Below are 54,846 nucleotides of genomic sequence, written 5' to 3'. Positions count from 1 at the left end.
CAGCAAGTCACCGAACGATCAGCGAGCTGATCACTGATCCATTCAACCCGCCTCGATGAACGCATCCCTGAGGTAGTCGTGCACCGCCTGCTCAGGCACCCTGAAGGATCGCCCGACCCGGATGGCCGGTAGCTCGCCAGAGTGGACCAGCCGGTACACCGTCATCTTGGACACCCGCATGACGGTGGCGACCTCTGCCACCGTCAGGAACTTCACCTCGCTGAGAGGTCTTTCGCCTGCACCCATCGGACGCCTCTTCCGCACGTGTTTCCGGGTTATCCCCACTGGTGCCATTGCTCACGCACGTGTACTGCTGTCAGCGTAGAACGCGACTCCGATCGCGCAAACCCCCTATTCCATCAGCGATCGGAGAACCTTGCCACCAGAACGGGAAAAGTCGCTGGCCAGCAGCCAGGCCGAGCCCTGATCTCGATCTGTCACTCGGTCCAACCGTGTCCCATTAGAGTCGCTTGGGATCACAAAAAAGTTGGCAAACGGTCGATGTCTCCGGGTCAATACGCGCGCGGAACACCGATTAGCGACAGCCCGAAACCGGTGCGGATCGCATCACAGGTCACTCTCGACCCTTGCGATCAGATAAGCGGTCAACGCATCGTAATGCCGGGGGAACACATTGTCATCGAGCGGCACGGTCACCGCGATCTTGCCCTCCGCCTCGCCCACGAACAGCCCGGGGTCGTTGCTGTCGGCGAAACCGACGGTCTCGACGCCCGCCTCGCCGGCCGCCCCCGCCCACCCGTGGTCGGCGATCACCAGATCGGGCGTCTCTGGAGCTAGCCGGGCGAGCATCGCCTGCATCGGCGCCGGGTCGTGGGTGTGGACGAGCGCGCCCCCGTCCGCCAGCACGCATACGTTGTCGAAGTACATGATGCGGCGCTTGCGCCCCAGCCCTCCGCTGGAGATCATCAGGCCCTCCGCCGGGGTGAGCAGCGTCGCGCCGCGTCCGGCGGCGAAGCGGGCCAGGGCGAGGTGGATGGTCAGGATGCCGGTGGGATGGCCGGTGGCGATCAGAATGCGCGGGTCGGGCTTGCTGAGCGCGGCGGCGATGCGCCCCGCCATCGCGTCGAGGGCGTCGATGGTCCGCTCGGGGTCGATGGTGTCCTGGCCCGCCCGGTGCTCGGGGTCGTCGACGACCCCCGCGGACTTGGCCATGAGCGCCAGCACGTCGCGGTAGGCCCAGTCGCCGTCGAAGGTGAGGCCGAACATGTAGTACGGGTCACCCAGGGCGAGCGAACGGTAGTGGTCGAGGTTGTTCTCCCGGCTGGTGGCGATGTTCCCGGCGATCTTGGTGTCCACCAGGTGCTCTCTCAGCTCGCTCCTCGTGGGCGGGCTCGCGGTATGCATGATTCTCTCCGTGCGCTCAGCGGCTGGCCGGCGTTCACGGCTCACGCCGGCGGCTCGACCAGGCAGGACCACGGCGCTGGATCACCCCGTGGAACGACGGGTCACCGCGCGTGTCGCCATGAGCGTTCGATCGACAGATCTCCCACGATCGTAACCATTTGGCAAACGATGAAATTCCGGTCGGCGCCGCCGGGCCGTGGCCTGGGGAACGTCCCTCCTGCCCAGTCTGCCCCCCGCGCTGAGCGGGCGGGCACCGGGGCGCGGTCAGGGCATCGGGTCCAGGCCGTGGAACGGGAAGACCGCCTTGCGCGTCGCCATGATCGCGCGGTCGACCGGGTCCGCCGGGTCGTATCCGTCGGAGAGGTCCTGGAACTCCGGCAGGCGGCCGTCGGTCATGTGCAGCGGCGGGACCTCGCCCGTGCGCAGCGAGACGAAGTCGCGCCAGCTCTGCGGGGTGACCGTCTGGGGGTCGATCGGCTCGCCGGCCGCCTCGGCGATCAGATGGCTCCACGCCCGCGGCACCACCTGGACCAGCTCGTATCCGCCGCCGCCCGTCGCCACCCACCGGCCGCCGGCCGTCTCGTGCGCCAGCGCGTGCAGCGCCGCGTAGGCCTGCCGCTGGCCGTCCAGGCTCAGCATGAGATGGGCCAGCGGGTCCAGGGCGTGGCTGTCGCAGCCCTGCTGGCTGAACAGCACCTCGGGCTGGAACTCGCGCAGCAGCGGCGGCACGACCGCGTGGAAGGCGCGCAGCCACCCCGCGTCGCCGCACCCGGCCGGGAGCGCGACGTTGACGGCCGTGCCCTCGACGCCGGTCTCGCTGGCGAAGCCGGTGCCGGGGAACAGCGTGCGCGGGCTCTCGTGCAGGCTGATCGTGAGCACCCGCGGGTCGTCGTAGAAGATCGCCTGGACGCCGTCGCCGTGGTGGACGTCGACGTCGACATAGGCGACGCGGCGCGCGCCGTTCTCCAGCATCCAGGCGATGCCCGCCGCCGGGTCGTTGTAGACGCAGAAACCGCTGGCCAGGCCGGGCATGGCGTGGTGCAGCCCGCCGGCGACGTTGAGGGCGTGCTCGGCCTGCCCGGTCCACACCGCCCGCGAGGCCGCGATCGAGGCCCCGGTGATCAGCGCGGACGCCTCGTGCACGCCGGCGAAGGCCGGATTGTCCACCGTGCCGAGCCCGCAGGACAGATCGGGCATGCCGGTCGCCGAGACGCGCTTGACGGCCTCGATGTAGTCACGCCGGTGCACGAGGGCCAGCTCGTCGTCGGTGGCCGGGGAACACCCCGCCAGCTCGACCTTGTCGAGCACCCCGAGCTCGCGCGCCAGGGCCATCGTCAGCTCGACCCGGATGGGCGCCAGGGGATGGCCCGGCCCGAAGTCGTAGGAGATCAGCTTGTCGTCCCAGACGACCCGCACGGACCGGCTCATTTCCTCACCAGCTCTCCGCGCAACCGCATGAATCGACCGTACAGCACGCCCGGCCGGTTCATTCGGCGCGCAGAGCGATGACCGGGTCGAGCCGGGCCGCGCGGCGGGCCGGCGCGACGCCGAAGAAGACCCCGACGCCGGCCGACACCCCGAACGCCAGGGCGATCGACCACCAGGTGATCGCGGCCGGCACCGGCGAGAGCGCCTGGATCAGCAGGGAGCCGCCCACGCCGATCAGGATGCCGATCGCGCCGCCGATCGTGGTGAGCAGCACGGCCTCGATGAGGAACTGGCCGAGCACGTCGCGCTGCCGGGCGCCGAGCGCCTTGCGCAGGCCGATCTCGCGCGTGCGCTCCCGGACGCTGACCAGCATGATGTTGGAGACTCCGACCCCGCCCACCAGCAGCGAGATGCCGGCGATGGCCGCAAGGACGCCGGTGAGCATGCCGAGCACGCTGCCGATGGTGCCGAGGAGCTGGGTCTGGGTGACCGCGCTGAACCGCTCGCCCGGGTAGCGGCTCTCAAGCCCGTGCAGCACCCGCTGCCGCAGCGGCTCGATCTCGTCGGGCCCTGAGGCGCCGACCGCGATGCCGTTGATCCTCGGCAGGCCGATGAGGCGCTGCGCCGTCGTGACGGGGACGTGCACCTCCTGGTCGCGCGCCACGCCGAACGTCGCGCCCACCGGCTCGTACAGCCCGATGACGCGGAAGCGCACGCCGGAGATCGTCACCTGGCGGCCGATCGGGTCGACGTCGCCGAACAGCTCGGCGCCGACCTCCGAGCCGAGCACCGCGACGCGCCGCCGGGTGTCCACGTCGGTCTCGCTGAGGTACCGGCCGCGGCGCAGCGGCCGCTCGAAGATGTTCGGCAGGTTCTCGTCGGTGCCGGTGAGGGTGGCGAAGACCTCGGTGCGGCCGACCCGCACCGACTCGCCGGAGTTGACCGCGACGGTGACCTTGCCGGGGTCGCCGACGACGCGGCGGACGTAGGCGACGTCCGCCAGGTCGAGCCGGCTCTGGGTGGGCGCAGCCCCGAGGCCCACCTGGCCGGGCACGACGAGGATGATGTTGCTGCCCAGGCCGGCGATCTCCTTCTCGACCGCCTCCTTCGCGCCGGTGCCGATGGCGACCAGGATCACCACGGCCGACACCCCGATGACCACGCCGAACATGGTCAGCGCGCTGCGCAGCCGGTTGACCCGCAGCGCTTCCAGCGCCATCCGCAGGGCCTCCGCGGTCCTCACGGCTCGTCCCGTTCGTCGAGTTCGACGACGCCGTCGCGGACGTGGATGCGGCGGCGGGCGAGGCCGGCGACCTCGCGCTCGTGGGTGACCAGGACCACGGCCACCCCGCGCGCGGAGTTCAGCTCGGCGAGGATGCCCATCACCTCCCGGCCGTTGCGCGAGTCGAGGTTGCCGGTCGGCTCGTCGGCCAGCACGACCTTGGGGTCTCCCACCAGGGCGCGCGCGATCGCCACGCGCTGCTGCTCGCCGCCGGACATCTGGGACGGCCGGTGGTCCAGGCGGTGCGCGAGGCCCACGGCGGACAGCGCGCGCCTGGCCCGCTCCCTGCGCTCGGCCCGGCCCACGCCCCGGTACACCAGGGGCAGGGCCACGTTCTCCAGCGCCGAGGTGCGGCCGAGCAGGTGGAACGACTGGAACACGAAGCCCACGGCCTGGTTGCGCAGCTCGGCGAGCCCGGCGTCGTCCAGCGTGGACACCTCGACGCCGTTGACGCGCAGCGTTCCGGAGGTGGGCCGGTCCAGGCAGCCGAGCAGGTGCATGAGCGTCGACTTGCCCGACCCGGACGGGCCGACGATGGCGACGAACTCGCCGTGGTCGATGCGCAGGCTCACCCCGCGCAGCGCGTCCACCGAGACGCCTTCGAGCTTGTAGGAGCGGGCGAGGTCGACGGCCTCGAAGGCCGGCGGCGGGCCGGCGCCCTCAGGGAACCCGGCGGTCACGTGAGCTTCTGGTCCTGCCGCACGGTGTCGGCGCCCTTGACGACGACCCGTTCACCCGGCGACAGGCCCCTGGCCACCTCGACCAGGGCGTCGCCCTGGGCGCCGAGCTTGACCACCCTGCGTTCGGCCGTGCCGTCGCCGCGGACCACCCACACCACGGTCTCCTCGCCGCTGGTCACGATGCTCGCCGCCGGCACCGCCACCGCGTCCGGCGACTCGCGCACGGTCAGCCGGACGACGGCGCTCATGCCGGGTTTGGGCGGCGGCGCCTCGCCTCCGTCGTCGTAGGCGCCCTCGCCGAGCGTGAGCCGCACGGGGTAGCTGACTCCGCCGGTCGTGCCCTCCTTGGGGGTCACGCCGACGCCGGCGACCTTGGCCCGGTAGGTGGCCCCGGAGACCGCGTCCAGCTCGGCCTCGGCCCGCACGCCGCGGGTGACGAGCAGCACGTCGGTCTCGTCCACGTCGGCGGACAGCGTCAGCTCCGACACGTCCGTCACCGTGGCGATGGCGTCGCCGGCCGCGACCGGCACCCCGGCCGCGATCGTGCCGCCGGAGGTGGCGGCCCCCGCGCCGGCGCCGGACGCGGCCGCGCCGGCCTGGCCGGACAGGCCCGCGGGAAGCCGCCCGAGCAGCGAGCCGAGGTCCGGGCCCGCGCCGCCGGACGGGCCGCCCAGCGTGACGACCCCGTCGAACGGGGCCTTGATCGTCAGGCCCCGCACCGTCGCGCTCGCGATCTGCACGGCGGCCTTCGCCTGGCTTTTGGAGGCCGCCTGCAGGGACGACATGGACGCCGCGAGCCCGCCGAGGCCCGCGCCGATCTGGCCGCTGACCTGGGAGAGGGTCTGGTTGACCGACCGGGTCAGGCCTTTTGTGATCTGGTCGAGCGCCGCGCGCTGGGCGCGGTGCTGGGTCTCGGCGGCGTCGATCGCGGCGAGGAGGTGCGCCCGCACCCGCCGGTCGCCGATCTCGCGGGCCGCGGCGCGCGCCTTGGCGAAGCCGCGCGCCACCTTGCGGTCCAGGGACGAGGTGAGGTTCAGGCCGGCGAGCCGGATGCTCGGCGCCGGCGCCGCGCCGCCGAGGCGCACCGGCCTGGCGGCCTGCCGCTCGGCGCGGCGGGCCTGGCGGAGTTGGTCCCGCGCCTGCGGGGAGTCGATGCGGGCGAGGATCTCCCCCTTCTCCACCGTGTCGCCGTCCTGGACGTACAGCTTGGCGACCGTGCCGGCCGCCGGAGACCGCAGGGTCGCCGTGGCGCGCGCGCCGATCGTGCCGGGGGCCTCGACGACCTCGCTGACGGGGGCGCGCCGAGCCTCGCCGATGGCCACCTTGGACGGCTCGTCCTGGGAACAGGCCGAGACGAGCAGGGTGAGACCGATGAGAAGCGGGGGGATACCGCGACGAATCGTCACCCGGCCCATCGTAGGAGGGAGACGGCCGGCCCCGCCTGGGCCCCCGCTCGCGGGATCCTCAGCCGGTCTCGGGGACGCGGCGAAGGCGCCGGACGGCGGGCACGGTCAGCAGCAGCGCCGCCCCGCAGACCGTCACGGCCGCGGAGACGGCCAGCACCTCCCGCGCCCCCAGCAGCGAGGCGACCGGGCCGCTGAGGGCCTGGCCGACCGGGATGGCCATGACCGAGCCGGCGACCTCGTAGGCGTGGACGCGGTTCAGCACCTCCGGCGCGACCTGGGTCTGGACGCTGGTCATCCACATGACGCCCCAGAACGCCGACCCCGTGCCCGCCAGCAGGTGGCAGGCGGCCATCACCGGCAGCGGGAGCCCGAGCGTGATCGACAAGGGCTGGAGCGTGAGCAGGAACAGCGCCGTCGCGCCGGCGGCCAGCGGCCGCGCGGGTCTGACCCGCATGGCGACGACGCCGCCGAGGATGGTGCCGGCCCCGTAGGCCGAGGTCACGAACCCGTACCCGGTGGCGTGGTAGGACCCATCGATCAGCGTCGCGCCGAGCGGGATCACCGGGCCGAAGACCGCGATGCCCATCGCCGCCCAGACGCAGATCACCCCCCACATCCAGGTGCGGGACCTGAACTCGTGCCACCCCTCCTTGAGGCCGCCCCAGATCGACCCCTCGCGGGCGGCGGCGGGGGCGCCGCGCAGGCGCAGCAGGGCCAGGCAGAGCGCGCTGACGCCGAACCCCGCGGCGTCGACCACGAACACCACGCCGACGTCGGCGAACCCCACCAGCACGCCCGCGATGGACGGCCCGACGAGCATCATGAGGGACTCGGAGGTGCGCTGGGTCGCCACGGCGCGCTGCACGTCCCTGGCGATGCGGGGCACCAGGCTGGCCAGGCCGGGCTGGAACATCGCCGCCGCCGTGCCGTTGACGGCCGCGATGGTCATGATCTGCCACAGGGCGGGGACGCCGGTGAAGAACAGGACCGCGGCGATCGACTGGGAGACCAGGCGCGCCAGGTCGGCGCCGACCATCATGCGCCGCGGCGTGAACCGGTCGGCGAACACCCCGCCGAAGAGCACCAGGGCGGCCATCGGCACCGTCGAGGCCGCCAGGGTGTAGCCGACGCCGCTCGCGCCGTACCCGGCCCGCAGGACGCCGAGCGACAGCCCGACCGGCACCATGGCCGTGCCGAGCATCGAGACCGACCGGGCCGTGAAGAACAGCCGGAAGTCGCGCGTCCAGACCGCGGGCTCCGCCGTCCGCTCTCCCACGCCCGCAGCCGCCGTCATCGCGTCCCCATGCCCGCCGCCCCCCGAAACCCGGCCACGAGCACCTTATTAGCAAACTTTCCTTACCGTTACCCTGGCCCCGCGTGGGCGCGCGCCGTCGCCGCCTGCCCGCTCGACGGGCGATATGAGGAGATTGAGGCGACCCATAGTCGTATTGACCGAACGCCGGAACTAGGGTGTTCGCCGTACCGGATAACTTCTCGCCCCGGAGGCAGAGCTCTTGACGGCGACACCCGCGGACCCGCGATGGGCACGGCTCAGGGAACAGTTCGCGTCGATCGACAGCGACGGTGACGGATTCATCACCGACGCCGAGTACGTCGAGCACTTCCCGCACCTCCCCGCCGAGGCGCTGGGAGCGCTGGAGCGGGGGGCCGACGCCGACGGCGACGGCCGCATCTCGTTCGAGGAGTTCCTCCGGCTGGTCACCGAGAACGACTGACCCGCCGCGCGAACGGATCCCGCGGCTCGGCCCACCGGCGCCGCCGGCTCGGCCCGCGGCTCAGCCGGCGGCGAGCTCGCGGCTGCGGTCGCGGGCCGCCTCGATGGCGGCGAGGAAGGCGGCGCGGACGCTGTGGCGCTCAAGCTCGGCGATGGCGGCGATCGTCGTCCCGCCGGGCGAGGTGACCGCCTCTCGCAGGATGACGGGATGCTCGCCGGAGTCACGCAGCATGATGGCCGCGCCGACGATCGACTGGGTGACCATGTCGAGCGCCGCGGCCCGCGGCATGCCCAGCAGGATGCCGGCGTCGACCATCGCCTCGACCAGATAGAAGAAGTACGCCGGGCCGCTGCCGGACAGCGCGGTGGCGGCGTCCTGCTGGGACTCGGGGATGCGCAGCACCTTGCCCACGGGCGAGAGAAGGTCCTCGGCGTGCTTGAGGTGGACCTCGGATGCGTGGGCGCCGGCCGAGATGACGCTCATGGCCTCGTCGACCAGCACCGGGGTGTTGGACATGACCCGCACGACCGGGACCTCGTCGCCGAGGCGGGACTCGACGAAGGCCGTCGTGATGCCGGCCGCAACCGTGACCACGAGCTTGCCCGCCGGGACGTGCGGGGCGATCTCGGTGAGCAGTGCCGCCATGTCCTGCGGCTTGACCGCCAGGATCAGCGTCTCGGCGATCTTGGCGGCCTCGCCGTTGGTCACGACGCGCACGCCGTGGCGCTCGCGCAGCGCCTGGGCGCGGTCCTCGCGCCGCGCGGTCGCCACGATCTCGTCCCGCTCGACGCCGGCGCGCAGCAGCCCTGACAGCAGGGCCTCACCCATCTTGCCGGTTCCGAGAATCGCGATCATCTCTGCGCACCTCGTGTAGGAGTCGGGGAACGCTCGAAGCCTACCGACTCCCGGGCCGTCAGAGCCGTACCAGGGAGCGGGCCAGCAGGGCCAGGCCGGCGGGGCGACGGGCCAGCCGGCGAGCCAGGTGCGGGTACCAGCCGGCGCCGTAGGGGACGCGGACGCGCACGCGGACGCCGAGGCCGGCGAGCCGGGCCTGCTCGGCCGGCCGCACCCCGTAGGACATCTCGTACTCGACGCCGTCGCGTTCGCGCTCGTTCAGCACGGCGAGCGCCGAGGCCACCTCGATGAGCCGCCGGTCGTGGGTGGCGACCACTGGGGTGCCCTCGCCGGCCATGAGCGCCTTGAGGCAGCGCACGAACGCGCGGTCGATGGCCGCGGGGTCGCGGTGGGCGACGGCGGCTGGGCCGTCCCCGTGGCCGCGGCGGAGCCGGACGCGGCCGGCGGCCCGCGCGCGGCAGTGCTCCTCAGCGCCGCGCAGCGCGGCCCGCACGGTGACGCCGGTCGCCGGGTGCTCGTCGAGCAGCGCCGCGTGGACCCGGAAAGCGGCCTTCGCCATCGGCGGATCCTCCCCCTCGACCGTCACCGTGGCGCCCGCGTCCAGGGCGGCCTGGCAGACCCGCGCGGCGTTGCGGCGCGCCAGGTCGTCGTCGAGGCCGAGGCCGAGGGAGGACAGCCGCAGCGACAGGTCGGCGCCCTTGGCGACGCCGCGGCGGGCCAGGGCGTCGAGCAGGGTCAGCCAGTCTTTCACCGCGCGGTCGGCCCCGCCCGCGTCGCGCGCCGGCCCGTTCAGATGGTCCAGCGTCACCAGCAGGCCGTCGGCGACGAGCCCCGACGCCGCCGAGGCGGCGTCCTCTGCGGCGTCCCCGGCCACGTAGCGGCCCGCCAGCGCCCGGACGGCCCCGGCGTTCCTGACAACGCTCTCCACGCGGTCGCTGCTGGAGGCGGCGAGCAGAATCTGACGCAACACCATCGGCATCCTTCCCGGCACGACTGCTGGACGGCTGGTGGGGAGAGACCTCCCCACCTTACGGAAGTTCAGGCGCCGATCACCGGAGGCGGCCGCATGTTGCGGTTTGACAACCAACTGAAAACAGCCGTCGTCTTATAACCCTTTTATACGCATGATCTACCAGAAGATGCCATAAGTCGGATCCAACGACGGACCGCCGGCGTCGAAGGGGTAGATCGTTGAAGAAGATCCTGATAGCACTGGCCACCGCCGGTCTGGGTCTGAGCGGAGCGCTGGTCGCGTCACCCGCGACGGCCGGGACCCGGCAGGCGCCCGATCACACGCCTCCCGCCCACGCCCCGCAGTGGGCCCAGTGCGAGGACCTGCCGGAAGGGATCGAGTGCGCGTCGGTCGCGGTGCCGCTCGACCACTCCCGCCCGCGGGGCAAGACCATCAAGATCGCTATAACGCGCAAGAAGGCGACCGACACCGCCCACTACCAGGGGGCGATCCTTTTCAACCCCGGTGGCCCCGGCGGCAGCGGCCGGGCGTACCCGGTGGTCATGCAGACCCGGCTCGGCGCGGCTCTGGCCGCGCAGTACGACCTCATCGGCTTCGACCCGCGCGGCGTCGGCGCCAGCGAGCCGGCGCTGAGCTGCGACCCGCACTTCTTCGACCCGGTCCGCCCGGACTACATCCCGTCCAGCGCGGCGGAGGAGGCCGCCTGGGTCAAGCGGATGCAGGGCTACTCCAAGGCCTGTGACGCCGCCCACGGCGAGCTGCTGAGGCACATGACCACGGTGGACGCCGCCAAGGACATGGACGAGATCCGCAAGGCCCTCGGCCAGAAGCAGATCAGCTACGTCGGCTACTCCTACGGCACCTACCTGGGCGCCACCTACGCCACCCTGTTCCCGTCCAAGATCCGCCGCCTGGTCCTGGACAGCATCGTGAACCCCGAGCGGGTCTGGTACGACGCCAACATCGACCAGAACCACGCCTTCGAGGTCCGCGCCAAGGACTTCTTCGCCTGGATCGCCAAGTACGACGCCACCTACCACCTCGGCACGACCGGCGCCGACGTGGAGAAGGCGTTCTACGCGACGCGCGCGAAGCTGAAGGCCTCCCCCGCCGAGGGCAGGGTCGGCCCGGACGAGCTGGACGACACCTTCCTGTCGGGCGGCTACCTCAAGAGCCGCTGGCCGCTCCTGGCCGACGCCCTGTCCAAGTACGTGGCCGGCGACGCCGCCCCGCTCGTGGCGGCGTACGGCACCTACGGCGACAGCAGCGGCGACGACAGGCTTCGCCGTCTACTCCGCCGTGGAGTGCAGCGACGCGCGCTGGCCGCGCGACTGGGGCACCTGGCACCGCGACTGGTGGGAGTCCTACCGCACCGCTCCGTTCCTGAGCTGGGGCAACGCCTGGTACAACGCGCAGTGCCAGTCCTGGCCCGTGCGCGGCGGCCACCCGGCGCGCATCGACGGCCACGCGATCAAGAATGCCCTGTTCTTCCAGGACACCAAGGACGCCGCCACCCCGTACCAGGGCGGCGTCGAGATGCACAACCGCTTCCCGTCCTCGCGCCTGGTCGTCATGGACGGCGGCGGCAACCACGGCCTCACCGGCCGCGGCAACGCCTGCATCGACGACATCTGGAAGGCGTACCTGACCGACGGCACGCTGCCGGCGAGCCTGCCCGGCCCGGACGTCCACTGCGCGCCGTTCGCCGACCCGGTCCCGCCGGCGGCGGCCCTGCGGTCCGCGCCGACCTCGGCCGACGATGACTGGGTGCCCGGCGAGCGCTGACCCGCCGGCCCGACAGAGCCCCCCAACGGAAGGACCCCCGGCCACCCAGGCCGGGGGTCCTTTCGCGTCCGCCGCCGTCCGGGGCGCGAACCCGGGAGAGATCGAATACGTCGAAGGGACATGCGGACGATGACGGCGACACTGGTGACCGGATCCCTGTTCCTGACCATGGCCTGCGGCGGCGCGACGGGCACCTCCACCGCCACCGCCACCGCCACGGCCACGGCCGCGGAGACGGGCACCACGAGCGCCTCCCCCGAGGAACCCGTGACCGCGCCGGCGGACTCGGCGAGCGCGACCGCCCCCGCCGCCCCGGCGGCCGGCGCCTCCCCCACCACGCCGAAGGGCCACACGGTGAACACCCGCAAGGTCCGGTGGGAGAAGGCGCGCCCCTCGCGCGACGGGCGCAGGCTCACGATCACCTGGTGGTCGGGGGTGGAGCCCTGCAACGTACTGGACCGGGTGAGCGTGCGCGAGACCGCGAAGCGGGTCACCGTGACCCTGTACGAGGGCCAGGCGCGCGACGCCGAGAACACGGCGTGCATCGAGATCGCGGTACAGAAGTCCACCACGGTCGAACTCAAGACCCCCCTGGACCACCGCGAAATCACCGACGGCGCCAAGCCCTGACCACGCCGCACGGGGGTGACGACCGTGGAGGGGGACCCCGATGCGCGTCAGCAGGTGAGGCCGAGGTAGCGGCTCAGCGCGTGTTCCACCTGGGCCAGGTCGTCGCGGGCGAGGTAGTCCACCGGTTCACCGACGACATAGGCGATGTCAATGGTGCGGATCTGGTCGACCAGCAGGCGCGTGTCCCTTCCCGCCACGGACAACTCCGGCCGGAAGATCGACGGTTGCGCGCCGGTCGATGTCGGAATGACCGTCACCAAGCTCCAGCGGTCCTGCTGGACGGACATGACCAGGCCCAGTCGCCTGCCGCGCTGCTCGTGACCACGCTTGGCGTCACCCAGGTCGATCGGGTAGACCGCCCCACGGATCACCGGCCGCCCTCCTGCCGCCGGGGAGCCACCCTGATCGCCGTTCCGGTGACGTGGATGCCGCCGTCATCGTCATAGGTCCAGGCGTCCGGCTCAGCGGAAAGGTCTTCACCTCTGAGCCGGTGCATGTCCGCGCGGGCCTTCTCCTCCCAGGCCTCGCGATCGAGCATGCGGAGTGCCCGGCGCAGCACATCGGTAGTGCTCTCGCCTTCGCGCCGATGGGCAGCGATGATCCTCTCGTCTTCGTCGCTGGCGCGGAATCCTATTGTCATACCGCCAGCGTACAACAAACGTTCAACAGTCTGGAGGTCAGGGCGCGACGCATGACGGCATCGCGCCGGCCGAAGGCGTCTCTCGGCTCAGGGAAGGTCGTGCGCGTCGAAGGAGTGCGTGTTCGCGGTGCCCCATGTGCGCGGAATACGGGACCGGCGCGTAGGGTTGAGCCCGATAGACTCAACTCGCTTGACAACGGGTCGAGCGGGGCTACGATTGAGTCACTCGGACTCAACTTTTACTACAAGGACGTACTCATGGCACGTGCGGTAGGTATCGACCTTGGGACGACCAACTCTGTCGTCTCGATCCTCGAGGGCGGTGAGCCCACCGTCATCGCCAACGCGCAGGGCTCGCGCACGACTCCGTCGGTCGTGGCCTTCGCCAAGAACGGCGAGGTCCTCGTCGGCGAGGTCGCCAAGCGGCAGGCCGTCACCAACGTCGACCGGACCATCCGCTCGGTCAAGCGTGAGATGGGCTCCGACTGGTCGGTCGAGATCGACGGCAAGAAGTTCTCACCCCAGCAGATCAGCGCCTTCGTCCTGCAGAAGCTCAAGACGGACGCCGAGGCCTACCTCGGCGAGAAGATCACCGACGCGGTGATCACCGTTCCCGCGTACTTCAACGACTCCCAGCGCCAGGCCACCAAGGAGGCCGGCCAGATCGCGGGCCTCAACGTCCTGCGCATCATCAACGAGCCGACCTCGGCCGCGCTGGCGTACGGGCTCGACAAGGAGAAGGACCAGACCATCCTGGTCTTCGACCTCGGCGGCGGCACCTTCGACGTGTCCCTGCTCGACGTCGGCCAGGAGGACGGCCACGGCTTCGTCGAGGTCAAGGCCACCAGCGGTGACAACCACCTGGGCGGCGACGACTGGGACCAGCGCGTCGTCGACGAGCTGGTGACCCGCTTCAAGAACGCCCACGGCGTCGACCTGTCCAAGGACAAGATGGCCCTCCAGCGCCTCCGCGAGGCCGCCGAGAAGGCCAAGATCGAGCTGTCGTCGCAGACCGAGACCTCGATCAACCTGCCCTACATCACCGCCTCGGCCGAGGGTCCCCTCCACCTTGAGGACAAGCTCACCCGGTCGGAGTTCCAGCGCATCACCGCCGACCTGCTCGAGCGCTGCAAGGGCCCGTTCCACCAGGTCATCAAGGACGCCGGCATCAAGGTCGCCGACATCGCCCACGTGGTGCTCGTCGGCGGTTCCACCCGCATGCCCGCCGTCAGCGAGCTGGTCAAGGAGCTCACCGGCGGCAAGGAGCCCAACAAGGGCGTCAACCCCGACGAGGTCGTCGCCATCGGCGCCGCGCTCCAGGCGGGCGTGCTCAAGGGCGAGGTCAAGGACGTCCTGCTGCTGGACGTCACCCCGCTGAGCCTGGGCATCGAGACCAAGGGCGGCATCTTCACCAAGATCATCGAGCGCAACACCACGATCCCGACCAAGCGGTCGGAGGTCTTCACCACGGCCGAGGACAACCAGCCGTCGGTGCAGATCCAGGTCTTCCAGGGTGAGCGCGAGATCGCGGCCTACAACAAGAAGCTTGCCACCTTCGAGCTGACCGGCATCGCCCCGGCGCCGCGCGGCATCCCGCAGATCGAGGTCACCTTCGACATCGACGCCAACGGCATCGTCAACGTCTCCGCCAAGGACCTCGGCACCGGCAAGGAGCAGTCGATGACCATCACCGGCGGCTCGGCGCTGCCGAAGGACGACATCGAGCGCATGATGCGCGAGGCCGAGTCCTACGCCGAGGAGGACAAGAAGCGCCGCGAGGACGCCGAGACGCGCAACAACGCCGACGGCCTGGCCTACCAGACCGAGAAGTTCCTCCGTGAGAACGAGGAGAAGGTCCCGGCCGACGTCAAGACCGAGGTCGAAGAGTCGCTGAGCGAGCTGAAGAAGACCCTGGAGGGCAGCGACTCCGCCGCCATCCGGGCCGCCGCCGAGAAGCTCGCCACCGTCAGCCAGAAGATGGGTTCGGCGATCTACGCCCAGTCGCAGCCGGGCGCCGAGGGCGGGGCCCCCGGGGCCGGCGCCACCGGTGCCGCCGACGGCGGCAGCGCCAAGGCCGACGACGACGTCGTCGAGGCCGAGATCGTCGACGACGAGCCCAAGCGGGAGGGCGGTGCCGCGTGACGTCCCCGAACTCTGGGAGCGAGCACGAAGGCCTGGTGATCCGTGACAACCGGCGCATCGACCCCGAGACAGGGCAGGTGCGCCAGGGGGCGGGGAAGGCGGACGACACGTCTTCCCCCGCCGCCTCGCCCGAGGCGGCCCCGCCGGACGACGGCGTCGCCGCGCAGCTCGCCGAGCGCACGGCCGACCTCCAGCGCCTTCAGGCCGAATACTCCAACTACCGCAAGCGCGTCGAGCGCGACCGGGTGACGGTCCGCGAGCAGGCGGTCGCCAACGTGCTCACCGAGCTGCTGCCCGTGCTCGACGACATCGGCAGGGCCCGCGACCACGGCGAGCTCACCGGCGGGTTCGCCAAGGTGAGCGAGGCGCTCGAGAGCGCGGTCGGCAAGCTGGGCCTTTCGGCCTACGGCGCCAAGGGCGACCCGTTCGACCCGACCGTGCACGAGGCCCTGCTGCACAGCTACTCGGCCGACGTCACCGAGCCCACCTGTGTGGAGATCCTCCAGCCGGGCTACCAGATCGGCGACCGCATCCTGCGTCCGGCGCGGGTGGCCGTCGCCGAGCCGCAGGAACCGGAGGCCTCCTCCGAGCGTTCCGCCGCCGAAGCGGACGAAACGGGCGCGGCGGCGGCCGAGCCCGAGGACAATTGAGCGATCACCCCTTTGGGCCACGAAGGAAGCGATAGATGAGCACCAAGGACTACCTGGAGAAGGACTATTACGCGGTCCTTGGTGTGTCGAAGACCGCCACCGCCGAAGAGATCAAGAAGGCGTACCGGAGGCTGGCCAGGAAGTACCACCCGGACGCCAACCAGGGCAACACGGAGACCGAGGCCAAGTTCAAGCAGGTCTCGGAGGCCTACGACGTCCTGTCCGACAGCAAGCGCCGCAAAGAGTACGACGAGGCGCGCACGCTGTTCGGGTCCGGTGTGGGCGGATACGCGGGGGGCGGCGCCCCCCGCGGTGGCGGCGGCTTCCCGTTCGAGTTCGGCGACCTCTTCGGAGGCACGGCGCAGGGCGGCGGCGGCACGGGAGAGCGCATCGGCGACCTGTTCGGCGGCCTGTTCAACCGTGGCGGACGCACCTCGACCACGACGACCAGCCGGCCCCGCCGAGGGCAGGACATCGAGTCCGAGGTCACCCTGTCGTTCATGGAGGCCGTGGACGGCACCACGGTGGCGCTCAGGCTCACCAGCTCCTCGGCGTGCTCGGCCTGCAACGGCACCGGCGCCAAGGCCGGCACGACCCCGCGGGTCTGCCCGACCTGCGAGGGCACCGGCGCGGCCAGCCGCAACCTCGGCAACTTCGCCTTCTCCGAGCCGTGCCGCGACTGCAAGGGCCGCGGTCTGCTCGTCGACGATCCCTGCCCGGTGTGCGAGGGCAGCGGCCGCGGCAAGAGCACCCGCACCCTCCAGGCGCGCATCCCCGCCGGCGTGGCCGACGGCCAGCGCATCCGGCTCAAGGGCAAGGGCGCGCCCGGCGAGAACGGCGGCCCGGCCGGTGATCTTTATGTCCAGATTCACGTGAAACCGCATGCCATCTTCGGCCGGTCGGGCGACAACCTGACCATCACCGTCCCTGTGACGTTCGCCGAGGCCGCGCTCGGCGCCGAGATCAAGGTGCCGGTGCTCCAGGGCATGCCGGTGACCCTGCGGATCCCCGAGGGCACCCCGAACGGCCGCACGTTCCGCGTGCGCGGCCGGGGTGTCACCCGCAAGGACGGCACCAAGGGTGATCTGCTGGTCACCGTCGAGGTGGTGGTGCCCCAGCACCTCGACGACAAGGAGAAGGCCGCGCTGGAGGAGTACCGCTCGGTCTCCGACGGCGTGGACCCCCGCGCCGACCTGCTCAGGCAGGCGAGAACCGAGTAGCCCCGAAAGGAGGCGACGCCGATGGACGCCAACTACTTCGACCTGTCCGACGACACCCCGGTGTACGTCATCTCGGTGGCCGCTCAGCTTTCCGGGCTCCACCCGCAGACCCTCCGGCAGTACGACCGTCTCGGCCTGGTCAGCCCAGGCCGGACGGCCGGCCGGGGCCGCCTGTACTCCACGCGCGACATCGTGATGCTCCGCGAGGTGCAACGGCTCTCCCAGGAGGAGGGCATCAACCTGGCCGGCATCAAGCGCATCCTGGCCCTTGAGACCGAGAACCTCCGTATGCGCGAGGAGCTCGGCCGGCTCAGGAGCGAGATGGCGATGATCCGTGCCCTGATCCAGTACCAGCTGCCTCCCGCATGAGCGGAGGCGCGCACACCCGCCACGGCGCGGCGGCACCGTCCCGGGCCGCGCGGCGACACCACCACCGCGCCCGGGTGCGGCCCGCGCCCCGGGCCGCGGCGCACATATAGCGGAACGACGCAGCACCGCCACCTGGCGAGCGCCGGGCGATCCGCCATGCGAGAAAGGCAAGGTAGGCATGGACTACAAGCTCACGCGTAAGAGCCAGGACGCCCTGTCGGCCGCCGTCCGGCGGGCCGCCGCCGAGGGCCACCCCGAGGTCGCGCCGGCTCACCTGTTCACCGCGCTGCTCTCCCAGAACGAGGGCACGGCCGTGCATCTGCTGGAGGCCGTCGGCGCCGACTGGAAGCGGCTGCGCACCGAGGCCGAGCAGGAGCTCGAACGGCTCCCGAAGGCCCAGGGCGCGACGGTGAGCGCTCCGTCGTCCTCCCGGCAGCTGCTCGTCGTGCTGAACACCGCCGCGGCCCGCGCCAAGCAGCTGGAGGACGAGTACGTCTCGACCGAGCACCTGCTGGTCGGGCTGGCCGCCGACGGCGGGCGCGTCGCCGAGCTGCTCAAGGCGCAGGGCGCCACCGCGAACACGCTGCTGGAGGCGTTCGAGAAGGTCCGCGGCCACGCCCGGGTCACCAGCGAGAGCCCGGAGGACACCTACCGCGCGCTGGAGAAGTACGGCGTCGACCTCACCGAGCTGGCCCGGGCGGGCAAGCTCGACCCGGTGATCGGCCGGGACAACGAGATCCGCCGCGTGGTGCAGGTGCTCAGCCGCCGCACCAAGAACAACCCGGTGCTGATCGGCGAGCCCGGCGTCGGCAAGACCGCCGTCGTGGACGGCCTGGCCCAGCGCATCGTGGCCGGCGACGTGCCCGAGAGCCTGCGCGGCAAGCGCCTGGTCTCCCTCGACCTCGGCGCGATGGTCGCGGGCGCGAAGTTCCGCGGCGAGTTCGAAGAGCGGCTCAAGGCCGTGCTCACCGAGATCAAAGAGAGCGACGGGCAGGTCGTCACGTTCATCGACGAGCTGCACACGATGGTCGGCGCGGGCGCGGCCGAGGGCGCGATGGACGCCGGCAACATGCTCAAGCCCATGCTGGCCAGGGGCGAGCTGCGCATGATCGGCGCGACCACCCTGGACGAGTACCGCGAGCGCATCGAGAAGGACCCCGCGCTGGAGCGGCGCTTCCAGCAGATCTTCGTCGGCGAGCCGTCGGTCGAGGACACCATCGCGATCCTGCGCGGGCTCAAGGGCCGCTACGAGGCGCACCACAAGGTGCAGATCTCCGACGGGGCCCTGGTGGCCGCGGCCACCCTGTCCGACCGCTACATCACCGCCCGCTTCCTGCCCGACAAGGCGATCGACCTGGTCGACGAGGCCGCCAGCCGCCTGCGCATGGAGATCGACTCGCGTCCGGTGGAGATCGACGAGCTGCAGCGGGCCGTCGACCGGCTCAAGATGGAGGAGCTGGCGCTCGCCAAGGAGACCGACGAGGCGAGCGTCCAGCGCCTTGAGAAGCTGCGCAAGGAGCTCGCCGACCGCCAGGAGGAGCTCGACGCCCTGGTCGTGCGCTGGCAGAAGGAGAAGGCCGGCCTCAACAGGGTCGGCGAGCTGAAGAAGCAGCTCGACGAGGCCCGGTCGGCGGCCGAGCGCGCCCAGCGCGACGGCGCCTTCGAGGCGGCCTCCCGGCTGATGTACGGCGACGTGCCGCGCCTTGAGAAGGAGCTCTCCGAGGCGAGCGCGCAGGCCCAGCCCGAGGACCCGATGGTCAAGGAGGAGGTCGGCGCCGACGACATCGCCCAGGTCATCTCCTCCTGGACCGGCATCCCCGCCGGGCGGCTGCTGGAGGGCGAGACCGCCAAGCTGCTGCGCATGGAGGACGAGCTCGGGCGCAGGCTCGTCGGGCAGCGCGAGGCCGTCCAGGCGGTGTCGGACGCCGTGCGCCGCGCGCGCGCCGGGGTCGCCGACCCCGACCGGCCGACCGGCTCGTTCCTGTTCCTCGGCCCGACGGGCGTCGGCAAGACCGAGCTCGCCAAGGCCCTCGCGGAGTTCCTGTTCGACGACGAGCGCGCCATGACCCGCATCGACATGAGCGAGTACGGCGAGAAGCACAGCGTGGCCCGCCTGGTCGGCGCCCCGCCCGGATACGTCGGCTACGAGGAGGGCGGGCAGCTCACCGAGGCGGTGCGGCGCCGGCCGTACACCGTGGTGCTGCTGGACGAGATCGAGAAGGCCCACCCCGAGGTCTTCGACATCCTGCTGCAGGTGCTCGACGACGGCCGCCTCACCGACGGGCAGGGCCGCACGGTCGACTTCCGCAACACGATCCTGATCCTGACCTCCAACATCGGCTCGCAGTTCCTGGTCGACCCGGCGCTCGACGGGGTCGCCAAGCGCGACAAGGTCATGGCGGCCGTGCGCGGCTCGTTCAAGCCGGAGTTCCTCAACCGGCTGGACGACGTGATCCTGTTCGACGCGCTCGGCTCGGAGGAGCTGTCGCAGATCGTCGACCTGCAGGTCGCCCGGCTGGCGCGCCGCCTGGCCGACCGCCGGCTGACGCTGACCGTCACGCCTGCCGCGCGCGACTGGCTGGCGCTCACCGGGTACGACCCGCTGTACGGCGCCCGGCCGCTGCGCCGGCTGGTCCAGTCGGCGATCGGCGACAAGCTGGCCAAGAGCCTGCTCGCCGGCGAGATCCACGACGGCGACGAGGTCACCGTCGATCTCGACGCCGCCGGTGACACTCTGACCGTCGGGGCGTCTCGGTAAGGAATCCGCCAGCATCAGGTCAACGACCCGCCGACGGAGAGGCTCCCTGGCTACCTTGAGTGCTCATCCAAGCACCAGAGGTAGTCAGGGAGTTCTCATGCGTAGTTCACACAAGATCCGGGGGATCCTCGCGGTGGCCGCGGTCGCGGCGGGCACGGGCCTGCTCGGCGCCGGCGTCGCCTCCGCCGCCACGCCGGGCGAGGAAGGCCCGCTGACGGCCCCTGGGGCGCGGGCCGTCGCCTCGCCCGCCCGCGGAGGGCTGGACGCCGTCCCGGCGCCGCACGCGGCCACCTCGGGAGCCGTCCGGGACGGCCGGGGCGATCTGCTCATCGGGTTCGAGCATGTCGGGCGCTCGGCGGGGCTGCCCTCCCGCACCGCCGCGGTGATCGGCCTGAACGACCTGCCCGCCATCATGCGCGGCGCGGGCCTACCGCACCCGGCCGGGGGCACGCTCCTCTACCGGGCCATCCACGGGCGGACCGTGCGGGTCACCGTGCCCGACGTCCTGCGCTTCGATGACCGGTCGGCGCGGCGCGGCGCCTACGCCTCCGACGGGCCCGGCACCGCTCCCGGGCTCGTCCTGCCGGTCGACCCGGAGCCCCTTCCCGCGCTGGTGCCCGGGCACGACTCGAACGGCGTGAGCGCCGAGATCGGCAGAGCGATCGCCGTGGACACCGGGCTCGCCGGCGTGCGCGTCCGCTGACGCGGGCGCACGGTCGCGCCGCCGCCCGAAGGCGCCCGCCCGGCGAGCGGCCCGCCCGCCGGCGAGCCGCCCGAGAGGGGTGGCCAGGCCACCCGCACCGCGCGGGCCGTGACGCTTGGGGGTCACGGCCCGTGCGGCCTTTCACGCTTGCGCCGCCGCACGTCGCGCGTTCCGCCTCGGCCGCGCGCCGGGTGCCGACCGCTCCGGCCCGCCGCGGCGGTCAGCGGGAGACGTCGAGCAGGGCGTCGAGGTCGTCCTCGGGCAGGCCGAGGTCGACGCGGATGCGGTAGCGGGTGCGCAGGAGCGCGTCCCGGATGCCGGCGGGCCCCTCGCCGGCGAGGATGCCGTCGGTGGCCCACTCGTGGGCCGCGCGCGGATCGCCGTAGGCCAGCAGGGTCTCGGCGACGTTCAGGGCGGTGCTCGGGTCGACGTTCCCGCCGGCCTTGATGGAGTCGACCAGCTCGCGGGCCTCGTCGGGGCGGTCGAGCTCGAAGAGGGTGTCGGCGATGCCGGCCCGGGGATCGACGCTCACCTCGCCGCCGTCGTCCAGCGCCCGCTGGAAGCACTCGAGGGCCCGTGCCGGCTGGCCGGCCTGCCGCCACTCCTCAGCGGCGAGCACGAGGATCGCGGCACGGGACACCTCACCGGACGCGTATCCGCGCGCCAGGTCGTCGAGTCTCCCCGCCAGAGCCCCGTGATCGTCGTCGAGGAGGGCGTGCTCGAGAAGTCGATCAAGCTGCTCACGTGTCACATGTGCCACAAGACGAGATTACCGAGCGCCGCTCGACTGTGAGGGGACAACGGCAGGCATTACTTACGTCCTGATTTGCACATGTTTGACTACCGTACGTGTGCACCCGGGACGACCGGGCATATTCGCCACGCCTGGAACGTCACCCGCTCTTCGAAGGAGCTGCGATGGACATGTCCTGGCAGACCACCTTCGCTCTCGCCTGCGCGGCCCTGTGCGCCGCGATCATTCCAGGGACGCTCGGGTACGCCACCGCCCGGCTCGACACCGCCGACCAGCAACGCCAGGAGCTGGTCCGGTTGCGCGCGGAGGTGCAGGCCGCGCGCAAACCGGTGCGCGGGGTGTCCTCCAGTTGCGACGCCAGGACCGGCGACGCGGGCGCCTCCTCGTCCCCGCCGTCCGGCTCGCCCGCCGTCCCGGACCTCACGGGCTCCGGCTCCGGGCGCGCCGGGAACTCCGCCGGCGCGGCGGACGCCTCCGGCCGCCCGGGGTCGCCGTCCCGGGCCTGGTAGTCCACCGCCCCACGCCCGGTCAGCGCCGCAGGTCCGATCAACGCCCACGCCCGGTCAGCTGCGCTCCACGCCCGGTCAGCGCCTCGCGTCCCGGTCAGGTGACCGGGCCGGCCTCGCGGCCGGGGCGCGGGTCGCCGTGCGTGCGCAGCTGGCTGGACAGGTAGCCGCGGATCAGCCGCCTGGCCTCCTCCACCAGCGGCGGCCAGCCCGCCGGATCGCGGCGGAAGGCCAGCGCGAGGACCGCGCCCCCGGCCTCCACCGCGACGGTGAGGCACAGGTCGAGCTCCTCGCTGTCGGCCATGCCGAACTCGGCCAGCAGGAGGCCGCGCAGCCGGCCCGCGATCACGGTGTTGTTCTCCGACACCGAGTCGAGCAGGTTGAGGTCCACCGCGTCACCGAAGCGCAAAGAGCGGAACCCCGGAACGGTTCTGTTCATGTCGACGTACTCGTCGATGATGGCGTCCACCGCGTGCCACCAGCCGGCGTAGTCCTCGGTCATGAAACGCCTGCCGACCCGGGCGATGAAAAGCTCCACATTGCGCTGGGTCAGCGCCTGGGTGATCGCCCGTTTGTCGGGGAAGAACTGGTAGACCGAGCCGATGGCGACGTCGGCCCGATCGGCGATGCGGGTCGTCGAGAGCGCCTCGTAGCCGACCTCGTCCAGCAGTTCGGCACACGCGTCGAGCATGCGCTCGACGCGGCGGGCGCTGCGGCGCTGGGCGGGTTTGCGGCGCAGCGGCATCTGATCGTCTTGGCAATCATCAATGGGCGTGCCTGACACAGGTTCATCTTGCACTTTTCCGCTGCGACGGTCAGTGCTTCCCGGCCAGACGTCCCATTTCGGAATTCATAATGCGGGCAATTCCCCGCAATAGCCCCGGAGAAAGACGCGACAAGGTATATCCGATCTTGCCTTCGGCGTTCACCGGGACGACGGCCGTGTTGCGGTGGACGGCCCGCAGGATGTGCGCCGCGACGCGCTCGGGCGGATAACCGCGCCGCCGCAGCGCCTTCTCGCTCAGCTCGCGGTCTCCCCCGCGGTAGATCGCGTTGCTCGCGATCGGCGTGGAGGTGAAACCCGGGCAGATGACGCTCACGCCGATGCCCCTGCCCGCCAGTTCGGCGCGCAGGCAGTCGCTCAGCATCTTCACCGCCGCCTTGGACGTCGAGTAGGCCGGCAGCAGCCGCGACGGGGCGAAGGCGGCGAGCGAGGCGACGTTCACGATGTGCCCGCCCTCGCCCCGCTCGACCATCTGCCGTCCGAACAGCCGGCACCCGTGGATCACGCCCCACAGGTTGACGTCGATGGTGCGCCGCCAGTCGGCCACCTCGTGGTCGAGGAACGGCCCTGCGACGGCGATGCCCGCGTTGTTCACCACGATGTCCGGCGTGCCGTGCTCGTCCCGCACGACCGCGGCGAACCGCTCCATGTCGTCGCCTCGCGAGACGTCCACCTGACGGGCATGGGCGCGCGCGCCGCGCCGCGTGATCTCCAGCGCCGTGCGCCGGGCGGCTTCGAGGTCGATGTCGGCGCAGACCACCTCGGCCCCGTGGGCGGCGAAGGCGCGGGCGGTGGCGCGGCCGATGCCGCTACCCGCGCCGGTCACCACCACCAGCCGGTCCTGGTACGCCGTGCGGGACGCGGCGGCACCGGCCCGCCGCGACCCGCGCGAGGCCGTGCCCTTTCCGATGGCGAACCGCATGCGCCCACCCCCTGCGCTGTCATTCCGAATATAGGCCGGGCGGAGGCGGCGAGGGCCGTCACGGCGTGGCGCGCAGCCCCGCGCAGCCCCGCAGGGACTGCCACCCGGCCAGAGCCTGGGTGCGCGCGGCGCCGGTCAGCGGAACCGGGATGCCCCCGTTGATCCGCGCCGGCGTCCATCGGTCCTTGAGCACCTTCCGCCCGTTGATGGTCAGGGTCAGCACCCCGGTCGCGCCCGTCTGCGGGCCGGAGTTGTAGAACACGAAATTGCCCATGCCGTAGTTGACATAACGTCCCCGCAGGTAACCGCTGCCGAGGAGAATGTGCGCGTGCCCGCCCACGATCACGTCGGCGCCCGCGGCGATCAGCTTGGGCGCCAGCGAGAGCTGGGCCTGGTTCGGGCACTTCTGCAGCTCGGTGCCCCAGTGCAGATGGACGATGACGGTGTCGGAGGTGCGGCGCGCCTGCCGGACGGCCTGGATGAGCCGCGCCTCGTTCTTGGCCGAGGCGAGGCCGCCCTTGGCGGCGGTCGCGGTCCAGGCCTGGATGAACTCGCTGTCGAGCACCTGGGTCGCGCCGATGATGGCCACCCGGTTGCCGTTCACGACCTTGCGGAACGGCCGGTACGCCTCGGCGGCGTTCTTGCCGATGCCGACGACGGGGAACCTGGCGCGGCGGATGGCGGCCAGGGAGTCGCGCAGCCCGCCCTCCATGTAGTCCATGCCGTGATTGTTGGCCATGGACGCCACGTCGACGCCCGCGGCCTTGAGCGCGGTGAGCGCCGTGGGCGGGGCGCGGAAGGTGTACTGCTTGCCGGGCGCCGGGGTGCCGCCCTGGGTGATGGCGGTCTCCAGGTTGACCATCGCCAGGTCGGCGCGGCGCAGCACCGACGAGATCGGGCCGAGCGCGGTGCGCGGGTTGGCCAGGCGGTTCCTCAGCGCGCCCTCGAAGTGGACGTCGCCGCCGAAGGAGATGGTGAACGGCCGCCGCTTCGCGGCGTCCGGCCGCCCGGAGGCCGTCTCGGCCGGCTTCCCCTCGGCGCCGCCGGCGCTCTTGGACGGGGGCGAGGAGGACTCCGCGGCCGAGCACGCCATGACCGGAACCGCCGCCACCGCCACCGCGAGGGCCAGCGCGGCGGCACGGCGGGCACGCGCAATTCTTTGGGAGATCACTGGCAAATCGGGCAGGACATCAGGTACGGGCTCGGTTCTCATCGCTCCAAGAGCATGCCACCTCCGCCTAGATCTGGACACCGCCCCCCGGGCGGCCGATCGAAAATCGCCTAAGCAGGAAGGTTCCTTTACTTGAATGATTCAGGTTTACCGCCTAAGGTGCAGGTCGTGGGGGATGTCGAACGGCTGCACGATGCCGGGCTGCGCGTGACGGCGGCCCGCATCGCGATCCTGCACACCGTCAGAGACGGCGACCACCTCGATGTGGACGCCATCTATCGCGGTGTGCGCGATCGCGTCGGCCACGTGTCCCTCCAGGCGATCTACGACGGACTGCACGCGATGCACGGCGCCGGGCTCCTCCACAAGATCGAGCCCATGGGCAGCCCCGCGCGTTACGAGGCCCGGGTGGGTGACAACCACCACCACCTCGTCTGCCGCAAGTGCGGCAAGGTGACCGACGTGGACTGCGCGACAGGGGAAGCGCCCTGCCTCGACCCTGTGGACGCCGCGGGGTTCCACGTCGAGGAGGCCGACGTCATCTATTGGGGCACCTGCTCCGAATGCCTGGCCCTGAGCGCCTGACCCTCGCCGAACTCACCACGGAGTCAAGGCGCAAGCCGTACTCCATTTCGACGACGATCCGGAGGACCGCGCGATGACCGACCGGCCTACCACCACGAACGACGCGGGGATTCCCGCGCCGAGCGACGAGTTCTCGCTCTCCGTTGGCCCCAACGGCCCCCTGCTGCTGCAGGACCACTACGTCATCCAGAAGATGGCCCAGTTCAACCGCGAGCGGGTTCCCGAGCGAGTGGTGCACGCCAAGGGCGGCGGCGCCTACGGCATCCTCCAGATCACCGAGGACGTCAGCCAGTACACCAAGGCCGGCCTCTTCCAGAAGGGCAGGCAGACCGACCTGTTCCTGCGCTTCTCCACGGTCGCGGGCGAGCTCGGCAGCGCCGACACCCAGCGCGACCCGCGCGGCTTCGCGATCAAGTTCTACACCGACGAGGGCAACTACGACATCGTCGGCAACAACACGCCGATCTTCTTCATCCGCGACCCGTCGAAGTTCTCCGACTTCATCCACAGCCAGAAGCGCCGGGCCGACAACCACCTGCGCGACCACAACATGCAGTGGGACTTCTGGACGCTGTCCCCCGAGTCGGCCCACCAGGTCACCTTCCTGATGACCGACCGCGGCACGCCGGCCAGCTGGCGGCACATGCACGGCTTCGGCTCGCACACCTTCCTGTGGTACAACGCGGCCGGCGAGAAGTTCTGGGTCAAGTACCACTTCAAGACCGACCAGGGCATCAAAAACTTCACCGACGCCGAGGCCGGCGCCGCGATCGCCCAGGACGCCGACTTCCACATCCGCGACCTGTACACCGCCATCGCCGGCGGCGACCACCCGTCCTGGACGGTGAACGTGCAGATCATGCCGTTCGAGGAGGCCGCGGACTACCGGTTCAACCCGTTCGACCTGACCAAGGTGTGGCCGCACGCCGACTACCCCGAGATCACGATCGGCAGGTTCACCCTCAACCGCAACCCGGAGAACTACTTCGCCGAGGTCGAGCAGGCCGCGTTCGAGCCGGCGAACCTCGTGCCGGGCATCGGCGCGTCCCCGGACAAGATGCTCCAGGGCCGGCTGTTCTCCTATCCCGACACCCACCGCCACCGCATCGGCGCCAACTACCTGCAGCTGCCGGTTAACCGGCCGAAGTCGCCCGTCCACAGCTACAACAAGGACGGCGCGATGCGCTACAGCAACCCGGGCGACCCGTTGTACGCGCCCAACAGCGCCGGCGGCCCGGTGGCCGACCCGTCGCTGTTCGACGGCGAGGGCTACCACATCGCCGGTGAGATCATCCGCAGCGCCTACCTCAAGCACGCCGAGGACGACGACTTCGTCCAGCCGCGCGCCCTGTGGGAGAACGTCCTGTCCGAGACCGACCGCCGGCACCTGGTGAGCAACGTCGTCGGCCACGCCTCCGCCCCGGAGGTCACCACCGACATGAAGAAGCGCGTCGTCGAATACTGGACCAACATCCACAAGGACCTCGGCCAAAGCGTCGCCCAAGGCCTCGGCATCGCCTGACCCACGCCGCACACCCGATCGGCTCGCGCCTTCTCCCAAGACGCGAGCCGTCTCATTCCGGCGATGCACGACCTTCCCGGCTCACCCGGCGCCGTGCCCGTTCACCGGCCGGTGATGTACCAGATGGCCAACCCGGCCACCAGCGGCACGCTCACCAGGACGATCCACCTGGCGGGGTAGAGCAGCATGATCCACCATCGGCCGCCCGTCCAGGCGACCGCGCTGCCGACGAAGTCGTGGTGCCATCTCAGAATCGAGTTCTCCAGGTCCTCGGCGCCGGGGCCGTGGGTCTCACAGTGCACCTGAGCCCGGAACAGGCCCTCCTCCAGCGACATCGCGACACTGTCGTGCCGCACCGCGTCCTTGGCCCGCAGGCCGTCGTGGTCGACGTCGACCGAGGTGAAGCCCGCCTCCAGCAGGTTGTTCTTCATCCACTGCAGATGCCTGCGCGCCATCTTCCTGCGCGGCAAGGGGAGCGCGAACGCGCGGTTCACCGGCGCTCCCGGGGGTTGAGCGTTAGCCACCATGAACGTATCCGCTCTCATCAGAACCGTTCTCGAAGAAGCCGGCGCCGGAGGTCACCACTCCCGTCGTCGGCAGGGGTTCATCACCACCGCTCGGCGATGTCACGGACCATCCGCCGGGACGCCGCCTCGTCCAGGGCGATGGAGTGCAGATGCTCGAAGGCCCGCTCGTAGCCGAGCACCTGGCCGGCGTCCTCCACGAACCGGGCGCCCATGATCTCCTCCAGATACACGACGCCGGGGAAGTCGGGGAACTCCAGATGGACGAACGGGCCGGCGACCAGCGGATGCGGGGTGTCCCTGGTCAGGACCCGCACGCTCACGTGGTCGAGTTCGCCGACCTCAAGAAGGTGGCCGAGCTGCTCGCGCATCACCAGGCCGTCGCCGAACGGGCGGAGCAACGCCGACACGTGGATGACGGCCGCGAAGGCGAACGACCGCGAACCGTCCAGCAGGTGCTTCTGCCGCGCCATCAGCGCTTCGAGCCGCCGGGCGACGGCGGTCGCCGGGATCCGCTCGACGGGCTGGATGGCCGCCATCACCGCCCGCGCGTAGTCATGGGTCTGCAACAGTCCCGGCACGATGTGCGGCTCCCAGACCCGCGCCCGGCGGGCCTCCGCCTCCCGGTCCGTCAGCTCCAGCACCGGCGCCGGGACCGCGCCCCGGTACTCCTCCCACCACCGCCTCCGCCCGGCGTCCCGGTGCAGTTCGACGACCTGCTCCCGTACGGTCTCATCGGCCCCGTACAGCTCCACGAGTCGCGCGACATCGCTCACCGACGGAAAGGTCTTGGCCGTCTCGATGCGGCTCACCTTCGCGGCCGACCACTCCAGCCGGACCGCCACCGCGTCCCCGACCATCCCGGCCTCCTCCCGCAGCCGCCGAAGCTCCCGCCCCAACCGCACCCTCCGCAGAGAAGCCCCGCCTGACTCCGACACTCCACCCTCCCGATGACCTCGCGACCGCTCACCCCGTCTCGCCCATGGACAGAAGGGGAATCCGTCTGCAACTTGCACTAGACATTGCAGTGCAGTTATCGGTACATATACCCATGCACATAGCATTACAACTTACGACCGCGAAATCACGAAGGTTTACGATCACTAGCCGTCGGCGCGGGATTGAGCACAGGTACCGCCATCAGGCAGAACAGCACTCCGAGACGGCAGGTGATTCCGCGTCGCACGTCGCGACCCGATCACCGCGACCGTCGCCCTCCCGGCCGCGCGCCGAAACGATCTCTGAGCGATGAGAGGCGGAGCGATCACTGCATCTCGCCGTCATAGGGTCGCGGCGATCACACCGGGTCGCGCCGCCCCTGCAGGAATGACCATGAAGACCGAATCGCAATGGACGTGCACACCCGGAACGTCTCGCAGCGGGGATGTAATCGTCGCGCGAATTAGCCGTCACGCATTGTCACAGGACCATTTCGCGGCCGCATGAAACAAATTCAATCTCAGGAGGACTCATGCGCGGCGTCTCTGATCGAGTGGCATGCCCTGAAGCGACAAGGGCTCCATCCGCGGCACGGATGGAGCCCTGGGCGTTGAGATCAGGCCTTGACGACGTTCAGGAAGGCATCCCAGGCCCGCCTGTCCACAACCAGGGCGGGAACCGCGCCGTTTTTGCTGTCGCGCACGAGAACGCGTGGGCCGGCGCCGGACTCGACTTCCACACAATTACCGTTGGCACTGTAGGAGCTTCTCCGCCATACCCCGCACCCACCGCCCGTATCGGACATTAGCGACCTCCACCCCAGACAACAGCATAAGAGCACTTTTCATCATGAAGGCCGATTGCCCGAGGCGCAAGGTCATGCAGGTCTCACCGATCGGCATCTCCCGTCAAGAACCCGCGGAGAGCCGCGAATTCCTGTGCCGGCACACTGATCATCGGGCCGAGATTCTTGCTGTCACGCAGGTGGACTCGCCCAGCGCGGTCGAACGCCGTCTCGACGCAGTTGCCGGTGGAGCTGTATGAGCTCCTGCGCCACTCCCCGTTACGGCTGTCGATAATTTGCATAATGTTCCCTTTCACGGCATGAAGCCGGCATCCCGCCGCCCCCCGATGAAGCGTTCGCGCTACTGCCAGCGTTCCGAAATGGAGCGAATCAGCTGCTGCGACTTCGCCTCGTCGAGCGAGATTGCTTGAAGGTACCGGAAGGCGCGTTCACCGGCGAACACCTGCTCGGCGTCGCCGACGAGCCGCGCTCCGAAGAGCTCTTCTCAGGTACACCGCGTCTGTGAAGTCTGGGAACTTCAGATGGAGAAACGGACCCGTGGGCGTCGGAGGCGAGGTCTCCTGGGTCAGAATCCTCATCTCGGCATGTTCAAGATCTGCGATCTCGACGAGATGATCAGGCTGCTCCCGCATCACCTCGGCGTCACCGAACCGGCCGCGTAGCACCGACTCGTCGATGACCGCCACGAAGAAGAGAGCGGGCGCGAGCCGTGCAGCAGGTACTGTCGGCGCGCCATGCGGGCCTCGACCCGTTGATCGATGTACATGTGCGGAACCCGCACGATCGGCTGCATGGCCGCCATGAGCGCACGCGCGTGGTTCGCCGTCTGCAACGGCCCAGGGGTCACCTGTGGTTCCCGGTTGCGGGCCGGCGTGGCCTCCGCCTCCCGGCGCATGAGAGCCATGGCCGTCGGCGGCGACGCGTCGTGATCTTCCTCTCACCACCCCTGCTGGGCGGCGCCCCGGCGAAGGTTCGGCAGCTGCTGCCGTACAGAGCGGTCGGCCTTGTACAGCTTTAGAAAAGCCTCGACGTCCTTCGTGGTGGGGAACGTCTTGGCCGTCTCGACCCGGCTCACCTTGGCCGTTCACCATCTCAGCCGTACCGCCACGTCGTCACCGATCATGTCGGCGCGGTCTCGTAAGCGCCAGAGTTTCCGGCCGAGCCGTTGGCGACGCAGAGATGGACCACCGCGGTCAGGCAACCCGGCCTCCTCGTCGAGACATCAGGTGGCGGACACGGACGTCACGGCCCACCAGGCTACCGGCCCATGCTATTGCAAGTTGCATACTGCTTTGCACAGCATCGCAGAAAGACACTTGCAGATTTTGTTTCATCCAGCCTTGCACGGCGATTTCCGGCGAGAGAGCACGCACGGAGAAGATCTTCCGAATGACGATCGAGAAGGGGACGTCGAGTGACGCGAGGGAGATCAGCCCGTCGGCGATGGTGTTCATGCGGTCAACGGAGTCCGCGAGCAGGCGTCACCCGCCGTGGGGTCATGTCCAGTGTTCGGAGATGGTTTTCTTGATCAGTGACTGGGATGACGCCTCGTCCAGCGCCAACTCCAGGAGATGACCAAAGGCCCGCGCGTACGCGAATACCTGCTCGGTGTCGTCGACCATGCGCGCCCCGAAGAACTCCTCGAGGTACACGACGTCCGGGAAGTCAGGAAACTGAAGATAGAGGAACGGGCCCGTCGGCATCGGCGGAGGAGTGCTCCGCGCCAGGATCCTCATCTCGACATGGGGGTGTTCAGAGATCTCCACCAGGTGCTGCAACTGATCACGCATCACCTCGGCATCGCCGAACTGGCGCGTCAGGACCGACTCCTCGAACACGGCATAGAAGCTGACCGGCTTCTGGTCGAGCAGAAGGGTCCTCTTGCGCTCCATCCGCACCGCGGCCCGATCGCGTTGGAACTTGGGCGGTATCTGGACGATCGGCTGGAACGCTTTGAACAGCGCCATCGCGTACGCCTCCGTCTGCAGGAGACCTGGCACGACCTGGGGCTCCCAGTTGCGCAGCTCCACCGCCTCCGATTCGAGGTCGACGAGTTCGACGACCGTCTCCGCCATGGAGCCTCGATATTCCTCCCACCACCCCTTCCGGGCGGCGCCTCGGCGGAGTTCCACCAATTCCTGCCGTATGGCGGGGTCGGCCCCGTACAGCTCCAGAAGAGCTTCGACGTCCTTCGTGGTGGGAAACGTCTTGGCGGTCTCGACCCGGCTCACCTTGGCGGCCGACCATCCCAGCCTTGCCGCCACGTCATCACCGATCATGTCGGCACGTTCCCGCAGCCGCCGGAGTTCCCGGCCGAGCCGCTGCCGGCGCAGAGATGGACTACCGCGGTCAGGCAACCCGGCCTCCTCGTCGAGACATCAGGTGATGGGCGCAGGCCGTATGGCCCACGCATTGTCCACCCAGTGCAACTTGCACGCTACCTTGCACGACGTCGATAGTTCAAACCTCAGCCCGCCCCTCGCCCTGAAGGTCAAGCGGCGGGCGCGGTGGCCGCCTCCATTGCATGCCGTACGTGGTGATGCAATTTGCATGCTGGCTTGCGGAGCATCATGGAGAGACAGTTTCAGATTTTGTTTCATCTAGGCTTGCACGGCAATATCTGATGAGAGAGCATTTAGGGAGAAGTTGCCGAATCTTGATCGAAAAGGTCGGTGAATGATCGCGAAGCGGGGTGGATCGGCGGGGTCGGTGATCAGACCGGCGTTCACCGAGGGGCTTCGGTGCGATCTGGCGGCGGTCCGGCGGTCGTGGGGAGGAGGCAGGTAGTCGGGAAACCGGGGAACGTCGTCGTCTGAGCTACGGGGGAAGACGCCCTGCCGGGCGCATCAAAGCCGGGCCGTAGGCTGCCACCTGCGACCCGGCTGAACGAGAGCTCCGTCTCAAGCCATGGATCGGGAGTCTCAATGACTTTCCACGTTATCAAGCCACTGTCGCAAATCAAGGACGTCTTGGCCGGTCTCTTCGACCGCGCCGACGAGTCCATCTGCGCGAAGCCGGACGCACGGGCGCGCGCACGGGGGTGGACGGTCACCCGTACCGGGTTCGGCGCCCGGCGTTACCGCGACGCCAGGTTCGACCGCCTGCGCGCCGAGCGGCCCGCCGCCGAGACCAAGCTCGAAGGCCGTGACAAGCCCGCCCGTCCGGTGAAGGACCTGCGGGTCTGGCCCACGGACGATCTGCTGTACGCCCGGCCCGAGCCGGTCGGGCCCGCGCGCACGGCGCCGGGCGGGTGATCGCGTGAACCCGCGGAACATACGGCACAACCCGCACGCCGGCGGGCCGTACCCCCCGGCCGTCCGCCCCGGCGGCCTCACGGTCCTGTGGCGGCGGCGCAGCGAGATCCTCCTGGCGGCCGGCGTCCTGGCGCTGGGCGTCCTGGCGTACGCCGCGCAGGGCTGGTGGGTGTTCGGGCTGGTCACCGGCCTGGTCGCGTTGCCGGTGACGGTCAGGGCCGGGCGGGGCCGGATCATGGCGCACTTCTGGTGTGTCTACTCCCGGCACCGCATGCAACGGCTGTTCTCGGACGCGCCGCTGCACACCGCGCGCGGCCGCCTGCCGCTGATCTTGTGGATCACTCCGACGCCGGCCGGCGAGAAGGCGCTCATCCTGTGCCGGGTGGGGATCTGCGCCGAGACGTTCGAGGCGTTCGGCGGGGAGCTGGCCTCGGCCTGCGGGGCGATGACCGCGCGGGTGGCCCGGCACCGCCGGTGGTCCAACCTCGTCACGGTGGAGATCGTCCGCCGTGACCCGCGGCCGGACCGGGCCCCGGTCGGCATCGACCGTCTGCTGTCCGACCCGTACGTGTGGCCGCCGCTGGGCGAACCGTCCGCCGAGCCGTTCCTGGACGACCCCGGCGAGCGGCGCCGGAAGGGCCCCTGGAACGACCTGCCGGAATGGCGGCGGCAGGAGGCGTTCGCCTGGCACAGATCCGCGAGGCCATGAGGTCTCGGACCGGGAGCTCGCGGACCCGAGATGTGACCCGGGCGGCGGAGGGGGCCGCCCGGGCACTTCCTTGATCGCGTCCCGAGCGGTAAAGATGGGTTCAGCCCTCACGCTCAGGAGGCCCGCATGCCGCACCGAACCTGCCCGCTGTGCGAGGCCGTGTGCGGCCTGTCGATCGCCCTGGACGGCGACGGCAGGGTCGTCTCGGTACGCGGAGACGACGCCGATCCGTTCAGCAAGGGGTTCATCTGCCCCAAGGGGGCCAGTCTCGGCGGGCTGGACGAGGATCCCGATCGGCTGAGCCGGCCGCTGGTCCGCGAGGGCGGGCAGTGGCGGGAGGCCGGGTGGGACGAGGCGTTCTCCGTGGTCGAGCGGGGCCTCGCGGCCGTGCCCGGGCCGGCGCGGGCCGTCTATCTCGGCAACCCGAACGCGCACACGATGGCCGGGGCGCTGTACGGAGCGCCGTTGATCCGCGCGATCGGCACCCGTCAGGTGTACTCGGCGAGCACCGCCGACCAGATGCCCAAGCACGTGGCGGCGGGGCTGATGTTCGGCGACCCGATGCGGGTGCCGGTGCCCGACCTCGACCGCACCGGCTACCTGCTCATGCTGGGCGCCAACCCGCTGGAGTCCAACGGGTCGCTGTGCACAGCGCCCGACTTCCCCGGCAGGCTGAAGGCGCTGCGGCGGCGCGGCGGCCGGCTCGTGGTCGTCGACCCGCGCCGCACCCGCACCGCCGCGCTGGCGGACGAGCACGTCTTCGTCCGGCCGGGCGCCGACGCGTTCCTGCTGGCCGGCATCGCGCACACGCTCTTCTCCGAGGGCCTGACGAAGGTCGGTGTCGCCGTCAGCGGGCTCGCCGAGGTGGAGGCGGCGTTGCGGGCGTTCACGCCGGAGGCGTGCGCGGCCGCGTGCGGCGTGCCGGCGGACGTGATCGTCCGGCTGGCGCGCGAGCTGGCCGCCGCGCCGGCCGCCGCCGTGTACGGGCGCATCGGCACGTGCACCGTGGAGTTCGGCACGCTCGCCCAGTGGCTGGTGGACGTGGTGAACGTGCTGACCGGGGGCCTCGACCGGCCCGGCGGCGCCATGTTCCCCCGCTCCGCGACCGAGGGTCCCCGGCGGCGCAGGCCGTACGCCACCGGCCGCTGGCACAGCCGCGTGCGCGGCCTGCCCGAGGCCAACGGCGAACTGCCCGTGGCGACGCTGGCCGACGAGATCGAGACGCCCGGCGAGGGCCGCGTCCGCGCGCTGGTCACGGTCGCCGGCAATCCGGTGCTGTCGGCGCCGAACGGCGCGCGGCTCGACCGGGCGCTGGCCGGCCTGGACTTCATGGTCAGCGTCGACCCCTACCTGAACGAGACCACGCGGCACGCGCACGTCATCCTGCCGCCGCCTCGCGTCATGCAGTCGGGTCACTTCGACTTCCTGCTGCTGAACTTCGCCGTGCGCGGCTACGTGCGCTATTCGCCGCCGGTGCTGCCGCTGGAGCCCGGACGCCCGTCCGAGGCCGACATCTTCGCCCGGCTCGCCATGATCGCCTCCGGGCAGGGCGCGGACGCCGATCCCGGGCTGCTGGACGAGCTGATCCTGGAGCAGATGCTGCGTAAGGCGGGGGAGACGCCCGGGTCGCCCGTCGAAGGACGCGACCCGGCGGAACTGCGGGCGATGCTCGTCGGCGCCACCGGCGCCGAGCTGCGCCTGGACGCGATGCTGCGCCTCGGCCCGTACGGCGATTGGGGCGGCCGCGAGCCGTACGGAGACGGAGACGGAGACGGCGCGCGGCGCGCGTCCGGGGCGGGTGAGGACGCGGGCACGCGGGGACTGTCGCTGGAGGTGCTGCTGGAGCATCCGCACGGCATCGACCTCGGGCCGCTGCGGCCGCGCCTGCCCGGCGCGCTCGCCACGGCCTCCGGCGCCGTCGAGCTGGCCCCCGAGGCGATCCTCGCGGACCTCCCGCGGCTGCGCGAGGCGCTCGGCAGGCCCGACCCGGGCTTCGTCCTCATCGGGCGGCGGCACCTGCGCTCCAACAACAGCTGGATGCACAACGTGGAGCCGCTGGTCGGCGGCAGCAACCGCTGCACGCTGCAGGTCAACCCGCAGGACGCCGCCGAGCTGGGGCTCGATGGGCGGGCGGTGATCCGGTCGGCGGCGGGCGAGCTCACCGTGACCGTCGAACCGACCGACACGATCATGCGCGGGGTGGTGAGCCTCCCGCACGGCTGGGGCCACGCGGGCGGCTCCCAGCCGGTCGCCGCCAAGCACGCGGGGGTGAACGCCAACGCGCTGACCGACGAGTCGGTCATCGACCCGCTGTCGGGGAACGCGGTGTTCAACGGCGTGCCGGTCACTCTGGCACCGGCGTGAGCCACGGGAGGCGCGGGTGGTGAGGCGCGGGTCTGGGGCAATCGGGGCGCCGCCGGTAATAGGCTGTGGCGCGTGACCACCGTGCCCGATAAGGAACGTCTGCTGGCCCAGGTCGGTTTCGCCGTGGAAATCGACAAATTGAAGCGCGTTCTGCGCCGCAACACCTTGATGGACGGCTCTCGCCGGGAGAACGACGCCGAGCATTCGTGGTACCTCGGCATGCTGGCCATGGTCTTCGCCGAGTACGCGCCGCCCGGCACCGACCTCGACCGGGTGACCGCCATGCTGCTCGTGCACGACATCGTCGAGATCGACGCGGGCGACACCTTCGTGTACGACCTGACGGCGGTCGAGGTGCAGGAGAAGGCCGAGCGGGCCGCCGCCGACCGCATCTTCGGGCTGCTGCCGGCGGACCAGACGGCCACCCTGCGCGCCCTGTGGGACGAGTTCGAGGCGCGCGTCACTCCCGAGGCCCGTTTCGCCAAGGCGCTCGACCGGCTGGCCCCGATGATGGCCAACCACCACAACGAGGGCGGCAGCTGGGTGCGCCACGGCGTCACGGTGGATCAGGTGATGGAGAAGGTCGAGATCATTCGCGAGGGGTCACCGGCCCTCGGCGACTACGCCACAGAGATCATCGAACTGTCGGCCGTCCGCGGCCACCTGGCACGCGGCCGGGCGTAGCCGCCTCCGCGGTGTTCTCCGTGGCTCAAGGGGGGTAGGTCCCCCTAGGGCGAGAGGGGGCGAAAGTGGAGGAAACTTCGAAGTCCATCAACTCGCGACGTCGCACGCTCCGGGAATCTTTGGGTCTGGCACGCATGTCGCTCCCGGTCGGGGTCACCGACCGCATCGAGCACATGAGGTCTCTGGACCGCGTCGTCGTCCCGCTGGCCAAGCTGATCCGGCGCAGGCTGCCGCTCGGCAGCTCGGTCAGGGACGTCCTGCACGGGGTGCCCACCGGTCACCCTCTCCACCCTCCGCTGGCGACGGTCAGCCTCGGCTGCTTCACGGCCACGGCCGTGCTCGACGTCATCGACGTGGACCCCCGCGCCTCGCAGGCCGTCCTCGCCACCGGCATCGCCACGGCGGTCCCGGCCGCCGCCGCCGGGATGACCGACTGGTCGGTGCTGCACCTGGAACAGCAGCGGGTCGGGCTCATCCACGTGCTGTTCAACGTGGCCGGGCTCGGGCTGTACTCCGGTTCCCTGATGCTGCGGCTGGCCGGTCGGCACCGTGCCGCGCGGGCGCTGGCCTTCGCCGGGCTGGGCGCGGTGGGCATCGGCGGCAACCTCGGCGGGCACCTGGCCTACCGCATGGCGGCCGGGCCCAGCCACGCCGAGCAGATCACCCACCTGGTGCCGCTCGGCTGGCACGACCTGTGCCGGCTGTGGGACCTGCCCGACGGGCGGCCGGTGGCGCGCCGTCTCGGCTACATCCACCTGTTCGTGCTGCGCCACGGCACCGACGTCAAGGTCCTCGCCGACCGCTGCTCGCACCTCGCCGGCCCGCTGCACCAGGGACGGCTCGTCCTGGACGACGACGAGGCCTGCGTCGTGTGCCCCTGGCACGGCAGCACCTTCCGCCTGGAGGACGGAGCGGTGGTACACGGCCCGGCGACCGCGCCGCAGCCCTCGTTCGAGGTCAACGTCCGGGGCGACGGCATCGTCCAGGTGCGCCCGCGCCAGGTGGCCTGAGCCGCGCGCCCGCGGTCCTCAGTCCTTCTCCTGGTCGGCGACCGGGTGCTCGACCAGGGCCAGGATGCGGCTGGCCATGAAGCGGGCGGTGCGCACGGGGGTGCCGCTCCTGGTCACCTCGCTGACCTCGACGAGCCCTCTGCGAGTGGCGACGTCGACGCGGCGGCCGGCCTTCGTCGCCACGATCTCGTAGGTGCGCGGAGTGTCGCCCGCGTCTATGACGATCTCGACCCGGTCACCCTTCATGTCCAGGTAAATACCCACTTATGGGAACGGCTACCCGTACACCAGTTTGACAATCGCGACGATCCCGACGACGACGATCACCGCGCGCAGCACCCGGGCCGGCAGCCGGCGGCCCACCCGCGCCCCGAGGAAACCGCCGACCGTGGAGCCCAGCGACACCAGCAGCACCGCCCACCAGTCGACCGGCGCGATGAGCGCGAACACGACGGCCGCCGTGGAGTTGACCAGCAGCGACAGCATGTTCTTGGCCGCGTTCACCCGTTGCAGGTGTTCGGTGAGGAAGGTGCCGAGCAACCCGATCAGCACCACGCCCTGCGCGGCGCCGAAGTACCCGCCGTAGACGCCGGCGCCGAAGACGCCCAGCCACAGCCACGGCCCGCCGTCCGAGCGCGGCTCGCCCTGCCGCCTGGACAGCCGGGCGTTCAGCCTGGGCTGGACCACGACCAGCACGCAGGCCAGCGCGATGAGCACGGGGACGATCACCTGGAAGGCCTCGGCGGGGAGCTGGAGCAGCAGCAGGGCGCCCGTCAGCGCGCCGAGCACCGACGCCGCGCCGAGCCGCACCAGCCGCTGACGCTGGCCCTTGAGCTCGTCGCGGTAGCCGAGCACCCCGGCCACCCCGCCGGCCACGAGGCCGACGTTGTTCGACACGTTGGCGACGATCGGGGGGTAGCCCAGCGCCAGCAGCGTCGGAAAGGTGATCAGCGAACCCGACCCGACGACGGCGTTGATGCCTCCTGCCGCGACCCCGGCCAGCAGGACCGCGACGACCTCCCACGGTGCCAAGAGTTCACCTTTCGCACGGCTCCGCCCGATGTTAGGCGGCAACCGTACCTGCCCCGCGCACGAGGGCTCACCACGCGGCTCCCACCAGGCCGCGGACGGCCGGTGGGACCGAGCGGTCAGTGCGCCTCGGTGGCCGAACTGTGGTTGGCCGAAGAGTCCTTCGGCGCCGCGAACAGCCCGCCCAGGTTCTCCAGCGCCCTTCCCATCTCGGACGGCACGATCCACACCTTGTTGGCGTCGCCCTTGGCGATCTCGGGGAGCGTCTGGAGGTACTGGTAGGCGAGCAGCCGCTGGTCGGGGTTGCCCTCGTGGATGGCGCGGAACACCATCGCGATGGCGTCCGCCTGGCCCTTGGCCCGCATGGCCTGCGCCTCGGCGTCGGCCTGGGCGCGCAGCACGGCGGCCTCCGCCTCGCCGCGGGCCTTGAGGACCGCGGCCTGGCGCTCGCCCTCGGCGGTCAGGATCGCCGACTGCTTCTGACCCTCGGCGGACAGGATGGAGGCGCGCTTGTCGCGGTCGGCCCGCATCTGCTTCTCCATCGAGTCCTGGATGGACGCCGGCGGGTCGATGGCCTTCAGCTCGACGCGGTTGACCCGGATGCCCCACTTGCCGGTGGCCTCGTCCAGGACGCCGCGCAGCTCGGAGTTGATCTCTTCGCGGGAGGTCAGCGTGCGCTCGAGGTCCATGCCGCCGACCACGTTGCGCAGGGTGGTGACGGTGAGCTGCTCGACGCCGGTGAGGAAGTTGGCGATCTCGTAGGTCGCGGCCTTGGGGTCGGTCACCTGGAAGTAGATGACGGTGTCGATCGACACCACCAGGTTGTCGGAGGTGATCACCGGCTGCGGGGGGAAGGACACCACCTGTTCCCGCAGGTCGACCATGGTCTTCACGCCGTCGATGAACGGCACGACGATGTTCAGGCCCGGGGTCAGGGTGCGGTGGTAGCGCCCCAGCCGCTCGATGATGTACGCCTGCGCCTGGGGGACGATGCGGATGGTGCGGTACAACGCGAAACCAGCGACGGCTACCACGACCATGGCGACGACGAGCTGTGTCATGAGCCAACTCCGACCCGAAGAAACCGATGAGCCCCGGCCGGAATGATATTTGGTTTTCCCTTTACGCGTTCGTCAACCACCCGAGCCGGTCAATACCGATCGCGAATCGCCCGTCTCGTTCGTCGATTTCCCCCGGCTATCCCCGGCCTCCCCGGCCGCCGGTCAGCCCGGCAGCGCGCGGGCGTACCAGCGGCCGTCCATGCTGCGCTCAAGGCTCAGCGGCACGCCGAACGTGCGCGACAGGTTGTCGGCGGTCATCACGTACTCGATCGGGCCCTGGGCGACCACGGAGCCGTGCCGCAGCAGCAGCACGTGGGTGAACCCGGCCGGCACCTCCTCGACATGGTGGGTGACCAGCACCATCGTCGGCGCGGCGGCGTCGTAGGCCAGCGCGGACAGCCGGCGCACGAGGTCTTCGCGGCCGCCGAGGTCGAGGCCGGCGGCGGGCTCGTCGAGCAGCAGCAGCTCAGGATCGGGCATGAGGGCGCGGGCGATCTGCACGCGCTTGCGCTCGCCCTCCGACAGGGTGCCGAACTTCCTCCTGATCAGGTGGGCGCAGCCGAGCTGGTCGATGAGCTCGACGGCGCGCGTGACGTCACCGGAGTCGTACTCCTCGTTCCACCGGCCGAGGATGGCGTAGGACGCGGTGAGCACCAGGTCGATGACCTTCTCCTCCGGGGGCACCCGCTCGGCGAGCGCCGCGCTGGCGAGGCCGATGCGCGGGCGCAGGTCGAAGACGTCGGTCTGGCCGAGCCGCTCGCCGAGGATCTCGACCGAGCCCTCGCTCGGATACAGAAGCGCCGCCGCGACCTGGAGCAGCGTCGTCTTCCCCGCGCCGTTCGGGCCGATGACGACCCAGCGCTCGTCCTCCTCGACGGTCCAGTCGATGCCCCGCAGCAGGGCCGCGCCATCTCTGCGGACGGCGACGTCCTGGAGCCGAAGCACCTGACCACCCATCCCGGATACCTCCTGACATGATCGTCCGGAGCACCCCGTTGGTCGGGAGCGCCCCGGCTTCACCGGGCAAGTCACCCCGCCCAGTGTCCCTCCGGACCAAACCTATTGCAGCATCAGCGCATATCGTGGATCGGTGCACCCCGATTCACCGATCTCCGCCACCCTGGTCGCATGGGGCAACGCTTGGCTTGCCGGACATGTCGGCCTTGATGAGGCTGTCGACCGGCTTGAGCGCGCCGCGGGACCACAGGTGGTCCTGAGCGAGGTGACCGAGATCTCCCTCCGCGGGTTCCTCGCCGACCTGCGCGTGGACGGCGTCGGCGCCCTGCGCCTGTCGCTGCCCGCCGCCGGCGACCCCCTCGGGCTCACCGGGCCGCCCTCCTTCACCATGGCCGCCGTCGAGGCCGGGCAGGCCGCCACCGCCGTGCTCCCCGGCCGATGCCTCGGCCTGGTCCCCGGGCCCGACCGCCGCGGGTCCTCCTACTCCGGCATCCGCTGGACCGTCATGGCGGCCGAGGCCACCCCGCCGGACGTCCCCGGCCTCACCGAGGCCGAGCACGCGCTGACCTTGGCCATGCGCGCGGCCACCGACGTGCTCACGCGGGTCGACGTCCCCGGCGGGGGCCAGCCGTCGATCAGGACGACCGACGACGGCCTCGCCCCCGGCTACCCCGCCCGCGCCCATCGCGTGGCCGCCCTGACGGCGCGGCTGGCCTCGGTGCTGCGGCTGGCCGACGAGCGTGGGCTCACCGCCGGCCAGGTCGCCATGCGCGGCCAGGCCCTGCGCGACCTCGACCGTGCCGTCCGCCGCGCCCGCGTGGCCGCCCACAACGCCATCATCGAGGCGAAACACTCCAGGGACGACGCTCAAGCCAGGCCGTGACGAACGGCGTACAGCGCCGCCTGCGTGCGGTCCTGTACGCCGAGCTTCATCAGGATGTTCGAGACGTGGGTCTTGACGGTCTTCTCCGCCACGACGAGCTGCCTGGCGATCTCTTTGTTGGACCGGCCGGAGGCGATGAGCACGAGCACCTCCCGCTCGCGTTCGGTGAGCACGGCGATCGGCTCGGGGCCCGCGTCGGGCTCGTGGCCGCCGCCCGGCGGCGCCGACAGCACCGCCCCGGCCGCCTCGGGCGCCAGCACCACCTGGCCGCCGTGCACCGAGCGGATGGCCTGCACGAGGGCGGCGGGCTCGACGTCCTTGTACAGGAACCCCGACGCCCCTGACCGCATCGCGGGCGCGACGTCCTGTTCGTCGCTCACGGAGGTCAGCACGATGGTGCGCGCCTTCGTCTCCAGGGCGGACAGCTCGCGCAGGGCGCCGAGGCCGTCCAGCACGGGCATCTTCAGGTCGAGCAGCAGCACGTCGGGGGCGAGCGCCCCTGCCATGGCCACCGCTTCCGCGCCGTCCGCCGCCTCCCCCACGACCTCCAGGTCGTCCTGCAGGTCGAGGAACGTGCGCAGGCCCTGGCGCACGACGGGGTGGTCGTCCGCGATGAGCACCCTGATCATCGCCGTCCCCCCGCCCCGGCTGGGCCCACTCCGGTGCCGGCCGTACGGCTCACGCCGGTGCGATGAGCCCGGCTCACGCCGGCGCCTCCAGTACGGCTCACGTCGGCACCTCCAGCCGGACGGCGGTACCCGCGCCGGGTTCGGAGGTCACCGTCAGCGTCCCGCCGACCGCGTCGGCCCGGTCTCTCATCGACACCAGCCCCAGGCCGCGGTAGGCAGGAGCGCCGTCGGCGAAACCGCGCCCGTCGTCCCTGACGTCCAGCCTGACGCGCGTTCCCTCCGCTTCCAGGCTCACCTGGATGGCGGAGGCGTCCGCGTGCCTGAGGGCGTTGTGCAGTGCCTCCTGGGCGACGCGCAGCACGGTGACCTCGGCCTCCGGCCGCAGGTCGCCGAGCGGGTCAGGGCCGGACGCGAAGCTGATCGCCACGGGGTGCAGGCGGTCGAGCACGGCCACGTGCTTGCGCAGCGTCTCGGCCAGCCCGTGGCGGTCGAGCTCGGCCGGGCGCAGCTCGACGATCACGGCCCGCAGCTCGGCGAGCGCCTCCCCCGCCAGCCGCTCCACCCTGCCCAGCTCGGCCACCGCCCGCTCGGGGTCGGCTCGGACCAGGGAGGACGCGGCCTGGGTCGTCAGCCGCAGTGAGAACAGCTTCTGCGTCACGGCGTCGTGCAGCTCGTGGGCCATGCGGGTGCGCTCTTCGATCACCGTGAGCTCGCGGCCGCGCTCGTACAGGCGGGCGTTGGTGAGCGCGATCGCCGCGTGCCCGGCGAACAGCGTGAGCAGGTCCTCGTCCTGCCGGGTGAACCCGCCCGGCGTGCGCTTGTTGGACAGGAAGATGATGCCGAGCACCTGGTCGCCGTCGCGGATCGGCACCCCGATGAAGTCCTTGAGCACCGGATGGACGCTCGGCCACCACCCGAACCTCGGGTCCTCGCGGATGTCGGGCAGCCGCACCGGCGAGGCGTCGTTGAGCATCGCGGCCAGCATGCCGTGCTGGCGCGGGAGCGGGCCGATGGCCTCCCACTGCTTGTCGCTCACGCCCTCGGCGACGAACTCCGCGAACGTGCCGTCGTCGTCGGGCACGCCGAGCGCGGCGTACCGGGCGTCGAGCAGGTCCTTGGCGGACCGCACGATCACCTGGAGCACCTCACGCACCGACAGGTGCCGGGTGACGGCGAGCACGGCCGAGCTGACGGCGTGCAGGACCGCGTCGCGCCGCCCGCCACCTGCGGCGTCCCCCGCGCCGGCCGATCGCGTCGTCACGCCCACACTGTAAGCGCACGGGCGGCCCGCGCGGCTCGGCCGATGGTCCTAGGCCATGAGCCCGTGCCGAGACGGGTCCCCGGCCCGATGCCGGGACGGGCGCCCCGTTCCTAGCGTCGGCTCCATGGCACACGACACCGGCCCCGCGGCAGACGACACCGGCCCTGGGGCAGACGACATCCGGACAACGACGCGTACGCACTCCACCGCCGCCGTACCGCCGGCCCCGGCCGCCGGCGCGCCCACCGCCCTGGTGACCGGGGCGTCGCGGGGTCTCGGCCTCGCCCTGGCCCGCGCGCTGGCCGCCGACGGCTGGCGCCTGATCATCACCGCGAGGGGGACGGCCGACCTCGCCGAGGCCGCGCGGCTCACCGGCGCCACGGCGCTGGCCGGCGACGTCGCCGACCCGGCGCACCGCGCCCGCCTGGCCGAGGCCGCGCACGAGCTGGGCGGCCTCGACCTGCTGGTCAACAATGCCGGCACGCTCGGGGCCGTCCCGCTGCCCCCGCTCGCGGCCTACCCACTGGACGCGCTCACCGGCGCCCTCGCGGCCAACGTCGTCGCGCCTCTCGCGCTGATCCAGGCCACCTTGCGCGGGCTTCGCGAGCGCAGGGGCGCGGTGATCAACATCTCGTCGGACGCGGCGGTCGGGGCCTACGAGGGCTGGGGCGGGTACGGCCTGACCAAGGCGGCGCTCGACCACCTGTCCAACGTGCTCGCCGTCGAGGAGCCCGGCATCGCCGTCTGGTGGGTGGACCCGGGCGAGATGCGCACCCGCATGCTGGCCGAGGCCCTCGGCGAGGAAGAGGCCTCGCACGCGGCCGACCCGGAGACCGTGGCGCCGTTCCTGGTGGACCTGGTCAAGCGGCGGCCCGGCAGCGGACGGGTGATCCGGTGATCGCCTTCGACCTTCCCCCGGTGCGCGAGGCGCACGAACCACCGGAGGCGCGCGGGCTGGCGCGCGACGCCGTACGTCTCATGGTCAGCGGGAAGGACACCGGGGCGATCACCCACCACGCGTTCACCGACCTGCCGGACCTGCTCCGCGCCGGTGACGTGCTGGTCGTGAACGACTCGGCGACGCTGCCCGCGGCCGTGCCGCTGGACCGGCTCGCCGTCCACTTCTCCACCGAGCGCGAGGACGGCTCGTGGCTGGTGGAGCTGCGGCGCCGCGCGCGCGGCACGACGAGCCCGTACACGGGCGGGCGTCCGGGCGAGTGGCTGCCCCTTCCCGGAGGCGCCACGCTTCGCCTGCTGGAGCGCGAGACGCCCCGGCTGTGGCGGGCGAGGCTCGACCGCGACGTGCCCGCCTACCTCCGGGCGCACGGGAGGCCGATCCGCTACTCCTACGTCGAGCACGACTGGCCGCTGTCGGACTACCAGACCGTCTTCGGGGTGCGTCCCGGGAGCGCCGAGATGCCGAGCGCCGGGCGGCCGTTCAGCCACGAGCTGGTGACCGCCCTGGTCAGCAGGGGCGTCGTCATCGCGCCGATCACCCTGCACACCGGAGTGGCCTCACCGGAGAAGGACGAGCCGCCCTATCCCGAGCGCTTCGCCGTCTCCGCCCCGACGGCCCGCCTGGTGAACCAGGCGGAGGGGCGGGTCATCGCGGTCGGCACCACGGTCGTGCGGGCACTTGAGACGGCCGCCGACCAGGAGGGCGAGGTGCGCGCCGCCGAAGGCTGGACCTCGCACATCGTCACGCCGGCGTCGGGGGTGCGCGCGGTGGACGGGCTCATCACCGGGCTGCACGAGCCGCGTTCGAGTCATCTGCTCATGCTGTCGGCCATCGCGGGCGACGATCTGCTGTCGCGGTCGTACGAGGAGGCGTTGCGCGAAGAGTATCTGTGGCATGAATTCGGCGATCTACACATGATCACACCAGATCAAATCTGGATAAAGTGATGCGCTAGGACGTTCCAAGACGATAGCTCGATGTTGAATCACGTCATTCGAGCCACTTCTACGGGAGATCACCCATGCGCCGGCACCTCTCCGCACTTGCCGCCCTCACCCTCGCAGGGTCCCTGGCGGGCGCCTCGCTCGCCCTTCCCGCCACGGCGGACACCGCGGCCGTGACCGCGGCTCCGGCGAGCGCCCAGCACGTCGCGGCCGCTCCGCAGTCCCCGCTGTCCACGCGCGTCGTGTGGAACCGGACCGTGCGCCGCGGCGGCGCGATCACCTACTCGCTCAAGAGCACCAACAAGGGCGAGTTCCCGACCGACCTCGCGGGCATCTTCGGCATCCTGCCCAAGGGCGCCGGCAAGATCCGCGTGGTGAGCAAGGCGTCGACGACGTACTGCGAGCGAAGCGGGCGCGAGCTGTTCTGCATCTTCGGCACGTTGAAGCCCGGCCGCTCCACCACCCTCAAGGTGCGGGTGTGGCTGAAGAACAGCACCAAGGGCACCGCCGTCGCGCGGTTCGGCAGCTACTCGATCGACGTCCCGCCGGGCGTCGACATCACCGACGAGAACGAGCTCGAGAGGCTCGACCTCCAGAACGACCTGCGTTACGAGAGCTTCAGGACCAGGATCGTCCGCTGACGCGGCATCCACGAAGACCGATCACCCCGCACCGGGCGGCCGCCCCGCCGCCCGGTGCGCGAGTGTCCGGGTGAATTTCTAGCGCTTCATATGCAACAGATCTGCATAAGCGGTTCCCCCCTCCCCCGACTCCATCGGAGACGCGCAATGCGCCACCCCCATGGCAAGATCGCGGCCACGCTCGCGACCGCCCCGCTCGCGGGCGTCCTGCTGTTCGCCGCGACCCCGGCCTCCGCCGCCCCGGCCCCCGCCTCCGCCTCCGCCTCCGCCACGAAGGTCTCGGGCGCGACAGCGTCGAGCGCGACGGCGAAGAGCACGGCGCGGACCACCGCCGACGAGCCCTACTCGGCCTTCTCCGTCACGGTGAAGGCCCCCAAGACGGTCAAGCGCGGCGGGACGCTCGTCTACCGCATCAAGGGCATCAACAAGGGCCCCTGGGTGGCCGACTCGTACTACCTCGGCGGCACCCTTCCCAAGGGCCGCACCGGCACGGTCTACTACGACGGCCCGAAGGGCGTCGAGTGCGACTTCTACTACGACGGGTTCTGGTGCTGGTCGCCCTACGAGCTGGAGAAGGGCGAGAGCGACTGGCTGACCATCGAGGTCAAGCTGAAGAAGAGCGTCAAGGGCAGCGTGACCGCGAGGCTCGGCGTGAACTCGTGGAACTGGCCGACCGGCGCGGAGGACCTGCGGCGCGACGAGCTCGACAACGTGGGCGTCAAGAGCTTCTACTACACCAAGAAGGTCACGACCAAGGTCCGCTGACCTCTCCCGGACACCGCCGACGCCGGGGGACCCCTTCCGCCCCGCCACCCGGCCTGAGCCGCCGGTGCTCTCCGTGCACCGGCGGCGTCCGCGCTAGGCGGCGAGCGGGACGTGGTCGTTCCGGCGCACGGGGTCTCTCAGCACCGTGTCGTGGGCGAGAGCCGCGAGCGCGCGCCCGGTGACGCCGCCCCGCTGCGCGATGACGGGGAAGGCCGTCACCTCGACGACGAGCCCCCTGGCCGAGACCACCCTGGCCAGGGAGGCGAGCAGGATGTCGTCGCCCACGAACGACGGGCCGGTCGCCGGTCGGCCGGCCCGATCGCGAAACCGCAGCGCCATCGGCCTGACCGGGGCGCCCGCCGCTGGGCCGCCCGCACGTCGGCGGCGTCCTTGGCCGGCTAGACGGTGTACCGGCACCGCGCGTCCGTCAGCACGCCCCGCCGAATGCCCGGCCGGGAGGGCTCGGCGAGTCGCCGGCGACCACCTCGGTCATGGGCTGCCTCCTCCTGTGAACGCCCCATGAAAACATGAGGAGATGGCCATCGGCCGTCCGTATGGTGAACCGCTTGCACGCGCACCCTGAGCGGTCGGTAGCGTTGTCCGCGATGAAGCAGCGCACGCTTTTGATCACGCTGACCGGCCCTGACCGACCCGGAGTGACCTCCCGGTTGTTCACCGTGCTGGCCTCCTTCCCCGTGACCGTGGCCGACGTCGAGCAGGTCGTCATCCGCGGCCGGCTCGTGCTCGGCGTCCTCGTCGCCTACGCGGGCGGTCCGCCGACCGGCACCGGCGGCACCCTCGGCGCCATGTGGGCCGCCGTCGAGCGCGTCGCGGAGGACCTCGGCATGGAGGTCGAGCTCACCACCGGCTCCGACCTGAAGGAGAAGCGCCGCCGCGGCCGCCTCCACGTCACCGTCCTGGGCAACCCGCTGCAGCCGGCCGCCCTGGCGGGCATCGCGGGCCGCATCGCCGCCGCCGGGGCCAACATCGACCGCATCGAACGGCTCGCGCATCTGCCGATCACCTGCATCGAGCTGGCGATCTCCGGCGCCGACCCCGGCGAGCTGCGCACCGCGCTGACCGCCGAGGCCGTGCTCCAGCAGGTGGACGTCGCCGTGCAGCGCTCCGGCCTGCATCGCAGGGCCAAGCGGCTGATCGTCATGGACGTCGACTCCACGCTCATCCAGGCCGAGGTCATCGAGCTGCTCGCCGCGCACGCCGGGTGCATGGACGAGGTCGAGAAGATCACCACGGCGGCCATGCGCGGCGAGCTCGACTTCGCCGCCTCCCTGCGCGAGCGCGTCGCCCTGCTCGAAGGGCTGCCCGAGGAGGTCTTCGAGCGGGTGCGCAAGGAGGTCGTGCTCACGCCCGGCGCCCGCACGCTGGTGCGCACGCTCAAGCGGCTCGACTACCGCTTCGCCATCGTCAGCGGCGGCTTCACCCAGATCACCGACTCGCTCGTCACCGAACTGGGCATCGACTACTCCGCCGCCAACACCCTGGAGGTCGTCGACGGCAAGCTCACCGGGCGGGTGGTCGGCGAGATCGTCGACCGTCCCGGCAAGGCGCGGGCGCTCGAACGGTTCGCCCAGCAGGCGGGCATCCCGATCAGCCAGACGGTGGCCATCGGCGACGGCGCCAACGACCTCGACATGATCGCGGCCGCCGGCCTGGGCATCGCGTTCAACGCCAAGCCGGTGCTGCGGCAGGCGGCCGACGCGGCGGTGAACGTCCCGTATCTGGACGCCATCTTGTACCTGCTCGGCATCTCCCGCGAAGAGGTGGAGGCCGCCGACGCCGAGGACGGCCTCACGGCCCGCCCCACCAGCTGACCCGGCGACCGCCGGTCTCCCGCGGAGCCCGCGGTCGTCCTGGGTCAGGCGTCCTTGGGACTCCAGCGGGTGACCATGCGGCCGTCTCCGGGGCCCAGCTCGGCCCAGGGGCCGGTTTCCAGCACCGCGAAGGCTCCGGGCGGGAAGCCGTCGTCGTCGTGCGAGAGCGTGAGGTTCAGGACCAGCTCGTGCACCCCGGGGTTGTGCCCCACCAGCAGCAGGGTGGACACCTCGCCGTCGGTCCGGCCGACGAGCTCCAGCAGCTCGTCCGGATACGCCTCGTAGATCTCGCTCTCGACGTGGACGGGCGCCTCCGAGGCGAGGCCGGCCAGCGCGAGCTCGGCCGTGCGCCTGGTGCGGGCGGACGGGGAGCACAGCACGAGCTCCGGGGCCAGCCCGAGCCGTCTGATCGTCTCGCCGGCCCGCTCGGCGTCGCGCTCGCCGCGATCGGTGAGAGGGCGTTCCCGGTCGGCCAGTCCGGGCACGTGCGCGGCCTTGGCATGTCTCAGGACGATGAGCGTGTTCACTCCCCCAACTATCCCATTACACGCGTACGGCTACCGCCCCAGCTCGGGCGGTAGCCGTACTTCCGTCACACCTTTGTCATCGCGCCTTGGCCGTCATGCCGTGGCATCGACCGTCGATACCTCGACCGCCGCCGCCTCAGCGGACGGTCAGGCCTCGCCCGACCTTCAGCTCGGCACCTTCTCGGTCTCGACCTTCTCGGCCGGCGCGCCGCCCGAGGGGGCGATGCTGGTCGAACGCCGCTTGGAGACCAGGATGGCGCCGACGACGATCGCGACCGTGACCACCGTGACACCGATGCGCAGCGGGGCGTTGTCGGCGTAGGTCACGACGGCCGGGGCGATGAGCAGGGCCACGAGGTTCATGACCTTGATCAACGGGTTGATCGCCGGACCGGCGGTGTCCTTGAACGGGTCGCCGACGGTGTCGCCGATGACCGTGGCCTCGTGGGCCGCCGAACCCTTGCCGCCGTGGTGGCCGTCCTCGACGAGCTTCTTGGCGTTGTCCCAGGCGCCGCCCGAGTTGGCCAGGAAGACCGCCATCAGCGTGCCCGCGGCGATCGCGCCCGCGAGGTAGGCGCCGAGAGGCGCGTACCCGAGGGCGAAGCCGACCGCGATCGGCGTCATGACGGCGAGCAGGCCGGGTGTGGCCAGCTCGCGCAGCGAGTCGCGGGTGCAGATGTCCACGACGCGGCCGTAGTCGGGCAGTTCGTCGCCGGTCATGATGCCCGGCTTGGTACGGAACTGCTCGCGGACCTCGAACACGACCCGGCCGGCCGCCCGGCCGACCGCGCTGATCGCGAGCCCGGAGAACAGGAACACGACCGCGGCGCCGATGATCAGGCCGACGAGCACGTTCGGCGAGTCGACGCTGAGGCTGAAGCTGCTGAACGAGCCCAGCGCGTCCTTGACGCCGGCTCCCGCGGCGGCGAGCTGGCCTTCGACCGCGGTCCGGAAGGAGCCGAACAGCGCGGTCGCCGCGAGCACGGCGGTCGCGATCGCGATGCCCTTGGTGATCGCCTTGGTGGTGTTGCCGACCGCGTCGAGGGAGGTGAGGATGCGGGCGCCCTCGCCCTCGACGTCGCCGGACATCTCGGCGATGCCCTGCGCGTTGTCGGAGACCGGGCCGAAGGTGTCCATGGACACGATCACGCCGACGGTGGTGAGCAGGCCGGTGCCGGCCAGGGCCACCGCGAACAGCGCCACGGTCACGTTGCCGAAGCCCAGCAGGAACGCCCCGTACACCGCGCCGCCGATGAGCAGCGCCGAGTAGACCGCCGACTCCAGGCCGACGGAGATGCCGGACAGGATGACGGTGGCCGGACCGGTGAGCGAGCTTTCGCCGATCTCCCTGACCGGGCGGCGGTTGGTCTCGGTGAAGTAGCCGGTGAGCACCTGGATCGCGCTGGCCAGCACCAGACCGATGAGCACGGCGCCGATGGCGATCAGCCGCGGGTCGGACCCGAGGCCGGCGATCGCCGGGCTGACGCCGCTCAGCTGCGAGAACGAACCGGGCAGGTAGACGTACGCCGCCACGGCCACCAGGATCGCGGAGATCGCCGCCGAGATGAAGAAGCCGCGGTTGATCGCCGCCATGCCGTTGCGGTCGCCGCCGCGCGGCGCGGTGGTGAAGATGCCGATGATCGCGGTGAGCACACCGATCATGGGCACGATCAGCGGGAAGACCAGGCCCTCGGTGCCGAAGGCGGCCTTGCCCAGGATGAGGCTCGCGACCAGCATGACCGCGTACGACTCGAACAGGTCGGCCGCCATGCCGGCGCAGTCGCCGACGTTGTCGCCCACGTTGTCGGCGATGGTGGCGGCGTTGCGCGGGTCGTCCTCGGGAATGCCCTGCTCGACCTTGCCGACCAGGTCGGCGCCCACGTCGGCCGCCTTGGTGAAGATGCCGCCGCCGACTCGCATGAACATCGCGAGGAGCGCGGCGCCGAAGCCGAAGCCCTCAAGGACGCTCGGCGCGTCGCCCTTGTAGATGAACACCACGATCGCGGCGCCCAGCAGGCCGAGCCCGACGGTGAACATGCCCGCCACGCCACCGGTACGGAAGGCGATGCGCATCGCGGGCTTCTCACCCGCCTCGCGGGCCGCGGCGGCCACGCGGACATTGCCCCGCACGGCCAGCCACATGCCCATGAATCCGGTCAGCGCGGAGAATGCCGCACCGACCACGAAGAAGACCGAGCGACCGATGGCGACGCCGGTCGACTCGGAGGGGAGAAGCAACAGCAGGAACGGGATGAGCACCACAAATAGCGCAAGCGTTCTGAACTGTCGCGTCAGATACGCGGCGGCGCCTTCCTGGACCGCTCGCGCGATGTTCTGCATTCGTTCGGTGCCTTGACCTGCGGCGAGCACCTCGCGTACGAGGCCGCCCGCTACGGCGAGCGCCAGCAACGCCACCGCGGCCACCACGACCACGATGGTGAGATGGGAGCCACTAAGGGATACCGCTGCGGCGTCGTCAGCGGCGAGATTGAGCCTAGACATCCGTCCTCCTCGGCCAGACGGGTAGGTCCATGCCCAGACCGCGCTGCGAGTCAGTCGGGGGGCGGCGCGAATCCGAGCTGGATTGGCAGTGCCGCTTCCGGTAGCGTCCGCAGACCTTCCCGCAGGGCGACGTTGATCTGCGGGGACAAAACCTTGGCCGGTGCCGGGAGTCTACGCAGGCACAGGCCAGATATGAAGCCTCTTCCACCAGCCAATTAGGGACCAGTCCAGTAAGCTGCGCGGCTTTGCCCAGCAACATCGCGGTTTTCCCGGTGTCAGAGCGAACGACGGCCGGGTTACGGTCGGCCAATCATTGCCGAATTATTATGTCCCTAAACCGCCGTTGACATGCGGGAACGCCTCAGCCGCCCCGCGCGGCACCCTCGTGAAGTTCTTGATATGTCATCCCGAAGCACCTCACGAGTCCCGGCCGGCGGCTCCTCCTGCGAGCGCGGGCCTCACGGGCCCGCGAGACGCCCGGCGGCGACCGCAGGCAGGGGAACGCGCACGAAACGCTCGGGCGCGATCGTGGAGGTGGGCCGACGCGCGAGTAAGCCCTCGAAAGGACGGCGGTCGGCCAGAGACGCTCGAAAGGTGAGGAGCGGCGGGGAAGAGCTCGGCCGGCCGCCTGAGGGGAGCCTCAGGTGGCCGCTACGAGCGAGAAGCTACCCCGGTGTCCGCCCACCGCTCAGGTGGTGGCGAACCCGGTGGCCGCGGCGGGCCAGCTCATCCTGATCCGCAGTCCTTTGGCACTCGGATACACCTCGACGTCATCGGCCAGCGCGGCGATGACGGCGATGCCGAACCCGGACATCAGCGTGTCGGCGGGGAGCAGGCTGGCCAACGCGGTGCCGTTGACGGCCGTCGGCAGCTCGTCCTCGTCCTTGTATGCCTGTTCGAGATCGTCGCTCGGTGCCGAGTCGGTGACAGTGACCTCGAAGCGCCCTGAATCGTCGCACAACTCGATGCGGATCGGCTCGCCCGGGCAGTGGACGCGATGTGCCTCCACTGCCCGCGAGCAGGCCTCGCCCACAGCGAGCCGCACCTCGTCCAGCAGGGCCTCCGCGACTCCGGTGCGTCGCGCGATGGCCGTCGCGACCAGCCGCGCGGTGCGCACATGAGCCGGAAGTGCACTGAACGTCAGCTCGACGGTGGCCATGACTACTTGTCTCGGCCGTGAGCTTCCTTGGCCTCTTCGACCGAGGCGTAAATCCCGAAGACCTTCGTCAGACCGGTGATCCGGAAGATCTTCAGGATGCGCTCCTGCGTACAGACGAGCTCCAGGGAGCCGTCGTGCGCCCGAACGCGCTTGAGCCCGCCGACCAGGACACCGAGCCCGGTGGAGTCCAGGAAGTCCACCTTCTCCATGTTGACGAGAAGGTGGAAGTTGCCCTTGTTGACCAGGTCGATCAGCAGCTCACGCAGCCTCGGCGCGGTATAGACATCGATCTCACCCTCGACTTCCACGATGGTGAGTCGGTCTTCAGTGTGGTGGTCCAACTTCAGATCCACAGATCCTCCAGCGCCTTGCCTGCTGAGTCCACGACGAGGGGTCTGACATGCTGGGACCCCAAGTCCCAGCGCGCAATACCCTGACGCGCGGCATTCAACCACGCCCCGCCTTCGTGTCTATACGAAATCACGACTCCGGGCGACTCTCCCCCAAGATGCCAAACTGGAAACCAGTGACTCCGACTACATCATCCTCACGGCGAGCGGACCCGATCCTCGCTCGTCTGCTCGGCGTACCCTCGCGCCGTGAGCGCATCACACATGTAGAGTACGTTCCCGCACGTCAGGGTGGTAGAGCCCACTGGCCCCCCTGGGTTGACGAGTTGCTTGTCAGCCGACTGCGAAATGCGGGCGTCGAAGGCCTGTGGGAGCACCAGGCAACCGCTGCTGAGCTGGTACATCGTGGCCAAAACGTGATCATCTCCACGGGTACCGCCTCGGGGAAATCTTTGGCCTACCTCGTGCCGGCCGTGTCCGAGATACTGTCCGGGGGCTCGGTTCTTTACCTGACGCCGACGAAGGCCCTGGCCGCCGACCAACTGCGGTCGGTGCGAGATCTCAAGCTCGCCCAGGTGCGCGCCGCCACCTACGATGGCGACACCCCGCCCGACGAGCGCCAGTGGGTGCGCCGGCACGCGAACTACGTGCTGACCAACCCCGACATGCTGCACCGGTCGATGCTGCCGCGGCACGCGGCGTGGTCGTCGTTCTGGCGGCGGCTGAAGATGGTCGTCGTGGACGAGTGCCACGGGTACCGCGGCGTCTTCGGGTCGCACGTGGCGCAGATCTTGCGGCGTCTTCGCCGGATATGCGGCAAATACGGCTCTCGTCCGGTGTTCATGCTGGTCTCCGCCACCGTCAGCGACCCCGCCGCCGCGGCGATGCGCCTGACAGGCCTTGAGATGGCCGAGGTGACCACGGACGCCTCTCCCAGGGGTTCCACGACGTTCGCGCTGTGGGAGCCGCCTCTGACCGACCTGCGGGGCGAAGGGGACGCCCCGGTCAGGCGCACGGTGACGGCCGAGGCCGCCGACCTGCTCACCGATCTGGTCATCGAGGACGTCCGCACCCTGGCGTTCGTCCGGTCGCGCCGCGCCGCGGAGACGATCTCGCTGATCGCCCGGGGAAACCTGGAGGAGGTCTCGCCCGAGCTCCCGGCCAAGGTGGCGGCCTACCGGGCCGGATACCTCGCCGAGGACAGACGCGTCCTGGAGCGGGCGCTGCGATCGGGCGAGATCACCGGCCTGGCCACGACCAACGCCCTGGAGCTCGGCATCGACGTCTCCGGACTGGACGCCGTGCTCATCGCGGGATGGCCCGGCACACGCGCGTCCCTGTGGCAGCAGGCGGGACGCGCCGGGCGCGACGGTCAGGACGCCCTCGCCGTGCTGATCGCCCGTGACGACCCGCTGGACACCTACCTCGTCCACCACCCGCAGGCCCTGTTCGGCCGGCCGGTGGAGGCCATCGTGCTCGACCCCGACAACCCGTACGTCCTAGGCCCCCACCTGTGCGCGGCGGCGGCCGAGATCCCGCTGACCGAGGCCGACCTGCCGGTGTTCGGCCCGTCGTCGGAGGAGGTGCTCGACGACCTCGTCCAGCGCGGCATGCTGCGGCGCCGCCCTCAAGGCTGGTTCTGGACGCGCCGCGAACGCGCCGCGGACCTGGCCGACATCAGAGGCTCCGGCGGGCCTCCGATCGAGGTCGTGGAACTCTCCACGGGGCGGCTGCTCGGCACCGTCGACGAGCCCTCGGCCCACACCGCCGTCCACACCGGCGCCGTCCACATCCACCAGGGCGACACCTACCTGGTCGACGAGCTGGACCTGGACGCGGGCGTCGCCCTGGTGTCGGCGGCCGAGCCCGACTATTCCACCTTCGCCAGGGACGTCACCGACATCTCCGTGCTGGAGTCCCTGCGCTCCCACGCCTTCGGACCGGGCGAACTGCACTTCGGGACGGTGGAGGTCACCCGGCAGGTCGTCTCCTTCCTCAAGCGCCGCGTCAAGACCGGCGAGGTGCTCGGCGAGGAACCCCTGGACCTGCCGCCGCGCACCCTGCGCACCCGCGCAGTGTGGTGGACCCTCCCCGAGAGCGTCGTGGCGCCCCTGCGGGCCGAGGGCCTGGACCTCGGCGGCGCGGCGCACGCGGCCGAACACGCCTCCATCGGCCTGCTCCCGCTGTTCGCCA

At 70.9% G+C, this 54,846-nt stretch carries 60 protein-coding genes and 1 pseudogene (1 of these 61 only partly in view); 26 read left to right on the top strand and 35 right to left on the bottom strand.

The genetic code is table 11. From position 1 onward, the window contains the following. Positions 1–42: 42 nt before the first annotated feature. The 7 genes from ACZ6QO_RS10735 to ACZ6QO_RS10705 form a co-directional block, all read right to left on the bottom strand. The gene (locus ACZ6QO_RS10735) at positions 43–246 is read right to left on the bottom strand and encodes a helix-turn-helix domain-containing protein (protein ID WP_030456159.1); all 204 of its coding nucleotides are present in this window, start codon (positions 244–246) and stop codon (positions 43–45) included. A gap of 321 nt (positions 247–567) precedes the next feature. Then, positions 568–1,365, bottom strand: coding sequence for a phosphatase (locus ACZ6QO_RS10730; RefSeq protein ID WP_465849609.1), 798 nt, complete (start codon positions 1,363–1,365; stop codon positions 568–570). 264 nt (positions 1,366–1,629) lie between these two features. Then, positions 1,630–2,793 (bottom strand): acetoin utilization protein AcuC, encoded by a 1,164-nt coding sequence (locus ACZ6QO_RS10725; protein ID WP_465849607.1) that lies wholly within the window; start codon positions 2,791–2,793, stop codon positions 1,630–1,632. A 58-nt stretch (positions 2,794–2,851) separates the two neighbouring features. Next, positions 2,852–4,036 carry an ABC transporter permease gene (locus tag ACZ6QO_RS10720; RefSeq protein ID WP_465849605.1) on the bottom strand — a complete coding sequence of 395 codons (1,185 nt, stop codon included), beginning with the start codon at positions 4,034–4,036 and terminating at the stop codon, positions 2,852–2,854. Then, complete coding sequence (locus ACZ6QO_RS10715) at positions 4,033–4,755, bottom strand: ABC transporter ATP-binding protein (protein WP_465849604.1); 723 nt, start codon at positions 4,753–4,755, stop codon at positions 4,033–4,035. Before ACZ6QO_RS10715 ends, ACZ6QO_RS10720 begins: the two co-directional genes overlap by 4 nt. Further along, positions 4,752–6,161: an efflux RND transporter periplasmic adaptor subunit gene (locus tag ACZ6QO_RS10710; RefSeq protein WP_465849602.1), complete on the bottom strand. Its 1,410-nt coding sequence runs from the start codon at positions 6,159–6,161 to the stop codon at positions 4,752–4,754. Before ACZ6QO_RS10710 ends, ACZ6QO_RS10715 begins: the two co-directional genes overlap by 4 nt. 58 nt (positions 6,162–6,219) lie before the next feature. Beyond that, on the bottom strand, positions 6,220–7,455 hold the full coding sequence (locus ACZ6QO_RS10705; protein WP_465849600.1) for an MFS transporter: 1,236 nt from the start codon (positions 7,453–7,455) through the stop codon (positions 6,220–6,222). Positions 7,456–7,675: 220 nt separating this feature from the next. Between ACZ6QO_RS10705 and ACZ6QO_RS10700 the strand changes: the two genes are divergently transcribed. Next, a complete protein-coding gene (locus tag ACZ6QO_RS10700; RefSeq protein WP_465849598.1) occupies positions 7,676–7,897 on the top strand; it encodes an EF-hand domain-containing protein in 222 nt (73 codons plus the stop codon). Positions 7,898–7,957: 60 nt separating this feature from the next. Here ACZ6QO_RS10700 and proC read toward each other — a convergent pair whose 3' ends face one another. Beyond that, positions 7,958–8,752: a pyrroline-5-carboxylate reductase gene (gene proC, locus ACZ6QO_RS10695; protein ID WP_465849596.1), complete on the bottom strand. Its 795-nt coding sequence runs from the start codon at positions 8,750–8,752 to the stop codon at positions 7,958–7,960. Positions 8,753–8,810: 58 nt separating this feature from the next. Next, positions 8,811–9,725 carry a proline dehydrogenase family protein gene (locus tag ACZ6QO_RS10690; protein ID WP_465849594.1) on the bottom strand — a complete coding sequence of 305 codons (915 nt, stop codon included), beginning with the start codon at positions 9,723–9,725 and terminating at the stop codon, positions 8,811–8,813. A 542-nt stretch (positions 9,726–10,267) separates the two neighbouring features. Between ACZ6QO_RS10690 and ACZ6QO_RS10685 the strand changes: the two are divergent. From ACZ6QO_RS10685 to ACZ6QO_RS10675, 3 genes and pseudogenes are all read left to right on the top strand, one after another. Beyond that, positions 10,268–10,690 (top strand): annotated as a pseudogene (locus ACZ6QO_RS10685) (alpha/beta fold hydrolase); the annotation flags it as partial. Between the two features lie 334 nt (positions 10,691–11,024). Next, a complete protein-coding gene (locus ACZ6QO_RS10680) occupies positions 11,025–11,510 on the top strand; it encodes an alpha/beta hydrolase (protein WP_465849699.1) in 486 nt (161 codons plus the stop codon). 129 nt (positions 11,511–11,639) lie between these two features. Next, complete coding sequence (locus ACZ6QO_RS10675; RefSeq protein WP_465849593.1) at positions 11,640–12,140, top strand: hypothetical protein; 501 nt, start codon at positions 11,640–11,642, stop codon at positions 12,138–12,140. Positions 12,141–12,187: 47 nt separating this feature from the next. Here the strand turns inward: ACZ6QO_RS10675 and ACZ6QO_RS10670 are convergent, their stop codons facing one another. Both ACZ6QO_RS10670 and ACZ6QO_RS10665 read right to left on the bottom strand, forming a co-directional pair. Further along, positions 12,188–12,511 carry a type II toxin-antitoxin system PemK/MazF family toxin gene (locus ACZ6QO_RS10670; RefSeq protein WP_465849591.1) on the bottom strand — a complete coding sequence of 108 codons (324 nt, stop codon included), beginning with the start codon at positions 12,509–12,511 and terminating at the stop codon, positions 12,188–12,190. Beyond that, positions 12,508–12,780, bottom strand: a complete 273-nt coding sequence (locus ACZ6QO_RS10665) for a hypothetical protein (protein WP_465849590.1) — start codon at positions 12,778–12,780, stop codon at positions 12,508–12,510. The genes ACZ6QO_RS10670 and ACZ6QO_RS10665 overlap by 4 nt, the downstream gene beginning before the upstream one ends. Positions 12,781–13,038: 258 nt before the next feature. Between ACZ6QO_RS10665 and dnaK the strand changes: the two genes are divergently transcribed. The 6 genes from dnaK to ACZ6QO_RS10635 all read left to right on the top strand — a co-directional run bounded on the left by dnaK (position 13,039) and on the right by ACZ6QO_RS10635 (position 20,622). Next, the gene (dnaK, locus tag ACZ6QO_RS10660) at positions 13,039–14,922 is read left to right on the top strand and encodes a molecular chaperone DnaK (protein WP_465849588.1); all 1,884 of its coding nucleotides are present in this window, start codon (positions 13,039–13,041) and stop codon (positions 14,920–14,922) included. After that, on the top strand, positions 14,919–15,572 hold the full coding sequence (gene grpE, locus ACZ6QO_RS10655) for a nucleotide exchange factor GrpE (protein WP_465849586.1): 654 nt from the start codon (positions 14,919–14,921) through the stop codon (positions 15,570–15,572). Before dnaK ends, grpE begins: the two co-directional genes overlap by 4 nt. Positions 15,573–15,607: 35 nt before the next feature. Next, on the top strand, positions 15,608–16,792 hold the full coding sequence (dnaJ, locus tag ACZ6QO_RS10650) for a molecular chaperone DnaJ (protein WP_465849584.1): 1,185 nt from the start codon (positions 15,608–15,610) through the stop codon (positions 16,790–16,792). Between the two features lie 21 nt (positions 16,793–16,813). Further along, positions 16,814–17,161 (top strand): heat shock protein transcriptional repressor HspR, encoded by a 348-nt coding sequence (locus ACZ6QO_RS10645; RefSeq protein ID WP_354837737.1) that lies wholly within the window; start codon positions 16,814–16,816, stop codon positions 17,159–17,161. Between the two features lie 178 nt (positions 17,162–17,339). Next, on the top strand, positions 17,340–19,919 hold the full coding sequence (gene clpB / locus ACZ6QO_RS10640) for an ATP-dependent chaperone ClpB (protein ID WP_465849582.1): 2,580 nt from the start codon (positions 17,340–17,342) through the stop codon (positions 19,917–19,919). A gap of 97 nt (positions 19,920–20,016) precedes the next feature. After that, positions 20,017–20,622: a hypothetical protein gene (locus ACZ6QO_RS10635; RefSeq protein ID WP_465849580.1), complete on the top strand. Its 606-nt coding sequence runs from the start codon at positions 20,017–20,019 to the stop codon at positions 20,620–20,622. Between the two features lie 220 nt (positions 20,623–20,842). Here the strand turns inward: ACZ6QO_RS10635 and ACZ6QO_RS10630 are convergent, their stop codons facing one another. Then, positions 20,843–21,382 (bottom strand): tetratricopeptide repeat protein, encoded by a 540-nt coding sequence (locus ACZ6QO_RS10630; RefSeq protein ID WP_465849578.1) that lies wholly within the window; start codon positions 21,380–21,382, stop codon positions 20,843–20,845. A 158-nt stretch (positions 21,383–21,540) separates the two neighbouring features. On the opposite strand from ACZ6QO_RS10630, the gene ACZ6QO_RS10625 reads away from it, so the two are divergent. After that, positions 21,541–21,885 carry a hypothetical protein gene (locus ACZ6QO_RS10625; RefSeq protein ID WP_465849576.1) on the top strand — a complete coding sequence of 115 codons (345 nt, stop codon included), beginning with the start codon at positions 21,541–21,543 and terminating at the stop codon, positions 21,883–21,885. 94 nt (positions 21,886–21,979) lie between these two features. On the opposite strand, the gene ACZ6QO_RS10620 is transcribed toward ACZ6QO_RS10625, so the two are convergent. The 3 genes from ACZ6QO_RS10620 to ACZ6QO_RS10610 all read right to left on the bottom strand — a co-directional run bounded on the left by ACZ6QO_RS10620 (position 21,980) and on the right by ACZ6QO_RS10610 (position 24,801). Next, positions 21,980–22,627, bottom strand: a complete 648-nt coding sequence (locus ACZ6QO_RS10620; RefSeq protein WP_465849574.1) for a TetR/AcrR family transcriptional regulator — start codon at positions 22,625–22,627, stop codon at positions 21,980–21,982. A 70-nt stretch (positions 22,628–22,697) separates the two neighbouring features. Then, positions 22,698–23,588, bottom strand: coding sequence for an SDR family NAD(P)-dependent oxidoreductase (locus ACZ6QO_RS10615; RefSeq protein ID WP_465849572.1), 891 nt, complete (start codon positions 23,586–23,588; stop codon positions 22,698–22,700). Between the two features lie 58 nt (positions 23,589–23,646). Further along, a complete protein-coding gene (locus tag ACZ6QO_RS10610) occupies positions 23,647–24,801 on the bottom strand; it encodes a CapA family protein (RefSeq protein ID WP_465849570.1) in 1,155 nt (384 codons plus the stop codon). 126 nt (positions 24,802–24,927) lie between these two features. Between ACZ6QO_RS10610 and ACZ6QO_RS10605 the strand changes: the two genes are divergently transcribed. Both ACZ6QO_RS10605 and ACZ6QO_RS10600 read left to right on the top strand, forming a co-directional pair. After that, entirely contained in the window at positions 24,928–25,344 is a 417-nt protein-coding gene (locus tag ACZ6QO_RS10605) for a Fur family transcriptional regulator (RefSeq protein ID WP_465849569.1), read from the top strand. A 73-nt stretch (positions 25,345–25,417) separates the two neighbouring features. Beyond that, positions 25,418–26,866 carry a catalase gene (locus ACZ6QO_RS10600; protein WP_465849567.1) on the top strand — a complete coding sequence of 483 codons (1,449 nt, stop codon included), beginning with the start codon at positions 25,418–25,420 and terminating at the stop codon, positions 26,864–26,866. A gap of 101 nt (positions 26,867–26,967) precedes the next feature. Here the strand turns inward: ACZ6QO_RS10600 and ACZ6QO_RS10595 are convergent, their stop codons facing one another. The 6 genes from ACZ6QO_RS10595 to ACZ6QO_RS10570 form a co-directional block, all read right to left on the bottom strand. Continuing rightward, the gene (locus ACZ6QO_RS10595) at positions 26,968–27,360 is read right to left on the bottom strand and encodes a hypothetical protein (protein ID WP_465849565.1); all 393 of its coding nucleotides are present in this window, start codon (positions 27,358–27,360) and stop codon (positions 26,968–26,970) included. Positions 27,361–27,473: 113 nt separating this feature from the next. Next, complete coding sequence (locus ACZ6QO_RS10590; RefSeq protein ID WP_465849564.1) at positions 27,474–28,454, bottom strand: helix-turn-helix domain-containing protein; 981 nt, start codon at positions 28,452–28,454, stop codon at positions 27,474–27,476. A gap of 491 nt (positions 28,455–28,945) precedes the next feature. After that, positions 28,946–29,134: a DUF397 domain-containing protein gene (locus ACZ6QO_RS10585; protein ID WP_465849563.1), complete on the bottom strand. Its 189-nt coding sequence runs from the start codon at positions 29,132–29,134 to the stop codon at positions 28,946–28,948. Between the two features lie 83 nt (positions 29,135–29,217). Then, a complete protein-coding gene (locus tag ACZ6QO_RS10580; protein ID WP_465849561.1) occupies positions 29,218–29,415 on the bottom strand; it encodes a DUF397 domain-containing protein in 198 nt (65 codons plus the stop codon). Positions 29,416–29,562: 147 nt separating this feature from the next. Next, positions 29,563–29,820 carry a Scr1 family TA system antitoxin-like transcriptional regulator gene (locus tag ACZ6QO_RS10575; RefSeq protein WP_465849560.1) on the bottom strand — a complete coding sequence of 86 codons (258 nt, stop codon included), beginning with the start codon at positions 29,818–29,820 and terminating at the stop codon, positions 29,563–29,565. Continuing rightward, a complete protein-coding gene (locus ACZ6QO_RS10570; RefSeq protein WP_465849697.1) occupies positions 29,766–29,981 on the bottom strand; it encodes a Scr1 family TA system antitoxin-like transcriptional regulator in 216 nt (71 codons plus the stop codon). The genes ACZ6QO_RS10575 and ACZ6QO_RS10570 overlap by 55 nt, the downstream gene beginning before the upstream one ends. On the opposite strand from ACZ6QO_RS10570, the gene ACZ6QO_RS10565 reads away from it, so the two are divergent. Further along, complete coding sequence (locus ACZ6QO_RS10565) at positions 29,935–30,063, top strand: hypothetical protein (protein WP_465849704.1); 129 nt, start codon at positions 29,935–29,937, stop codon at positions 30,061–30,063. The two genes, ACZ6QO_RS10570 and ACZ6QO_RS10565, sit on opposite strands and share 47 nt — an antisense overlap. Positions 30,064–30,071: 8 nt before the next feature. Here ACZ6QO_RS10565 and ACZ6QO_RS10560 read toward each other — a convergent pair whose 3' ends face one another. The 3 genes from ACZ6QO_RS10560 to ACZ6QO_RS10550 form a co-directional block, all read right to left on the bottom strand. Continuing rightward, positions 30,072–30,209 carry a hypothetical protein gene (locus ACZ6QO_RS10560; RefSeq protein WP_465849558.1) on the bottom strand — a complete coding sequence of 46 codons (138 nt, stop codon included), beginning with the start codon at positions 30,207–30,209 and terminating at the stop codon, positions 30,072–30,074. Positions 30,210–30,327: 118 nt separating this feature from the next. Further along, complete coding sequence (locus ACZ6QO_RS10555) at positions 30,328–30,588, bottom strand: hypothetical protein (protein WP_465849557.1); 261 nt, start codon at positions 30,586–30,588, stop codon at positions 30,328–30,330. Between the two features lie 42 nt (positions 30,589–30,630). After that, complete coding sequence (locus ACZ6QO_RS10550) at positions 30,631–31,491, bottom strand: helix-turn-helix domain-containing protein (RefSeq protein ID WP_465849555.1); 861 nt, start codon at positions 31,489–31,491, stop codon at positions 30,631–30,633. A 567-nt stretch (positions 31,492–32,058) separates the two neighbouring features. Here ACZ6QO_RS10550 and ACZ6QO_RS10545 point away from each other — a divergent pair. The 5 genes from ACZ6QO_RS10545 (at position 32,059) to ACZ6QO_RS10525 (ending at position 37,155) form a co-directional block, all read left to right on the top strand. Beyond that, positions 32,059–32,388, top strand: coding sequence for a hypothetical protein (locus tag ACZ6QO_RS10545; RefSeq protein ID WP_465849553.1), 330 nt, complete (start codon positions 32,059–32,061; stop codon positions 32,386–32,388). A 4-nt stretch (positions 32,389–32,392) separates the two neighbouring features. Beyond that, on the top strand, positions 32,393–33,097 hold the full coding sequence (locus ACZ6QO_RS10540; RefSeq protein ID WP_465849552.1) for a hypothetical protein: 705 nt from the start codon (positions 32,393–32,395) through the stop codon (positions 33,095–33,097). 126 nt (positions 33,098–33,223) lie between these two features. Next, a complete protein-coding gene (locus ACZ6QO_RS10535) occupies positions 33,224–35,461 on the top strand; it encodes a molybdopterin-dependent oxidoreductase (protein WP_465849551.1) in 2,238 nt (745 codons plus the stop codon). Between the two features lie 72 nt (positions 35,462–35,533). Then, positions 35,534–36,145, top strand: a complete 612-nt coding sequence (locus ACZ6QO_RS10530) for an HD domain-containing protein (RefSeq protein ID WP_465849550.1) — start codon at positions 35,534–35,536, stop codon at positions 36,143–36,145. 134 nt (positions 36,146–36,279) lie between these two features. Next, positions 36,280–37,155, top strand: coding sequence for a Rieske (2Fe-2S) protein (locus tag ACZ6QO_RS10525; protein WP_465849548.1), 876 nt, complete (start codon positions 36,280–36,282; stop codon positions 37,153–37,155). Positions 37,156–37,173: 18 nt separating this feature from the next. On the opposite strand, the gene ACZ6QO_RS10520 is transcribed toward ACZ6QO_RS10525, so the two are convergent. The 4 genes from ACZ6QO_RS10520 to ACZ6QO_RS10505 form a co-directional block, all read right to left on the bottom strand. Further along, positions 37,174–37,401, bottom strand: a complete 228-nt coding sequence (locus tag ACZ6QO_RS10520) for a hypothetical protein (RefSeq protein WP_465849547.1) — start codon at positions 37,399–37,401, stop codon at positions 37,174–37,176. Between the two features lie 30 nt (positions 37,402–37,431). Continuing rightward, on the bottom strand, positions 37,432–38,187 hold the full coding sequence (locus ACZ6QO_RS10515; protein WP_465849546.1) for a sulfite exporter TauE/SafE family protein: 756 nt from the start codon (positions 38,185–38,187) through the stop codon (positions 37,432–37,434). 116 nt (positions 38,188–38,303) lie between these two features. Next, a complete protein-coding gene (locus ACZ6QO_RS10510; RefSeq protein WP_465849544.1) occupies positions 38,304–39,245 on the bottom strand; it encodes an SPFH domain-containing protein in 942 nt (313 codons plus the stop codon). Between the two features lie 162 nt (positions 39,246–39,407). Then, on the bottom strand, positions 39,408–40,202 hold the full coding sequence (locus ACZ6QO_RS10505; RefSeq protein ID WP_465849542.1) for an ABC transporter ATP-binding protein: 795 nt from the start codon (positions 40,200–40,202) through the stop codon (positions 39,408–39,410). Positions 40,203–40,335: 133 nt separating this feature from the next. On the opposite strand from ACZ6QO_RS10505, the gene ACZ6QO_RS10500 reads away from it, so the two are divergent. Further along, complete coding sequence (locus tag ACZ6QO_RS10500; protein ID WP_465849540.1) at positions 40,336–41,085, top strand: hypothetical protein; 750 nt, start codon at positions 40,336–40,338, stop codon at positions 41,083–41,085. Here the strand turns inward: ACZ6QO_RS10500 and ACZ6QO_RS10495 are convergent. Next, entirely contained in the window at positions 41,070–41,714 is a 645-nt protein-coding gene (locus tag ACZ6QO_RS10495; protein WP_465849538.1) for a response regulator, read from the bottom strand. The genes ACZ6QO_RS10500 and ACZ6QO_RS10495 overlap by 16 nt on opposite strands. A gap of 97 nt (positions 41,715–41,811) precedes the next feature. Beyond that, a complete protein-coding gene (locus ACZ6QO_RS10490) occupies positions 41,812–42,975 on the bottom strand; it encodes a GAF domain-containing sensor histidine kinase (RefSeq protein WP_465849537.1) in 1,164 nt (387 codons plus the stop codon). A 124-nt stretch (positions 42,976–43,099) separates the two neighbouring features. Here ACZ6QO_RS10490 and ACZ6QO_RS10485 point away from each other — a divergent pair, with 124 nt between their 5' ends. The 4 genes from ACZ6QO_RS10485 to ACZ6QO_RS10470 all read left to right on the top strand — a co-directional run bounded on the left by ACZ6QO_RS10485 (position 43,100) and on the right by ACZ6QO_RS10470 (position 46,283). Next, entirely contained in the window at positions 43,100–43,873 is a 774-nt protein-coding gene (locus ACZ6QO_RS10485; RefSeq protein WP_465849535.1) for an SDR family NAD(P)-dependent oxidoreductase, read from the top strand. Beyond that, positions 43,870–44,880, top strand: coding sequence for an S-adenosylmethionine:tRNA ribosyltransferase-isomerase (locus tag ACZ6QO_RS10480; protein WP_465849533.1), 1,011 nt, complete (start codon positions 43,870–43,872; stop codon positions 44,878–44,880). Before ACZ6QO_RS10485 ends, ACZ6QO_RS10480 begins: the two co-directional genes overlap by 4 nt. 74 nt (positions 44,881–44,954) lie before the next feature. Continuing rightward, on the top strand, positions 44,955–45,518 hold the full coding sequence (locus ACZ6QO_RS10475; RefSeq protein ID WP_465849531.1) for a hypothetical protein: 564 nt from the start codon (positions 44,955–44,957) through the stop codon (positions 45,516–45,518). Between the two features lie 147 nt (positions 45,519–45,665). After that, entirely contained in the window at positions 45,666–46,283 is a 618-nt protein-coding gene (locus tag ACZ6QO_RS10470; protein WP_465849529.1) for a hypothetical protein, read from the top strand. Positions 46,284–46,376: 93 nt separating this feature from the next. Here ACZ6QO_RS10470 and ACZ6QO_RS10465 read toward each other — a convergent pair whose 3' ends face one another. Next, a complete protein-coding gene (locus ACZ6QO_RS10465) occupies positions 46,377–46,622 on the bottom strand; it encodes a hypothetical protein (protein WP_465849527.1) in 246 nt (81 codons plus the stop codon). Positions 46,623–46,888: 266 nt separating this feature from the next. Between ACZ6QO_RS10465 and serB the strand changes: the two genes are divergently transcribed. Continuing rightward, entirely contained in the window at positions 46,889–48,115 is a 1,227-nt protein-coding gene (gene serB, locus ACZ6QO_RS10460; protein WP_465849525.1) for a phosphoserine phosphatase SerB, read from the top strand. Between the two features lie 44 nt (positions 48,116–48,159). Here serB and ACZ6QO_RS10455 read toward each other — a convergent pair whose 3' ends face one another. From ACZ6QO_RS10455 to ACZ6QO_RS10440, 4 genes are all read right to left on the bottom strand, one after another. Continuing rightward, on the bottom strand, positions 48,160–48,642 hold the full coding sequence (locus ACZ6QO_RS10455; protein WP_465849523.1) for a SixA phosphatase family protein: 483 nt from the start codon (positions 48,640–48,642) through the stop codon (positions 48,160–48,162). 165 nt (positions 48,643–48,807) lie between these two features. Continuing rightward, positions 48,808–51,144, bottom strand: a complete 2,337-nt coding sequence (locus tag ACZ6QO_RS10450) for a sodium-translocating pyrophosphatase (RefSeq protein WP_465849521.1) — start codon at positions 51,142–51,144, stop codon at positions 48,808–48,810. Between the two features lie 688 nt (positions 51,145–51,832). Next, positions 51,833–52,303, bottom strand: a complete 471-nt coding sequence (locus ACZ6QO_RS10445) for an ATP-binding protein (RefSeq protein WP_380836602.1) — start codon at positions 52,301–52,303, stop codon at positions 51,833–51,835. Between the two features lie 2 nt (positions 52,304–52,305). Then, the gene (locus ACZ6QO_RS10440) at positions 52,306–52,656 is read right to left on the bottom strand and encodes an STAS domain-containing protein (RefSeq protein WP_114029683.1); all 351 of its coding nucleotides are present in this window, start codon (positions 52,654–52,656) and stop codon (positions 52,306–52,308) included. Between the two features lie 155 nt (positions 52,657–52,811). Here ACZ6QO_RS10440 and ACZ6QO_RS10435 point away from each other — a divergent pair, with 155 nt between their 5' ends. Continuing rightward, positions 52,812–54,846: the 5' portion of a DEAD/DEAH box helicase gene (locus tag ACZ6QO_RS10435; protein ID WP_465849519.1), read on the top strand. 302 nt of this gene lie beyond the right edge of the window; only the first 2,035 of its 2,337 coding nucleotides appear in the window; the start codon lies at positions 52,812–52,814; the stop codon falls past the right edge of the window.

The sequence above is a fragment of the Sphaerisporangium sp. NPDC049457 genome (assembly GCF_055586705.1).
Note: the sequence above shows the minus strand (reverse complement) of the source record. Positions and strands in the feature narration are given on the sequence as shown.

What these genes read in the sequence shown, in the direction of transcription:
- ACZ6QO_RS10735 (WP_030456159.1), bottom strand. Translation starts at nt 246, where the DNA reads ATGGGTGCAGGCGAAAGACCTCTCAGCGAGGTGAAGTTCCTGACGGTG.
- ACZ6QO_RS10730 (WP_465849609.1), bottom strand. Translation starts at nt 1,365, where the DNA reads ATGCATACCGCGAGCCCGCCCACGAGGAGCGAGCTGAGAGAGCACCTG.
- ACZ6QO_RS10725 (WP_465849607.1), bottom strand. Translation starts at nt 2,793, where the DNA reads ATGAGCCGGTCCGTGCGGGTCGTCTGGGACGACAAGCTGATCTCCTAC.
- ACZ6QO_RS10705 (WP_465849600.1), bottom strand. Translation starts at nt 7,455, where the DNA reads ATGACGGCGGCTGCGGGCGTGGGAGAGCGGACGGCGGAGCCCGCGGTC.
- proC (WP_465849596.1), bottom strand. Translation starts at nt 8,752, where the DNA reads ATGATCGCGATTCTCGGAACCGGCAAGATGGGTGAGGCCCTGCTGTCA.
- ACZ6QO_RS10690 (WP_465849594.1), bottom strand. Translation starts at nt 9,725, where the DNA reads ATGGTGTTGCGTCAGATTCTGCTCGCCGCCTCCAGCAGCGACCGCGTG.
- ACZ6QO_RS10675 (WP_465849593.1), top strand. Translation starts at nt 11,640, where the DNA reads ATGACGGCGACACTGGTGACCGGATCCCTGTTCCTGACCATGGCCTGC.
- ACZ6QO_RS10665 (WP_465849590.1), bottom strand. Translation starts at nt 12,780, where the DNA reads ATGACAATAGGATTCCGCGCCAGCGACGAAGACGAGAGGATCATCGCT.
- dnaK (WP_465849588.1), top strand. Translation starts at nt 13,039, where the DNA reads ATGGCACGTGCGGTAGGTATCGACCTTGGGACGACCAACTCTGTCGTC.
- dnaJ (WP_465849584.1), top strand. Translation starts at nt 15,608, where the DNA reads ATGAGCACCAAGGACTACCTGGAGAAGGACTATTACGCGGTCCTTGGT.
- ACZ6QO_RS10645 (WP_354837737.1), top strand. Translation starts at nt 16,814, where the DNA reads ATGGACGCCAACTACTTCGACCTGTCCGACGACACCCCGGTGTACGTC.
- clpB (WP_465849582.1), top strand. Translation starts at nt 17,340, where the DNA reads ATGGACTACAAGCTCACGCGTAAGAGCCAGGACGCCCTGTCGGCCGCC.
- ACZ6QO_RS10635 (WP_465849580.1), top strand. Translation starts at nt 20,017, where the DNA reads ATGCGTAGTTCACACAAGATCCGGGGGATCCTCGCGGTGGCCGCGGTC.
- ACZ6QO_RS10625 (WP_465849576.1), top strand. Translation starts at nt 21,541, where the DNA reads ATGGACATGTCCTGGCAGACCACCTTCGCTCTCGCCTGCGCGGCCCTG.
- ACZ6QO_RS10620 (WP_465849574.1), bottom strand. Translation starts at nt 22,627, where the DNA reads ATGCCGCTGCGCCGCAAACCCGCCCAGCGCCGCAGCGCCCGCCGCGTC.
- ACZ6QO_RS10615 (WP_465849572.1), bottom strand. Translation starts at nt 23,588, where the DNA reads ATGCGGTTCGCCATCGGAAAGGGCACGGCCTCGCGCGGGTCGCGGCGG.
- ACZ6QO_RS10610 (WP_465849570.1), bottom strand. Translation starts at nt 24,801, where the DNA reads ATGAGAACCGAGCCCGTACCTGATGTCCTGCCCGATTTGCCAGTGATC.
- ACZ6QO_RS10600 (WP_465849567.1), top strand. Translation starts at nt 25,418, where the DNA reads ATGACCGACCGGCCTACCACCACGAACGACGCGGGGATTCCCGCGCCG.
- ACZ6QO_RS10590 (WP_465849564.1), bottom strand. Translation starts at nt 28,454, where the DNA reads ATGCTATGTGCATGGGTATATGTACCGATAACTGCACTGCAATGTCTA.
- ACZ6QO_RS10585 (WP_465849563.1), bottom strand. Translation starts at nt 29,134, where the DNA reads ATGTCCGATACGGGCGGTGGGTGCGGGGTATGGCGGAGAAGCTCCTAC.
- ACZ6QO_RS10580 (WP_465849561.1), bottom strand. Translation starts at nt 29,415, where the DNA reads ATGCAAATTATCGACAGCCGTAACGGGGAGTGGCGCAGGAGCTCATAC.
- ACZ6QO_RS10565 (WP_465849704.1), top strand. Translation starts at nt 29,935, where the DNA reads ATGAGCGCACGCGCGTGGTTCGCCGTCTGCAACGGCCCAGGGGTCACC.
- ACZ6QO_RS10555 (WP_465849557.1), bottom strand. Translation starts at nt 30,588, where the DNA reads ATGAACACCATCGCCGACGGGCTGATCTCCCTCGCGTCACTCGACGTC.
- ACZ6QO_RS10545 (WP_465849553.1), top strand. Translation starts at nt 32,059, where the DNA reads ATGACTTTCCACGTTATCAAGCCACTGTCGCAAATCAAGGACGTCTTG.
- ACZ6QO_RS10535 (WP_465849551.1), top strand. Translation starts at nt 33,224, where the DNA reads ATGCCGCACCGAACCTGCCCGCTGTGCGAGGCCGTGTGCGGCCTGTCG.
- ACZ6QO_RS10525 (WP_465849548.1), top strand. Translation starts at nt 36,280, where the DNA reads ATGTCGCTCCCGGTCGGGGTCACCGACCGCATCGAGCACATGAGGTCT.
- ACZ6QO_RS10520 (WP_465849547.1), bottom strand. Translation starts at nt 37,401, where the DNA reads ATGAAGGGTGACCGGGTCGAGATCGTCATAGACGCGGGCGACACTCCG.
- ACZ6QO_RS10510 (WP_465849544.1), bottom strand. Translation starts at nt 39,245, where the DNA reads ATGACACAGCTCGTCGTCGCCATGGTCGTGGTAGCCGTCGCTGGTTTC.
- ACZ6QO_RS10505 (WP_465849542.1), bottom strand. Translation starts at nt 40,202, where the DNA reads ATGGGTGGTCAGGTGCTTCGGCTCCAGGACGTCGCCGTCCGCAGAGAT.
- ACZ6QO_RS10495 (WP_465849538.1), bottom strand. Translation starts at nt 41,714, where the DNA reads ATGATCAGGGTGCTCATCGCGGACGACCACCCCGTCGTGCGCCAGGGC.
- ACZ6QO_RS10485 (WP_465849535.1), top strand. Translation starts at nt 43,100, where the DNA reads ATGGCACACGACACCGGCCCCGCGGCAGACGACACCGGCCCTGGGGCA.
- ACZ6QO_RS10475 (WP_465849531.1), top strand. Translation starts at nt 44,955, where the DNA reads ATGCGCCGGCACCTCTCCGCACTTGCCGCCCTCACCCTCGCAGGGTCC.
- ACZ6QO_RS10470 (WP_465849529.1), top strand. Translation starts at nt 45,666, where the DNA reads ATGCGCCACCCCCATGGCAAGATCGCGGCCACGCTCGCGACCGCCCCG.
- ACZ6QO_RS10465 (WP_465849527.1), bottom strand. Translation starts at nt 46,622, where the DNA reads ATGGCGCTGCGGTTTCGCGATCGGGCCGGCCGACCGGCGACCGGCCCG.
- serB (WP_465849525.1), top strand. Translation starts at nt 46,889, where the DNA reads ATGAAGCAGCGCACGCTTTTGATCACGCTGACCGGCCCTGACCGACCC.
- ACZ6QO_RS10450 (WP_465849521.1), bottom strand. Translation starts at nt 51,144, where the DNA reads ATGTCTAGGCTCAATCTCGCCGCTGACGACGCCGCAGCGGTATCCCTT.
- ACZ6QO_RS10445 (WP_380836602.1), bottom strand. Translation starts at nt 52,303, where the DNA reads ATGGCCACCGTCGAGCTGACGTTCAGTGCACTTCCGGCTCATGTGCGC.